Raw genomic sequence first — 57,135 nt, 5'->3', positions numbered from 1 at the left:
GTACAGCGGAACCATCTTCCACCGCATTATCTCTGACTTCATGATTCAGGGTGGCGACCCACTGGGCCAGGGCTTCGGCGGTCCGGGCTACCAGTTCGATGATGAGATCCACCCAGAACTGAACTTCAACGAGCCTTACAAGCTGGCCATGGCCAACGCGGGCATCCGCATGGGCCGCGGAACCAACGGTTCGCAGTTCTTCATCACCACCGTTCCAACCACCTGGCTGCAGGGCAAGCACACCATCTTCGGTGAAGTTGTCGATGCAGACTCCCGCAAGGTAGTTGACGCACTGAACGCTGTAGCAACCGATGGCCGTGACAAGCCACTGGAAGACGTCGTCATCAACTCGGTCGATATCGAGACTCTGTAATTCACCGACGCAATACCGCGAGGCCCCGACGATCCACCCAGTGGTGTTGTCGGGGCCTTGAGCTTTAAGCACGATCCCACTACACAAGGCAGGTAATGATGTCCTACGGGCAGGTTAATCCCCAGGGCCAAGCAACTCCGACGTGTTATCGACACCCCCACACGGTGTCCTATGTGTCTTGCAACCGATGCGAGCGTCCAATCTGTCCTGAATGCCAGGTTTCCGCTCCAGTGGGAGTGCAGTGCGTTGAATGCGTTGCCCAAGCCAATAGGAGCCTCCCCCAGCAGCAAACCGAATTTGGCGGCAGGCTTCGCGCGGGTGCCCCGGTCATAACCTACGCGGTGATTGGGCTGAACGTCTTCGTCTATATTCTGCAGTGGGTTATTCCGGGATTCACCAATTCATTGGTCCTGGCACCAGCCATAGCTGCCTATGAGCCGTGGAGATTGATCACGAGCGCCTTCGCGCACTCCATGGGATCATTCCTGCATCTGGGCATGAACATGTATGGCATCTATATCTTCGGCACCTTGCTCGAGCCCAAGCTTGGCAGGCTGCGTTTTACATGGCTGTACTTGATTAGTGCTTTCGGCGGATCTCTTGGCATCTTGGTGCTCAGCGCACCGCTGAGTGCCACCTTGGGTGCCTCTGGGGCTTTGGCCGGATTGTTCCTCGCTACCTTTGTCGTCTACCGCTCAAATAAGCAGGCGCTGCGGCAAATGGGCATCATTCTGGTACTGAACATTGTCCTGGGCTTTGTTGTTTCCGGAATCTCCTGGCAGGGCCACTTGGGCGGAGCGATCACGGGTATTCTTGCCGCGTGCTGCATCGTTTTGATACCGAGAAGTAATCCACAACGAGCCAGAACACAGCTGCTGCTTCTGTCCGGTCTTTCAATGCTGCTTTTAGGCGCCGTGTATTTCGCAGCACAGGCAGTAAAGTTCACAGGTTAATCGTTCGAAAACGGCTCTTGTCGTTATCCACACAGATTATCCACACTGTTAATAACTTACATCTGTGTAACTTGCTGGCCCATGGAGTTATTAACAGGCCTGACAGCCCGGGAATTCAAGGGTATTCCAGCAATGTTGCCCAATACTCACAACCTTGTCCCCAGTTGTGGATAACTTTTAAGCAACCCCTGTAGATAGCGCATATACGAATCGGTAGCTTGTTAATAACTACGGATTCGAAAGTTTAACCGATAGCAACGGGCGTGTTGGCAGCAGGCGGTTAATGACCCTTATCCACAGCTGGAATCCACAATGTTAATAACTTACACGCTTGTCATTTGATGGCCCCAAGCAACATCTGACCTGATGTTTCAAATAAATATTCTCAATTCGCACATTGATATCCCCACCTGTGGATAAGTTTGTGAACAACTGTTGGTGGAACTTGTGCACAACCCGTGTGGATAACATCCTGTGCTTGTGGATTACGTGGTGAAAACTGGCCAAATCAACAGGGCCGCGAAGACCAGCATGAAGATGCCGATGATGAAATCAAGAAACTGCCATGCTCTGGGCCTGGCGAAAACCGGGGCGAGGAACCGAGTCGCGTAGGCCAGCGCAAAAAACCAGAGGAAGCTTGCGGTGATAGCTCCAAAAGCAAACCAGCCAGAGCCGGCGCCTTGTGCAACGGCAACGGAACCCAGCAGCAGGACCGTGTCGATATACACGTGTGGATTGAGCCAGGTGAGTGCCAGTGTGGTTCCGATGGCCGACAGCACAGTTGTTGCCTGTGCGCGGCCGGAGACCTTGAGAGAATCAGGCTTAATCGCTCTGCGGAAGGCGAATAGAGCGTAGCTCGCAAGAAATATGAAACCGCCAAATCTAGCGACGACCAGCAGCCAAGGAACGCGTTCAACCAGGACGCCCATGCCGTTAACCCCAGCGAATATCAGGGCCGCGTCCGACAAGGAGCAGATAAGGGCAGTGATGAAGACATGTTCTTTCCGGATGCCCTGGCGAAGCACGAAGGCATTTTGCGCACCGATCGCCACGATCAGCGATAAGCCGGTGGTGAGTCCGAAGAAAAAAGAAGTTGCGGTCATGGAGAAACCGTATGAGATTCAATCACCTTAGTCGAACTTAACTTTCTGAATCTAGATTAGAGTTCCTAATGTGAATATCGACGTTGAACATCTCGAGACCCTTCTGGCCATCGTTGATGCTGGAAGCTTTGACGACGCATCCATAGATTTGGGGATTACTCCTTCTGCTGTCAGTCAGAGGATCAAGGCCCTTGAAAATCGACTTGGCGCAATTCTTGTCGTCAGGAGTCGCCCAGTCGTTCCGACCGAACAGGGATATAAGGTGCTGCGCTATGCGCGGCAAATGTCGCTGCTCAGCACAGAATTTGCCCGGGAACTCTCAGGAGGCAAACCTCTGTCCATAGCCCTCGGGGTTAACTCCGACTCGCTTTCCACCTGGTTTAATCCGATCTTCGAAGAGCTGGCCGAAATTGACGATCTATCGATAGAGATTCTTCGCGCCGATGAAAACAGGGGACTGGAACTTCTGCGCACCGGTCGAGTCAGCGCAGTAGTCACGGCAACGGCCGACGCCCTGCAAGGATGTGTCAGCAAAAAACTCGGAGCAATGCGCTATCGGGCGGCAGCTTCACCGCGCATCATCGACCGGTATCTGTCCCAAAGAGCCCCCGAGCAACTGGTGAAAACCCCGATGGTGGTTTTTGACCGCGAGGACCCGCTGCAGTATGACATGCTCGAGCGGGCTGCTGGTTCCGGAAGCCGTCCAACGGCCGCAGTGCACCATATTCCGGATTCTCTAAAATATGTCAACGCCATCGAAGCGGGCATGGGATGGGGGATGATTCCGGAATTGCAATTGGCGCAGGCTGCCGGGGTCCAGGTGCTACACGAGCAATGGTTCGCGGATGTTCCCCTGTATTTACAGCGTTGGGCCGTTGACTCCGACTTGCTCAACACGATCGATGGCATCCTGGTCACGGCGGCCCGTCACGGCGGCCTGCATTTGATAGCCTGAGCTTGTTGCAGGCCATGAATGCCTGAACCCGGACGAGGGAGCCGTACCCGGAGCGCGACAAGACGGCCAGAAGGGAAATCTGGCATGTACTGGGCCGTACTTATAATTTCTGGCGTTTTCGAGGCCGTATGGGCTGTCGCTTTGGGGATGAGCGAGGGTCTCTCAAAGGTCGTTCCCACTATCATCTTCATTGCTGGGCTGATCGTATCCATGGCCGGTCTGGCCTACGCGATGAAGGAAATTCCGGTGGGTACAGCCTACGCGATTTGGGTGGGAATCGGAGCCTCGCTCGCAGTAATCTACTCCATGGTCACGGGCCAAGAAGCTTTCTCGCTTCTGAAGGTGGTCTTCATCCTGGGGCTTGTTGGCTGCGTTATTGGCCTCAAGGCCGTTAGCCACTAGGGAAAAATCCCTTAAACAAAATTCGCCGGTCCCTTCGGGGACCGGCGAAAGTGCTATTTCCAGCCTGTTGTCATGAAGAATCCGACCATCGCGATGCCGAATCCGATCACGATGTTCCAGCCACCAATATTGGGGATTGGAAATAGGGTCTGGGAAATGTAGTAGACGATGATCCAGAGCAGGCCTATGAGCATGAGGCCAAACATGACCGGCTTGTACCAGCCCGGCATTGGCTTATCGATAGCGTGGGCGCTTTGGCGCTCGGCTCGGGCCTGCGTTGTGTTCTTGCGTCGTGGTTTTGACTCCGGCACTCGAATGCTCCCTCGGCTTCATCTGCTTAATGTAGTAAATGTGGGAGACATTAACGTCTTCCCGGTAGGCTTGGGTACAAGAATGCTGAGAACTGCTTGCTGCATTCCTACGTAGCTTCCATACTAGCCGCAACCCGTGGGATCTCCGGGGTTTTGGCCCGCATCAGCACGCGTGCATTGACAGATCGTTATATACGAATGCCCTAAGGAGCTTGAGAGCTGTGAACAGATCCGCCACAGTGCAAGGTCGACGCATGGAACGCCGGCCTCGGTCTGCGGGAAACGTTGTCGTTGGATTCCTTGGCGAGCTGTTCATTACCTTGGGCATCGTCTTGATGCTCTATGTAGCGTGGGAGCTGTGGTGGACCAATATCGACTCGGCCCAAGCCCAGCAGCAGGCGACCCAGGGACTTGTGCAGGAACTCGGCGATGTCGTAATTCCTGATTCTGAAGAGCCGGCGGAAGAAGAAAAAGACTACGGTCCAGCACCTGTGACAAAAATTGCGCCAGGGGAGACTTTCGGGATCATGTACTTCCCGCGTTTTGGCAGCCATGGATCGCATCACCCCGTGACCAGTGGTGTTGAGGATCGGGTGATCGACAATCTGGGTATCGGGCATTACCCGTCAACCCAGCAACCGGGAGAGCTGGGCAACTTTGCGGTTGCCGCCCACCGCCAAACCCATGGACAAGTGTTCTGGGACATCGACAAGCTTCAAAAGGGTGACAAGATTTATCTGCAAACGGCCGAGGGGTATTACACCTACACCTGGTATGCCACAGAAATCGTCGCTCCTTCCAACGGTGATGTCCTCTTGCCGACCCCGCATCAATGGGGAGTAGAGCCAACAAAATCGATCCTGACCATGACCACCTGCCACCCGAAGTACACAACTCAGCAGCGGATGATCGCATACTCCGAGCTGACGGATTGGCGGCCCTTGGATGCCGGCCCGCCCAAGGAAATCCGCGACATGGTTATCGACGCAACGAGCTAGGAGGAATATATGTACGCCTGGATTTTCAGAAACCTTCCCGGCCCCCTGTGGCTTCGCATTTTTGAAGCATTGATTCTCATTGCCGCCATCGTGCTATTACTGATGGTGTATGTTTTCCCGTGGCTGAACCAGTACATCAGCCCCTTTACCGATTCAACGATTGGCCAGAGTACCTCGTGAGCAGCACCAAGATTTTAGTGATCGACAATTACGACAGCTTTGTCTATACCCTCGTGGGCTATCTCCAGGAATTGGGTGCCGAGACCACTGTTCATCGCAACGATGACTTGACCGTCCAGGAAGCCATCGAGCTAGCTGCTGAATACGACGGTGTATTGATTTCACCGGGCCCCGGAGACCCCGCCGGCGCCGGTGTCAGCATTGATCTGATCAAGTGGTGCGGACAGCAGAGCAAGCCGATGCTGGGCGTCTGCCTTGGGCATCAGGCGTTGGCCGAGGCCTATGGCGGAACGGTGACCCATGCTGAAGAACTGATGCATGGCAAGACCTCGCTGGTTAATCACGAGAACCATCCGGTGTTTAACAACGTTGCCAATCCGTTCACCGCGACCCGGTACCATTCCTTGGCTGCAGTGCGCGAGAGCATCCCGGAAGAGTTGGAAATCATCGCCCAGACGGCTGGGGGAGTCATCATGGCCCTGGCACACCGGGAAGCCCCGCTGTGGGGATTGCAGTACCACCCGGAGTCGGTCTTGACCGAGCAGGGGTATCAGATGCTGGGCAACTGGTTGGAATTCCTGGGCTTGCAGGGGGCCGCCGCGAAGGCAGCCACCCTGAGCCCGCTTTTTAGCGGCGAATAATCGACCGCTGACTAATTGCCCTCACCGGGTTTGGCCGGTGGGGGCAATTTTCCTCGCTGCGTCTCGCTCGGCGATGGCGAAGCAGTTCCGCTCGGTGATTCGCTATCTGAATCATCCGAATTTTCACTCTCGGACGGGCTGGGAGTCGGGGTCTCAGACGGAGTTGGCTCCGGTACGGGAACGGCCACTGAGATCTTTACCAGGTCCCCTGGAGCAGCTTCCTCGGAAGCTTCCGGCGACTGCGTGAACAGCGTTCCCTCTTCATAGTCATCGGTTTCGACCTCGACGAACTGGGCCTTGAGTCCAACATCTTCTGCTTCAAGCGCCTTCTGGGCCTCGTCCCGGCTCATTCCAGAGACATCGGGAACTTGCACCTTTCCGGTCGAGAGGATCAGGTCAACCTCGGAACCTGCTTTGACCTTGGCGCCAAGCTCCGGGCTGGTGCCAATGACCCAGTCCGTCGGAATGGTTGCCGAATTTTCGCGGGTGACTTCACCGACTTCGAGTCCTGCTTGGCGCAAGGCATCTCGAGCGGCCGTCTCGGACTGATTGGCGAGGTCTTTGGGAATAGTCCGCTGTTCCGATCCTTCCGAGATATACAAAGTCACCGTGGATTCCTTGGCCACTTGCGTACCAGAGGAAGGATCGGTGCGCGTGGCCTTGTCCTCATCCACGTCTTCATTGAACTCGCGCTCAACGCGCACGTTGAAGGTCGCATCGCGCAGCAGGCTGCTGGCGTCGTCCTCGGACAGGTTCTTGACATCGGGAATGGCTACCGGCGCACGCTTTTCGGCATCGGCCTGGATTGAACGAATCACCAGGAAGCTGGCAATCGCCACAGCAAGCAGGGCGACCAGCGACAACAGGACAATCAGGCCGCGGTTGGTCCGATGGCGTGTGGTTTCCACCGGTTCATCGTGGGTCGTGAAGACCGGATGCTCCGTGGTCATGGGTGCCGCCTGGGCAGCAAAACCAGATTCGGTGGAGTGGTGATTGCCATAAATTGGCAAGGTGTAGGTTGCCGGCGTGGACTGGTCCTCATGGAATTCGATCCCGTTCAGGGCGTTCTCCAAGGCCGTTGCGAAGGCTCCAGCGGACTGGAAACGGTCATCGCGTTCCTTGGAGAGCACCTTGGCCACTATCGGGTCGAAGATCGGATCCACGTCCTGCGCGACCTCGCTCGGGGCCGGTGGGATCTCGCCGACGTGCTGGTAGGCCACGGAGACCGGAGAATCCCCGGTGAACGGTGGCCTGCCGGTCATCAGCTCGTAAAACAGGCATCCGGCCGAGTAGATATCGGAACGGAAATCCACTTGCTCGCCACGGGCTTGCTCGGGGGAGAAGTACTGCGCGGTGCCCACCACGGCGGCGGTCTGCGTCATCGTGGCGGAGTTGTCCAGCGCCCTGGCGATGCCGAAGTCCATCAGCTTCACATGCCCGGCGTCGGTGACCATGACATTCGCAGGCTTTACATCGCGGTGCACCACATTATTCGCGTGCGAATGATCCAGTGCCTCGCACACGCCGCGGGTGACTTTTACGGCAAATTCGGCGTCAATGGCGTCCTGGGAAATGACCTGCTTGAGGGTTTTCCCGGTGACATACTCCATGACCATGAAGGGCAGGCGCTCGTGCTGCTGTTCGGAGGTTGGAAGCTCACCGGTGTCGTACACGGCAACGATATTCGGATGGCTTAGCGCCGCGACTGCCTTCGCTTCGCGCCGGAAGCGGTTGACCACCATGGGATTGCTGGCCGTGTCCGGGCGCAGCACCTTGACTGCGACCTTGCGCGAAAGCACATGGTCCAGTGCCAGGTAGACATCCGCCATGCCACCGCGGCCGATGAGCGATTCAATCTCATATCGGTCGCTGATCATCCGCGGCAAGCCAGGCGGCAATTCTTCAACTTCGCTCATGGTGCTGTGCTCTGGTCCGATTCCGTGGCGGTCGGCGATGCGGTAGGTGTTGCCGTTGGGGTTGAAGACTCTTCAGGCTCCTCTTCGGGGCCGGTGGAGAGGTCCAGGGTGACGGTGGTGCCAGGCTCAACTTCGCTGCCTGCCGATACGTCCTGGGACAGGACGGTGCCGGCAACCGAGGAGTCGCTGCGTTCATCGCCCTTCGCCGCTGCCAGGCCGGCATCCTGAATCCGCTTCTGGGCAGCTTCGAAGCTCATGCCGGTGACCTTGGGAACCTCGAGGGTTTCCGGTGCCATGGCGTAGGTGACGGTGACGGTTTCGCCAACTTCGACGTTGCCCGTCGGGTTCAGCGAGATCACTTCGCGCGGATCGGCCTGATCGGTTTCCTGCGGCACCGCATCAACCTTCAGGCCCTGGCTTTCAAGCTGCTGGGTGACCGTGTCGATATCCTGGCCGATCAGCGAGGAGGACACCTGGACATACTCAGGGCTCTCGCTTGGGCTTTCCGAGGGGGACTGCGAAGTTTCGGACGCCGCGGTGGTCTCCTCGGAGGGCTCGGTCGTCTCCTCGGTCGGTTCGGTGGACTCGGCAGATTCGGTGCTGCTTTCGGTCAACGTCGCGGTTGGGCGATCGTCGTTGTTGCTGCTCATGGCAGGAATCAACCAGGCCAGCAGCGCAATGACTACAGCCAAGGCGATAATCACGATCAATGGGATCAGCCAGGGGCTCCGCTTGGATTCCTGCGGTGCAGGATCCTGGGCGTCGGCATCCTCATCGTCAAAGCCGGTGGCGCCCTGATTGCTAGCCGCGGAGAAACCGCTGGCCGCAGCCGCAGGTTCCACAACGGTCGGCATGGCATTGGTCATCGTCGGGGCAGAATCCTGGCGGGTCATGGCGCGGGTGGCGTCATCATCCAGGTTCAGCGCCTGCGTCGCGTCCTCGGAAATACCGGTGGCGAGCATGCCCGGGACCGCCATGGTGGCGGTGTTGGTATCTCCGGCGCGCAGGGCGTCGGCGGCCTTGGCCAGTGCGGTGGCGTCCTTTGGGCGATCCGCAGGGTTCTTGGCCAGCATCGACATGATCAGCTGGCGCACCGGTGCCGGAATGGTGTCCGGCAAGGCGGGGGGAGCATCGTTGACCTGTGCCAGGGCGATGGCGATCTGCGATTCACCGGTGAACGGACGTCGCCCGGCCAGGCATTCGTAGCCGATGACGCCCAGGGCGTAGATATCGGAGCTGCCGGTCGCGTTCTGCCCGGTCGCCTGCTCAGGAGCCAGATATTGGGCGGTGCCCATCACCTGGCCGGTGGCGGTCAAAGGCACCTGGTCGGCCAGGCGGGCGATGCCGAAGTCGGTAATCTTCACAACACCCGATGGCATGACCAGGATATTGCCCGGCTTCACATCGCGGTGCACCAGGCCGTGCTCGTGGGCTGCAGCCAGCGCTCGAGCGGTCTGCGCGATCAGCGAGAGGGTGCGGTCGACTTCGAGCTTGCGTTCACGCTCGATGATGGTTGACAGCGGCGGGCCGGGAACTAGTTCCATGACCAGGTAGGCAGAGCCTTGCTCTTCGCCGTAGTCGAAGACGCCAGCGATGCCCGGGTGGTTGAGCAGGGCGGTGTGGCGGGCCTCAACGCGGAAGCGCGTCAAGAAGCTCTCGTTGTCGGTGTATTCCTCCTTGAGGATCTTGATCGCCACGAGGCGCCCAAGGACCTGGTCGCGAGCTTTCCAAACTTCGCCCATGCCACCGATCGCAATGCGGTCGGTCAGCTTGTAACGACCGCCCAAGGTGGTGCCGGTTACTGGCCTCACTTGTTGAACACCGCCTTTAACATCGTCTTCATCAGTGCACCGGTCGTGTTGTGACCAGTGTTGTAATCTACGTCTTGCAAGGTGACCGTAATGGCCACCTGAGGGTCATCTGCCGGGGCGAAGCCGGTCATCCAGGAGTTCACCCTCCGGACTTCGTCATCAGTAGCAGGCAGCTGCGCCGTACCGGTCTTGGCGCGGAAGTCCACACCCGGAACCGCGGCATTCATGGCCGTGCCGTTCTTCACCGGACCTTCCATCAGGCCGGCGAGCTGCTCGGCGATCTCCGGGCTGGTGGCCGTGGAGAATTTCTCTGGCTTCGGCTCTTCGATCACCCGAAGATCCGGGGCGATGACCTTGTCGATCATGTTCGGCTTCATGATCACGCCCTTATTGGCGATGGCCATGGCAGCCATATTCATTTGCAGCGGGGTGACCTGGTTATCGCCCTGGCCAATAGCCATGCGGGCCAATTCAGCGGCATCGGCTTTGGCTGTCGGGAACTTGCTTGGCACCACGTTCTGCGGAATGTTCAGTTGCTGGCCATAGCCGAAGCGCTCGGCCACGTCGGCGAACTCTTCCTTGCCCACAGTCTGGCTGATTTCCATAAATGGAGTGTTGCAGCTCTGGGCGAAGATGAAGGCCAAGCGGGCGCGCGGTTCACGGGCGCAGATGCCTTCGCCAAAGTTATTCATCGGCGTGCTGGAATTCGGGTAGTTCACCGATACCGGATTGTTGATCACGGTATCCAGGTCGTACTTGCCGGATTCCAGGGCGGCGACCGTGCTGAGGATCTTGAACGAAGAACCAGGGAAGCTCAGGTTGTTGATGGCCGGGTTCCGATACGGGCTCAGGCCGTCAATATCGCTGACCTCCTTGAGGTTCTGAGCAGCCTTGGATGTCGAATGGACCGCCAAGTCGTTGGTGTCGTAGCTCGGTTTGGAAGCCATTGCCAGGATGTCGCCGGTCTTTGGATCGGTGACAATAATGGTTGCCTTCACGCCATCGGGGATGGCGTTGAAGGCGGTCTTCTGCAGCGCGCCATCGATGGTCAGCTCTACCGAGGCGCCTTCGGACTTCTTGCCGGTGAACATCGCCAGCATGCGGTCATAGAGCAGGTCCGAGCTGGTTCCGGTCAGCCAATCGTTGAGCGAGGACTCCAGCTGGGTGGTGCCGCTGGCCAGCGAGTAGTATCCGGTCAGGTGCGCATAGGTTTCCGGATCGGTGTACTTGCGCTGGTATTCGAATTGTCCATCGTCGGTAGGCACCGACTCGGCGATCGGCTTGCCGTCAACCAATATGGCGCCGCGGGGCAAATCGAATTCGCGGTACAGCTGGCGCTTGTTCAGCGCGTTGTCCGTGAGCTGGTCGGCGTCGAAGAACTGGATGTAGCTCAAACCGCCAAGGCAGATGACAAAGAGCAGGGTCAGTGCAACCCAAACTCGCTTAATGGCCTGATTCACTTGCTCTTCACCACCTTGGTGCTGGTCGTTGGGGCTTTGCTGGGTGTTGCAATTTCATCGGTAGGTCCTGAGACGCCGGACTTCGGCCGGCGTGAATTGTGCGATATCAAGAGCAGGAGGGCGATGATGATCCAGTTGGCCAGCAGTGAAGACCCGCCAGCCGCCATGAATGGCGTCGCCAGCCCGGTCAGTGGAATCAGGCGGGTGACGCCACCGATGATGACTACACACTGCAGTCCCAGAGTGAAAGACAGGCCGGCGGCCAGCAGCTTGCCAAAGGTGTCACGGGAACCGAGGGCTGCACGCAGGCCGCGGGAAACCAGCAACATGTACAGCAGGACAATTGCGGTTACGCCGATCAGGCCGATTTCTTCGCCGAAGGAGGCGATGATCATGTCCGAATTGGCCAGCGGCACCCGGTAGGGGGAGCCAGCGCCCAGGCCGGTGCCGAATAGTCCGCCATCGGCCATGCCGAACAGGCCTTCGACGATCTGCATGCTTCCGCCGGTGGCCTGGTAGATGGTCGGGTCGAAGGCGTTGAGCCATACATCAAGGCGCCGGGTCACGTGGCTCATGGTCAAGCCAGCGACAATGCCACCGGCGACAACCATGAGCATGCCGATCAATACCCAGGAGATACGGGCTGTAGCCACGTACACCATCACGATGAACAGGCCGAAGAACAGGATCGCTGATCCCAAGTCGCGCTGAACCACCAGAACACCGATGGACAGCAGCCAAGCGATGACCATAGGCGCCATATCCCGCAGGCGAGGCAGCTGCAGCGGTCCGAATTTACGCCCGGCCAGCAGGATCAAGTCGCGGTTCGAGGAGAGGTATCCGGCGAAGAAGACCGACAGCGAGATCTTTGCGAGCTCGCCAGGCTGCAGCGAGAACATGCCCATGCGGATCCAAATACGGGCACCGTTGATGGTGACGCCCAAGCCTGGAATCAGCGGCAGCAAGAGCAGCACGATGGATAGCAGGAGAGCTATATAAGTGAATCGGCGCAGGATCCTGTGGTCTTTGATGACCCAGAGGACTGCCGCGGCGATGACGATGGCGATAGCCGTCCAGAGTAGTTGCCGGGCCGACTGGGATGTGCCCTTTGCCAAGTCAATACGGTGAATCATGGCCAGTCCGAGGCAGTTCAAGGCCACCGTGATCGGAAGTATTACCGGATCGGCATATTTAGCGAAGATGCGCAGCAGCACGTGAACAGACAAGGCGAGCACCGCCATGATGCTCATCTGGATATAGAAGTCGGTATTGTCGACATCCTCGGTGGTGCTACCCACCAGGAAGAACGCCGCACTGCCGACGCAGAGGGCCAGGACAAGCAGCAGCAGCTCGAGATTGCGCCGTGGTACCGGAGCGGTTTGCACTTCGGTCATTGCATGATCTCCTGACAGTAGGCTGGCAGCTGGGTTTGGTTGCTACTTGGTGAATCTTTTGATCCGGGAACTGTTACCGGACAATTTTGCTTCGCGGTGACCAGCAGTTCCTGGATGATCATTTGGGCATGCTCGCGGTTATCCGCCGAAATGGTTGCTTCCACTCGCTGGCGCGAGTAATCCGGCAGCGATTCCAGCGGAACCTTGCTCACGGTATCGACCTCGGAAAGCGAAATCGGTCCAAGTTCCTGCGGAACACCCTTGTAGATGGCGACCTTGTTATCCACGGTGCCAACAAAGTATTGGGTTTGCGTCCACATGTAGCCCCAGACGGCCAGGGCCACCACGAGGAAGGCTGCCAGGGTGAGCAGGATCGGCATCATCCAGCGGCGGTGAGCGGTGGGGCTCTCCAATGGATCAAGTATCTGGCCAGCAGCCGGTGAACGGTGGGTGAGCAGGGCAGCCGCGCGGCGTTCGCCGGTGTGCTGGGTGACAACCGGAATCTGGCCGGTCTGCGTGGCGAGTTGCGCGGCTCCGACCAGCAGGTGTGGACGCTGTGAAATCTCGTGGCGAAGCAGCGAGGCGCTGGCTTCGACATCGCCCTCAGCGGCAATGGCCAGCTGGGCGGTGTCCGGGGCAGGTTCCTGCACGGAAGGCTCGCTGAATTCATCAGCGGTATCCTCGACGACTTCGAACATCACGACCGTGACATTATCCGGTGCACCGTTTTTCAAGGTGATGGCTACCAGGTCATTAACGGCTTCATCCATGTCCGCGGTATTCCGGATGATCTGCTCGATGATGGGCAGCGGAACAGCGTCGGTGAGGCCATCGGAACACAGCATCCAGCGTTCGCCGGGCTCGGCGTCAATTTGCTGGACATCGAGTTCGGGCGAGGCATCCGAGTCACCGAGCACGCGCAGGAGCACGTTTTTATGCGGATGGACTTCGGCTTCTGCCGGCTTGATTCGTCCTTCGTCAACCAGGCGCTGCACGAACGTGTGGTCGCGGCTGATTTGCTCAAAGTCGCCGTGCTTAAGCCGGTAGGCCCGCGAGTCACCGATGTGGGCCATGTGCAAGGTACTGCCGGAAAGCAGCAGGGATGTCACGGTGGTGCCCATGCCCGAAAGTTTCGGGTTGGCACCCACGAGTTCGTTCAAAACCAGATTTGCGGCCTGGATTTCATCGGGCAGGGCGTTTTGCGGATCGGCAATGTCTGCATGATCCAGATGCACCAGATCCAAGACGGTGGACGCGGAAGCAACGTCGCCACCCACGTGGCCACCCATGCCATCTGCGAGCACGGCCAGGTATTCACCGGCGTAGGCGGAATCGTCGTTTTTCTTGCGAATCCGTCCGACGTCAGACTTCGCGGCAAATTTGAGTTTGAGGGCCATAGGCTAGGACTTCAATTCCAGGACTGTCTTCCCGATGCGGATCCGCTGGCCTGGCTCAACTGGTTGCGCGCGAGTGAGCTGGCTGTCTCCGACAAAGGTTCCGTTGGTGGAGCCCAAATCTTCGATGAACCAGCGTGATCCCTGTGGGAAGAGCCGAGCGTGGCGTCCCGAGGCGTAGTCGTCATCCAGCACCACGGTGGCGTCCTGCGCGCGGCCGAACATGATCGGCTGACCGCTCAGCGGGATGCTGTTGCCGGCCAAGGGGCCTTCGACAATAGCCAGAGAAGTTGCGGCTTTGCGCGCCGGAGCTTCTGGTTCCGCCAGCTCTGGGTTCTTTTTCAGTTCTCGTGCGCTGGGCTTGCCCGTGCGGGCTCGTGATCCGACAGCCAAATCACGGCGCATCGATCCGACAACGCTCAAGACGAGCAGCCAGATGAGTACCAGGAAGCCCAGTCGAAACAGGCTTAGAACCAAGTCGTTCATACGCGGCCTCCGTTGGTCGAGGTGATAAGCCGAAAGACTATTTTTGTCTGTCCGATGGTGATGACCGATCCGTCAAAAATAGGGGTTTCGGCAGAAATCTTCTTGCCGTCTACGTAGGTTCCGTTGGTTGAACCCAAATCGGAGACCACAAAGTTCGTCTTGCCGCGCGTCTCAACGCGGATGTGCTGTCGTGAAACGCCTGAGTCATCTACCGGGATATCGGTGCTCGCCGAACGGCCCAAAACAACCGAGTGGTGATTCAGCGCGAAACGCTGTCCCGCGACCTCGAGGATGGCCTGCTTCTGGGTTGGCGCCTTGGGAATCTCGTTGATTGGCCGGACATTGGGGCGTGGCTGCGCGACGGTGCGCGGTGACGCCTGCTCAACGGGCTTAGCCATGGGCGTCTTCACCGGTGCCGAAGCAACAACGTGGGAACTGGTCTCCTTGACGGAGCCGTTGATTTCCATTTCTCCAGGCTTAAAGTCTTGCTTGGAGACAAAATGGATCATGACATCGCCCTGAACCGAATAGTCCTGGCTGGTGGCGTGTTCCGCGGTGACCTTGGCCATTTCATTGACGACAGCTCGTCCCCAGCTTTTAGCGGTTTCGAAGTCTTTGGTGCTCAACGAGACGACAAAGTCGTTTGGAGCCAGGCTGCGCCCTTCGCTGATCGGCAGAATCCCGCGGTCCATTTCATTGCGCAGAGCGGTAGTCAGTTCAACTGGCTTGAGGTCTGCGGTGCTGGTTCCACGAAAGAAGCTTGTGACGACCTTCTCTAAGCCGCGTTCGACATTGTCGAGAAAGCCCATTATTCGTGCTCCTTCCTTAAGGGTCCATCATTTGTCTTAGTGTCTCGCATTCATGCTGAAAAGCAGTGAACACAGAACTTCATATTCGATCTTACTGTTTTCAGCTGTGGAAATGCCGAAAAATCCTTGGGTGGTCCACGCTGAGAGGTCTCAACGATACAGAGGTCAGGTGGTAAAGCCTGTGTCTCTGGCCACATAAGCGGGTATCGATTAGGTGAACTGAAAATGTGTGTGTAAGCTATTTCTTGTTGCAAAAGCACGAAGCAATAAAAACTAGATATGCGCGAGTGGCGGAATTGGTAGACGCGCTGGCTTCAGGTGCCAGTGATCGCAAGGTCGTGGGGGTTCAAGTCCCCCCTCGCGCACAAAATGAAAATAACCTCTGAAATGAACGAAAGTTCAGATCAGGGGTTATTTTTCATTACCCTAAGCCGTTTGGCATCGTTCTGATAACAATTTCCGACGGCGAGCCGGAAACTTCGTCACGGTCGCCTTCCATCAGGGTTCCACCCAGTAATCCATCGTGAATCGCCCCGCGCTCGAACGCGGCGCTGGGATCTCGAAAAATTGCCTGGGTGATTCCGGTCTCGGCCAAGGGAACAGCAACCTTTTGAGCTCTTGCAGCCAAGGCTTCGATGGCATTTACAAGGCTAGGAGATCGATTGCGGCTTTGCCTGTGCAGCCACCGGGTGCCGGCAAGGCTAGCATCGGAACCTCGCCTATGCCCTGCGTCCTGGTCCCGTGCCGGAATTCGGCGACTGGACTAGACTTCCAATGACGAATTGAAAGGTAGTGCATCGTGGCAGCGTCCAAAGAACCATTCGACATTCGCGGAACTCTTGATCTGGTCAACGGGCATCGGATCCTTCGCCTTGAACAAGAATCCAGTGACCTGCTCTCGAGCAGGGGCCAAGTGGCTGTCGATCTTCTCGGGGACTTTGCCGGTGGCACCGTAGTGATTGATCCCGATGGGCGTCGCGGACACTGGCTGGATCTCGAAGCGGATCAAGCGCCAGTACTCGAGGGCGAACCGGGGCAGCAGTTCCAGCTACTAGTTCGGCCAAGTTCCAGCTGGCCCGAAACCACGGTGCCCGGCGACCTCGCCGAAGCCTTGGAGGAGGCCAGCGACCTGGATGCGACCTGGGTTGGATTGACCCCGATGGCTCGGTGGGAATGGGTTCGCTGGGTAGGTTCCACCAAGAATCCCGATACTCGCCAGCGTCGCGTTGAAGTCAGCATCTCCAAGCTGCGCGATGGCAAGCGCCGTCCTTGCTGTTTTGACCTGTCCTCGTGCACCAACCCGGAGCTGGCCAAGAGCGGGAAGCTCGTCGAGTAATTCGGCCCAGCGGTGACCGGGGGCTAGCGATCCCCATCGATTACAGTGGAACCGCGTACAACCAGGGAACTGGGCAGCATGCTCTGCAGCGGCTCCGGGCTCTTGCCCTCGAGCAGGGAGCGCAGCTTCAGGGCCGCCAAACGCCCGCCTTCCTGGGCGTTGAGCTGCACCGAGGTAATGGCGGGGTTGGACGTGGCCGAGTAGGGCAGGTCGTCAAAGCCTGCCACGGCCAGCTGCTGCGGGATGCGAATCTGAAGAGTGCGGGCAGCGTGGAGCACGCCGAAGGCGTGGTTGTCGGTGGCGCAACCCAGCGCGGTGACCCCAGCCTCTTTCCATGATGGCCAGTGCTCGCTGAAAGCGGCGGATGCGGCGGTGACATCGATCATGGAGCTGGCGACCGAGCTGGGCAGGACCTCGATGCCGAAGTCGCCAGCTGCCTGGAGGAAAGCTTCCCGGCGCACCGCGAGCGTCTCCGTTCCGGTGATTGCATCCAAGTACGCGGCCCGGGTATGCCCCTGCGCGGCAAAATGCGCCACCACATCGCGGGCTCCTTGGGCCACATCCATATTGACGGCCGGGAATTTCGCGCTAATGCCAGGGGCATCAAGGACGACCATGGGCAGGTTGCCGCCAATCTCCTCAAGGAATTCCTGGCTCGGCGCGTGCACCAGCAAACCGGCCGGACGCAGGCCCAGTATCTTGCGAGTTTCGCTGGCGCTGGGGGAGACGCCGGCATCGGTGACCGAGAGCATCAGCTGGTAGTCGCTGGCCAGCACGGAGCGGACGCCGGCGATGACCTTGGCAAAGAACGGGTTGGAAATATCCGGGGCCACCAGGACAACCAGGGAGCTGACGCCCTTGGCCAGTGAACTGCCGATGCTGTCGACAATGTAGCCGAGTTCGCGGATGGCCTCGCGCACGCGCTGCTCATTCTTGGCGGAGACTCGTCCGGAGGATTTTCCGTTGGCGACCAGGGAGACCGTTGCCGTGGACACGCCAGCATGCGCTGCCACCATGGCTGCGGTGACCCGGCGTGGTTCGCGGTGATTTCCGGTCTTCTCAGCAATCGTCATGGCTCCATCGTAGTCGCACATCCGTCGGGTCAACTCACAAGTTAAGCGCTTGACGCAACTCGGAGAACAGGAAAGAATTGCCTAGGATGAAGTACTTCGCATCGTGATCAATGACCGGCCGCCCGCCGGCGGAAAATAAGGAGGGCACCATGGCCCAGGACAGCGCAACGCCCCGCAAGATCATTCTGGATTGCGACCCAGGGCATGATGATGCGGTTGCCATGATCCTGGCCCACGGAAGCCCTGCCATCGATTTGCTGGCCGTCACCACCGTCGCAGGAAACCAAACCCTGGAGAAGGTCACCGCCAACGCGCTCGCCGTGGGAACCATCGCCGGCATTAGCGGAATCCCTTTTGCCGCCGGCTGTGCCCGGCCGCTGGTGCGCGAGGTGGAAACCGCCGCCGCGGTCCATGGCGACTCGGGCATGGACGGACCGGAACAACCGGAATCCACCATTGAACTGGACCCCCGCCACGCGGTGGACGTCATCATCGATCTGGTCATGAGCCACGAACCAGGGGCGGTCACCCTGGTTCCCACCGGGGCGCTGACCAACATTGCGCTCGCCGTGCGCAAGGAACCGCGGATCGTCTCCCGCGTGCGCGAAGTGGTGCTGATGGGCGGCGGCTACCATACCGGCAATTGGAGCGCCGTGGCCGAATTCAACATCAAGGTGGACCCGGAAGCCGCGCACATCGTCTTCAACGAAGACTGGCCGGTGGTCATGGTTGGACTGGATCTGACCCATCAGGCGCTGGCCACCGCCGAGGTCGTCCAGAGCATCGAGAAGATCGGTACCGGCCCGGCAAAATTCGTGCGCGAACTGATGGACTTCTTCGCCCGCGCCTACCGCGACCACCAGGGCTTCGATGCGCCACCAGTCCACGATCCCTGCGCGGTGGCCTACGTGATCGACCCACAGATCGTGCGCACCGTGAAGGCGCCGGTCAACGTGGAACTTCGCGGGGATCTGACCCTGGGCATGACGGTCACCGACTTCCGTGCTCCAGCCGGTGAACAGTGCAACACCTCGGTGGCCGTGGATCTGGACCACGACGGATTCTGGGGTCTTGTGACCGATGCGCTGCAGCGGATCGGCGAAGTCACACCCGGGAAGTAAAACAACTTCTGGCTAATGTGGGGCACATCAATGCCAATTAGGCTCAGACCTGCATAAACTGGGATCACACGAAGATCAGGAGGCGTAATGGCAGGAAAAACCCCGCACCAGAACGTGACGTTCCCATCCTCGGGAGCGCAAGCACACGGCTATCTGGCGGTGCCTGACTCCGGAAAGGGCCCCGGGGTTATCGTGATCCAGGAATGGTGGGGCCTGACCGACCATATCCGGGATATAGCGGACCGCCTCGCGGCCCTCGGCTTTGTAGCCCTCGCGCCGGATCTTTACGGCGGATCCATCACCCACGACGGTGAAGAAGCAGGGCAGATGATGGCCGAGCTTCCCGAAGCGAAGGGTGCCCAGCTTCTTGCTGGAGCCGTGGATTACCTGCTTGCCAACGAGCATGTCACCAGCGATAAGCTCGGCGTGATCGGATTCTGCATGGGTGGCGGATTCGTCTTGCAGCTCGCCGCGCAGCAGGGCGAAAAAATCGCGGCGGCCGTTCCGTTCTACGGTGTCGGCCAGGGTGTGCCCAATGATTTCTCCGGAATCCGTGCCGATATCCAAGGCCACTACGCCAACTTTGATGAAATGTATCCACCTGAGCAGGCCCGCGCCCAGGAGGAGCAAATCCGCAAGCAATCCGGCGCTAACGTGAAGTACTACTTCTACGACGCCAAGCATGCCTTCCACAATGACGAAAATACCGCCGGAAATTACGACCCTGAGCAGGCAGCTATCGCTTGGGAACGCGCCGTCGGCTTTTTACAGGATAAAGTGGCCTCAAGGCCATAAAGTGTTATACATCACTTAATAGCATCACTTACTAAATAAGGAGAGCAATATGTCAGAAACCATCATCGTAGGTGTCGACGGTTCGGAAACCGCACAGCGCGCAGCTCGCCGTGCCGCGGAACTGGCACTGAAGCTCGACGCTGAATTGGTGGTCGTCACCGCTCACGCCTCGGACAACACAGAAGTCGTTTCCATCGGTTCCGACACCTGGATCCTGGACGACGCAGAGCAGGCTCGCAAGCTGGCCCAGCGTGTTGCCAACGACGTGAAGAACAGCGTCCCAGGCGTGAAGATCACCGCCGCAGCAGGCCACGGAAAGCCAGGCGACGTGCTGATCTCCGACGCTGAGGACCGTAAGGCCTCGATGATTGTCGTGGGTAACGTTGGCATGAAGGGCCTGGGCCGCGTGCTCGGTTCCGTAGCTTCCTCGGTAGCCCACTCGGCACCATGCGACGTACTGGTTGTGAAGACCGACAAGTAAGCCAAAGCGCTTGCGCTGACAAGGCGGGTACCGTTCATCGGTACCCGCCTGCAGCATTTAACCCCGCACAGCGTAGGCTTAACCCGTGCAAACTCTTCGAATCGCCTACGCCACCGGCGTCACCCCCGGCAAATGGATGGATCGCTTCAAGGAGCGCCATCCGAAGGTTGAGCTCCAAGCTTGGCGCCAGGATGACGGCGAGATTCTTGATCTGCTGGCCGAGGATCGGGCCGACGCGGTGTTCGTGCGCTACCGCGGGGAGTCACCCAAGGACCAAACCCGCCACGTGATCCCGCTCTATGAGGAACTCGAGGTGGTCTGCGCGGCCAAGGACCACGAGGCCGAATACTACGACGAATCCATCCCCGCCGAGGTGGTCGCGGGCTTCCCGCAACTGGATCTCGCCGATTACCCCGAAGTGGTGGGCGGCATCGGCGTTGCCATGGAAGTGGTGGCCTCCGGCGCCCAGGTCCTGCGCGTGCCACAGAGCATCGCTCGCCTTTTTGCCCGCAAGGATGTCATTTCACGCTTTGTAGAAGGCGGCACGCCAACGCAGGTGGGCATCGCGTGGCCTGCGGCCATGGAAGATACCACCCTGCTCGAGGAATTCATCGGGATTGTGCGCGGCCGCAGCGCAACTTCCTCCCGCCAGGCTTCGGTGCGCAACCACGAGCAGAAGGCCAAGCGCGTCAACGACAAGGCGAAGTTCGAAGCCAAGCTCAAATCCCAGACCGCTGCCAAGCGCCAAAAGGAGCTGGCCAAGAAGCAGGCGCGCAGCAATGGCGGCAAACCAGGCAAGCCCGGCGGATCCAAGGGGCGAAAGAAACGCTAGAACCGTCCCGCTGGCATGGGTAGAGTGAAGCCATGAAGCAATTCGATACGCTCGCGCTGTCCTCGCGTGGCCCAGCCTTGATCCTGACCATCAACCAGCCGAAGTCGCTCAATGCCTTGGCCCAGGAGGTCGTCAACGACCTGGAAGCCTTTGTCGACTGGTTCGAAACCACCGGATTCGAGTACCGCGGCGTGATCATCACCGGCGCCGGGGAGAAGTCCTTTGTGGCCGGAGCGAATATCGTGCAGATGAACGCCATGGACCCACAACAGGCCCTGGCCTACGGGCGCCAGATGCATGCGGTGACCGAGCGCCTGGAATCCCTGCAGGTTCCGGTGATCGCCGCGGTCAACGGCTTTGCCCTCGGCGGCGGCTGCGAAATCGCTCTGGCTTGCGACTTCATCTACGCGTCGGAGAACGCCAGCTTTGGCCAGCCAGAAGTCAACCTGGGCTTGGTGCCGGGCTTTGGCGGATCCGTGCGTCTTCCTCGCCGGGTCGGCAGTGCCATGGCCCGTGAACTGATCTTCACCGGGCGCCGGATCAAATCCGCCGAGGCATTGCGCATCGGCCTGGCCAACCGGGTAGTGCCTGCCGGGGAACTGATCGACCAGGCCGTGGCCGCCATTGAAGAGATCGCCGCTGTTTCGCCCACCGCGGTGGCCAACGCCAAAACCGCGCTGGTGACGATGGACGCACTGAACACCCACGATGCCCTGCTGGTTGAAGCGGACTCCTTCCAGCGCGCCTTCACCACCAATGATTCGATGGAGGGCCGGGCCGCCTTCGTGGAAAAACGCTCGCCGAACTTTCCCGGCAACTAGTGATGCACTACGGGGCGCACCCTGACCAGCACCTGCAGTACTTCGGCCCCGAGCAGAGCACGGCTGCCGGTGCGGTGATGATCATCCATGGCGGGTACTGGCGCGAGAAGTACACAGCGCAACTGGGTGTTCCGCTGGCCCAGGATCTGGCCGCCCGGGGGATACCGGCCTACAACCTGGAATACCGGCGTGGGCCCGGCAGTGCGGCGGCGATGCTCGCCGACGCCCGCCTGGCCTTGGGGCTGATCAAGGAGGAAGGGCCGATTACGCTGATCGGCCACTCGGCCGGGGCCCAGCTGGCCTGCGTGCTGGCTGCCAATGATTCGCGCGTCACCCAGGTCATCAGCCAGGCCGGGTTGCTGGATCTGGAGTATGCCCGCAAGTTGGCGCTCAGCGACTCGGCGGTGGACCTGCTGCTGGATGGCGCACCGCTGGCCATCTACAACCCGGTGGAATTATGGCCGATGCCCGCCCGTGTCGTAATCTTTCATGGTCGGGACGATGCCGACGTTCCTTCAAGAATTGCCCGGCGCGCAGTCCAGAAGGCGGCGGCACTCGGACAGGACTACCGCTTCGCGATGTTCCAGGGCGATCATTACACTTGGATTGACCCGCGCAGCAGCCAATGGGCCGCCTGCGTGCGCGCCCTGTCACCCCTGCACTATTAATAAGGAGCAGCATGAACCCGACCGTGATCGGTGAAGCCCTCGTTGACGTCCTGGCCTCGGGCATCGCCCCAGCCCAGGAATTTGTTGGTGGCAGCCCGCTGAACGTCGCGGTATCACTGGCCCGCCTGGGTTACCCCGGAACCTTGATCTCGCGGTGGGGCGCCGATGACAAGGGCCGGAAGATCGAGGAATACCTCAGGAGCAACAACGTCAAATACCTCGGCGGCGCCGACGAAGAAGCGACGGTCATCGCCCACGGCATCCTTGACCCCGCCGGCGGCGCGGCCTTCGCCTTCAATGCCTACTGGCAGATGCCGACCATCGGACCGGAACTGCCGCAGGATGTCGAGCTGGTGCATACCGGCTCTATCGCCACCTTGTTCAGTCCCGAGGAGTTGCTGCCGCTGCTGTCTGCAGCCCGCACCCACGCAACCATCAGCTATGACCCGAACCTGCGCCCGTCCCTGGTTACCAATCACGCCCAGACGGTGGCCGAGGTGGAACGCTTCGTCGGCCAGGCCGATGTCGTTCGGGTTTCGGGTATCGACCTGAAGTGGATGTACCCGATGCGTTCGGTCCAGGAGTCGGCCCGTGCCTGGCTGGATATGGGGCCGGCCATTGTCGTCTCCACCGCCGGATCGCGTGGTTCCTGGGGCGTGGTGCGCGCCGGGGACGCCGAGTTCATTGCGCCCTCCGTAGAAGTCACCGACACGGTGGGCGCCGGCGACACCTTTACCGCGGCCCTGCTGTGCTGGCTTGCCGAGCACGGCATGATTGGTGCTGCCCACCGAAAAAAGCTTGGCCAGCTGCAGATCAGCGAACTTTCCCAAGCCCTTGAATTTGCGGCCAAAGCGGCTGCCGTGACCGTTCAGCGGGCCGGCGCCAACCCGCCGCGGCGCGAGGAGCTCTAGGTGATCAAGCTGATCGCCTCAGACCTGGACGGGACCATCGTCGCCCCCGATGGCAAGATTTCTCCACGCACCCGGCAGGCCTTCTTGGACGCCCGGAAGGCCGGGATCCAGATCGTTTTCGTGACCGGCAGGCCCTTTCGCTGGCTTACCCCGATCATCGAAGCATTCGGCGGCCTGGGGACCGTGATCTGTTCCAACGGAGCGGTGCTCTACGATCTGGAACACGACGAGGTGATCTGGTCCCGGACGCTGAGCGCAGCCAAGGCCCGGGAAGCGGCCGCGATTATTTCGCAGATCGAACCCGAGGCGACCTTTGCCGCTGAAACCACCAAAGGCCTGCATCTTGGTGAGGGCTTTGCAGATCGCCATCATAATTTTGGTGTGCAGGACGTGCTGGATCTGTCTTCGGGTGCCATTGATCAAGAAGGCATCGTCAAATTCCTTGCCCGCTCCCAGCACCTGGCCATTGACGACTTCTATGCCGCAGTGAGGCCCCAGCTCAGCCATCTGGTTTCCATCACCCACTCCGCCTTTGACGTGTCCCTGTTGGAGATGGCTCACGTGGACATCCACAAGGCCAGGACCCTGAATGAATACTGCCAGCGCCTGGACATCGACCCGTCTGAAGTCATGGCTTTCGGGGATATGCCCAACGACATCCAGATGCTCGAATTTGCCGGCCACGGCTACGCCATGGCCTCGGGGCACCCTGCGACGCTGGCAACCGCCCGCTACTGCGCACCGCCACTGGCTGAGGACGGCGTCGCCCAAGTCATCGAGGGCCTATTGAAATGACGTACGCATTCACGCACCGTGGGGTGCGCCAGTCTGATGAAGAAAATACGCTCCTTGCCTTCCAGCGCGCAGTGGAATTGGGAGTAACCCATTTGGAATCCGATGTGCATGCCTCGGCCGATGGCACTGTCTACCTATTCCACGATGAGACGCTGGATCGGATTACCGATGCCACGGGAAAATTTGGCGAGCGCACCGATGAAGAGCTCGCGCAGATCACCGCCGGGGGACAACCGCTGTGCACGCTGGATGAACTGCTGGATGCTGTTCCGCAAGCCCGGATCGTGAACCTCGATGTCAAAGACGAGCAAGTCATTGGCCCGCTGGCCGAGTTGATCGAACGGCGTGGAGCCCATCACCAAATCGCTTTGGCTTCATTCTCCAGCGCGCGCAGCCACGCGGTGAGCCACCTGCTCTCGTCACCTATCAGGCGCTCGCCGGGGCAGCGTGGAATCATCCTGATTTGGCTCTGCGCCCACCTTCTCGGTTGGGTTCCCAAGAGGCTGATTAAAGACTTTTGGGCGGTGCAGGTGCCCTTCAAGCAGGCTTGGCTGCCCGTGGCTACGCGTCGTTTCACCAAGGCCGTTCAGCGCGCTGGCGCGCAGGTGCACGTTTGGGTGATCAACGATGAGTTGACCATGAAGCTGCTCATTGACCGGAATGTCGACGCTATTATGAGCGATGACGCGGAGCTGTTGATGAAGGTGCTTGGATCCTGACGCAGCGGATGAAAACGATTTCATGCACTTCACGAAATCTTGCCCAGCTAGTTCTGTTCGAGGGCCTATTCGGCCGTTCCGAGGGAGCAGTACTTGATCGTATGCTGGCTCATTATTACGGTATCTGGCTCGAAGCCGATTCCTGGAGCCGTTGGCAAGGGCAAGGTGCCGTCGTCGTTAAGAAGACCCTGATGCGGTGCATGCCAAGGATGCAGTTGCATTTCCCAGTTCAAGAAGGGGACTTCCAGCTCTGGACGGGCTTGGCCGTCCTGCAGGCGCACCGAAGGATCCAGGGCAATGATTTGGGCACTGGCCAAGAGCGCTGGACCGTAATAGAAACAATGGGGAATGACGTGGGCGTTAAGTCTCTTGCCGGCCTCTCGCACTTGCAGCATTGCGCTGACGCCACCGATTTTGCCAATGCTCGGTTGTGCAAACTCGATTGCTCCGCGTTCCATGTCATTGATCAGACCGTGGACTCCCGAGTGGTTCTCGCCGCCTGAAACATTGCTGAATTCGGAATTCAGCTCTTGCAGGGACTGCGAATCATCTGGAGGAAATACCGGCTCTTCGATCCATAGAAGATTCATTTCAGAAAGCTGTTCAAAAGCCGTACGGGCTTCCGGCAATTGCCATTTGCAGTTCACGTCGACCATCAACGGGTATTCCCCGACGGTTTGCCGCGCTGCCTGAATGGCTGGTTTCAACGATTCGTGCAACTTGAACGCCTTGAACCCCCGGGACATGGCGCGTGTGAGATGGAAGGAAACTTCTGTCGGGTCCTCCGCATAATGAACCAGCGATGCGTAGGCGTTGATCTCATGGCGGGCATCGGGATCAATGAATTCGCGGAGGGACTTGCCGGCTTGCTTCGACGCAATATCCCATAGGGCGATATCGATTGCGGACAGTGCGTAGTGGATTGGCCCGGTGCGTCCGAATGCATGAAAGGCGTATTCCGCAGCGGGCAGGCATTGGTCCAACTCGGTGGTTCGGCCCAAGAAGAAAGACGCGACGATATGCTCAAGCGCCGCCCACGTGGCTGGATTGGCCTTGTGCCCGAACCCTTCCCCCCAGCCAACAAGTCCCTGGGTCGAGGTTACTTTTACGATCAGGGATTCCATCTGGGTGAAAGTTCTTGATGATGCATTGAAAGCATCGATTGATTCCGCATTGGAATCTTCGGTTTCGCGACGCGCCGCGTCAAATGGCAGTGAAACTAGATACAGTTCTATGGACTCAATGGCGTCTTTAAAACCATCTCTGACTTGTGGCAATTTATGAATCCTTCTATGAACTTCGGATGCACTCCAAGAGTGCATATTGGGTTTGCGGGCTGGCATCAAGGATGCCAACGAGCCTTCGGCTAGTCATCTTGGGAATGTGGTTGACCTCACGTTGGTCTTTAGTTTAGCGTTGTGGAATAGAGATTGGAAAGCGCATTCCGAAGCATTTTGGCGAAGCATTTTTCGAAGCAAGGAGTCAGTCATGTCGGTCCCGATTCGCAAGGGGCACCTTAGCGTTCTGTTGAAAGGAGGTGATGGCCAGTGAGTGCCATTGCCGAGTTGCAAAGCCTAAATAAGACCAAGGGTCGGAAGGTTTCTGCAAAAGACAACAAGGCAGCTCATATCTTCCTCATCCCGTGGACGATAGGGCTCTTCCTGGTCACCCTGGGGCCGATGGCGATGTCGCTGTACCTCGCCTTTACGGATTACAACCTGTTGCAATCACCGGAGTTTACCGGTTTTGACAACATCCAGCGGATGCTTGATGACCAGCGACTTCACAACTCACTACGAGTGACCTTCACTTACGTCTTGATTGGCGTACCGCTGCAGCTGGCAGTAGCACTCGGCGTCGCCATCCTGCTCGACAGGGGAATGCGCGGACTCTCGTTCTACCGATCCGTTTTCTACTTGCCTTCAATGCTCGGTTCGTCCGTAGCTATCGCAGTGCTATGGAAGCAGATCTTCGGAACCACCGGTCTGGTCAACCAGATGCTGGACCTTGTAGGAATTCAAGGTATTGGCTGGATTTCCGATCCCAATACTTCTCTTGGAAGCCTGATCCTGCTCAATGTCTGGACTTTCGGTTCACCGATGGTGATCTTCTTGGCAGGCCTGCGCCAGGTACCCGCGATGTACTACGAAGCCGCGTCAATTGACGGGGCCACCAAATGGCGACAGTTCCGCAGCATTACACTTCCAATGATTAGCCCGATCATCTTCTTCAACCTCGTGTTGCAGATCATCGGTGCATTCCAGAACTTCACCCAAGCCTTCATCGTTTCCAATGGTTCGGGTGGACCGGCTGACTCCACGATGTTCTTCACTCTGTATCTGTATCAGCAAGGCTTCAAGCAATTCGACATGGGATATGCCTCGGCAATGGCCTGGCTTCTGGTCCTCATAGTCGGAGCTTTCACTGCCGTGAACTTCTTCGTTTCAAAGTATTGGGTGTTCTACGATGACTAATCAAACTTCGGTGCCGAGGTCTGGAGATCTTGACCAGGCAAAGCAAGGCCATATTCTCGACGAGGAGAAGATGCTAGGCCAGAAACCACCAGCCGGTGGAACCGACGCCAAGGGACGCAGGGTCAAGGGGCACAAACCCAAGATGCGTACACCATGGCGTTCAGTGCTGAAGCACGCCTTATTGATTCTGGCGGCGGGTGTGATGATCTACCCGCTGCTGTGGATGGTAGCAAGTTCCTTCCGGCCCAATGATTTGATTTTCCGTGAAGCAGGCCTTGTCATTTCGCAGGTGGACTGGAACAACTACCCCAACGGGTGGGATGCCTTGTCCGAACCGTTCAGCAAGTACCTGCTGAACTCGGCCGTCCTGGTCCTTGGCTGCATTATCGGAAACTTGGTCTCATGTTCCATGGCGGCATACGCGTTTGCCCGGCTTGAATTCAAGTTCAAGAAAATCATGTTCGTGCTCATGCTCATGACGATCATGCTTCCGATCCACGTGATCATCGTGCCCCAGTACGTGATGTTCTCGCAGATCGGGTGGGTCAACACCTTCTGGCCGATTATTGTCCCGAAGCTGTTGGCAACCGACGGGTTCTTCATTTTCCTCATGATCCAGTTCATTCGCGGTATTCCCAAGGATATGGACGAAGCTGCCCGTATCGATGGCGCGGGGCATCCCCGGATCTTCCTGCAGGTGATCTTGCCGCTCATGGTTCCAGCATTGGCCACGACAGCGATCTTCACCTTCATCTGGACCTGGAGCGACTTCTTCACCTCTCTGATCTACCTGACGAACCCGAGCAATTACACCGTGCAGGTGGCATTGAACGCGTTCATCGACTCCACAGGTGAATCCAACTGGGGTGCACTTTTCGCCATGTCGATCATTACCCTCATCCCGGTCTTCCTGGCCTTCCTTTTCGGCCAGAAGTATCTGGTCAAGGGCATCGCCACGACCGGCATCAAATAAACAGATGCCAATGGCCCGGAGCTTCAGAGCCCGGGCCATTGGCATGTTTGATACCTACGCAATCACTGCGGTTCATAGCTAAGGAGTAAACACATGGAAACAACCAAGCGCACGCGCTACGTATTGATCGGCGCCGGAAACAGATGCGAAATGTACATCACTTCCATGCTCGGAGATCACAACGGCGTCGCTGAATTGGTCGCCTTGGCGGATACGAACCCGGGGCGCATCGAGTACTACCAAGATGTTGTCGAGCAGACCTTTGGAGAACGCCTAGGCTCCTTCGACCCCGAAGACCTGGAGCCCTTCATCCAGGAAAACTCCATCGACCGGGTTATCATCACGACACCGGACTATACCCATGCTTCACTGATTTGCACCTCCATGTATGCCGGAGCCGACGTCATCGTGGAAAAGCCGTTGACCATCGATGCTGAGAGCACCGCCCGCATCGCACAGGCCGTGGCCGATACTGGACGCGAAGTGATTGTGGCCTTTAACTATCGCTACTCTCCGAGAAACACGGCCTTGAAAAAAGCCATTGACGAGGGACTAATTGGTCGGGTCACATCCATCGACTTCAGTTGGATGCTCGATACTGTTCACGGCGCTGACTACTTCCGCCGCTGGCACCGACTCAAAGAGAATTCCGGCGGGCTGCTGATCCATAAATCAAGTCATCACTTTGACCTCGTTAACTGGTGGCTCGAGGACTCGCCGCACAGCGTCTTCGCCGCTGGCGGACTGAAATTCTACGGGCCAAATAATGCTGCGGCCAGGGGCTTTGAAACGCACGAACGAGGTACTCATGATCTCAGTGACCAAGAACCTTTTGACCTTGATCTGCGCAGCGATGAACGGTTGGAAAAACTGTATTTGGCCAATGAGCATTTTGATGGCTACCGGAGAGATCAAGGCGTTTTTAATGGGCAAATTTCCATTGAGGATAATCTGAGCCTGACCGTTCAGTACGAGAAGGGGCCAATTCTCTCCTATTCGCTTAATGCGCACAGCCCTTGGGAAGGATATCGAGTGGCTATTAACGGAACCGAAGGCCGGCTTGAACTGGACGTTGTCGAACGGGCAGCAGTCCTGCCGGCTTCGGGTGGGCGTCCCGTCGATCCGTCCTACAGCGACGATGGCCAGAGCAGCAAAGTGCGCTCCAAAGGTGAGCGACTTGTAGTGCAGCGACATTGGCAGGAAGCGCAAGAAATTCCGATCATCAATTCGGAAGGATCGCATGGTGGAGGTGACAAGCTGCTGCTTCAAGAACTCTTTGAAGGCCGCCAAGTTGATGCCTACTCGCGACAGGCCGGATTCTTGGACGGAGTGCGTGCTATCGCCGTGGGAATCTGCGGGAACAAATCTTTGGAAACCGGCGAGTCAATGGATGTAGCACACGCCGGACTTGGTGTTAATTTGTCGTCAGCTGAACAGGTTCAGGTGTAATTGAATTCATGAGTGAGAAAGTTATTATTACCGGAGGTTCTGGCCGGTTGGGACGGGCGGTTGTCGAAGGTTTCGCGGCTGCAGGACACGATGTCGTTTCACTGGACCGAGGGCTACCCGAAGAACCAGTGGCCGGCGTTGCCTATCGCAGCATCGACCTGATGAATGCCGAAGCCACGCACACAGCATTCAAAGAAATTTCTCCTCAGGCCGTCGTCTCGCTAGCTGCCATGGCCGTACCATTTATGGCTCCGGAAGAAGTTCTGCTTCGGACCAATGCGACTATCGCGCACAACGTCACCTCGGCCGCTGTGGAGTCTGGCGCGACGCGTGTGGTCCTGGCCTCCAGCCCATCGATCATGGGCTACGGATCACCCGGTGGCTGGGTTCCGGAAAAGCTCCCGCTGGACGAAAACGAAACACCGCGGCCGTGGCATGCCTACGGATTGTCCAAGTATGTCGCTGAACAGATCGCGGCCATGTTCGCCGCCAAGATGGGGCCGGAGAGCCCGGTCAAATTTGCTTCGTTCCGTCCCTGCTTTGTGATTGCGGAAGAAGAATGGGACGGAGCACCGACCCAGCAGGGTCACACGGTAGCTGAGCGTTTGCGGGATCCGAAGCTATCAGCACCGGCGTTATTCAATTATGTAGATGCCCGCGACGTTGCAGACTTTCTGCTGCTGCTGCTCGAGCGATTTGACCGCGTGGACAATGGTGCGGTGTTCTTCGTGGGAGCCAAGGACGCCATGGCTACTCGACCACTCTCGGAGATCATTCCAGAGATCTACCCGGAGCTCGCGTCGCTGGCTACAGGCCTGACCGGAGATAGCCCCGCCTTCAGCATTGATAAAGCACGCAAAGTGATCGGTTGGGAACCGAAGAGAAGCTGGAGATCCGAGCTCAAAGCCAAGGTCTAGGGCCTTCGCACAGAGAAAACTGGTGGGTGAGGGGAATCGATTTCCCCTCACCCACGAATTTTTCCAGGCTCTTTTATCGTTGTAGTACCTGGGGCCGGGGCAATCCGTTGACCACAGTCGTTGGCCAATGAGGGTCCACGCTAAGAACTTCGATGGCACCGGATTCAGTCAACAGCATGGTGTCCTCGACTTTAAAAGTCTGCCCATTGCGTTGTGCGCTCGGGTTGAACGCGAAGACCTGGTTTGCCTGGAATCGGTCTGTTGCTCCGGGAGCCAGACGTGGATCCCGGCCGTTGAACCCGGCAATTCCGCCCTGATGGTGTCGCGTCCACTCCAGCTCGTCAAAACCGTGATCTGGATAGGCTTGCTGGATGATGGGCAGCAGTTCACCGAGGGCCCTGTCTTCCACGATGCCGGAAATAATGTCTGCCTCGACGCCAAGAATGTCATTTTCCCCGGCGATTTCTTGCTCTGTGGGCGGCTCGAAACGAACCCAGCGCGTGAGATTGGCAATCAGTCCGTTCCGCCTTACGCATAGCACCGCCATGGCCTTGCGGCCCAGCGGTGCCTTTGTCGGTAGTGGATGCCGGTATTCGGCGCGGGTGGAACCGCTCACCAGAGCCACCAGCACTTCTCCCCCCAGCGTCATGGCACCGGCAGCAAGCTTGGCCGCGACCTCAAATTCGGTGTCATCGCTGGAAGCGGCGGACAAAACCTCGGTCATCACTGAGGCAGTGTCCTGGCACAGCTGGCGGTAGCGGTCCACTTCTGTTGCAGTTAAGGCCGTGCGCATGGCACGGAGCTCCGGGCCGAGCTCGGACTCTGCGAGAATCTTCCATTCTGCGGCTTCGGGGAACCAGGCACTGATCTCGTCCAGCGGCTCGTACCAATTGGTGACGTGCAGATTCACCGGATTCTGATCATTGAGTTCTTCGTCCTGCAGCCGTTGCGCTTCGCTGATTGAAGTAGCAAGCTCGCAGCCTTCAGCGTGAACCAAAACCCGGGCGACGGGAGGCGCTGCAAGTGAAACATGCGTGCGCGCGCCATCGAGGAGCCACGCTAGCGAGGCGGGCGTGGAGAGCAACACCGCTTGCGCACCCCGCGCCCGGACGATTTCCATGAGCTGAGTATGCTTTTTCGTGTACTCGCTTGTTACGGCTGTGGGCATGTTCCATCTTCCTGATGATCTGAACTGAATTCCCGGGCAATCGCCGAGGCTGCTGGCCCGCTCCAGCGGCCATCAGCCACCAGAACGCGGACGTGGCGAGTCAGCGAGGCTCCGGGCTCCAATATGCATGGAGCATCCCATGCCAAAGAGCTTCCCACACCTGGATAACCAGAGCTGCGGACAAACCACGGGTCGCCATCGTCGCTGCAGAAGATGAGCGTAGCCTCGCCATGTCCTGTATCTCGTTGAGCCAAGCTGACCGCATCAGACGAAAATGAAGCGGCGAACGCTAGCCAAGGACTGCGCGTGCCGTGGACCTGTTCTTCGCCTGCCGCCGTCTCGGTAAAGATGTCCGCGTTATTCGCCTTGGGCAGTCTCCAGAAAAAACCGCCATATCCGCCATTGAGCCGGCCATTAGATCCTGGCGAGCCGATGGAAACTGATTCGTCGCGTGCTGAAAGGCTGAAGGTGAAATCCATGATCCAACCCTTGGCACCAGTGGATTGGTGGGTGAAAGCATGGAAGTCTACTGTGCGTTGTTCGTCCAGCAAGACGTGCTGCTGATGGCTTACCCACTCCAGATGGGAGCTGAGAGAACCTCCGCTGGGGGCAAACGAATTCGTGACAGTCCGGATGTGCCCATGGTCTTGGCGCCACACGTAGCGCGAGTCGGCACGCGTATAGGTTCGTCCGCCCCAGAAGTTATTTCCATTGACGTCTTGCAGTGCCACTCCCACCCCCAGATGCCAGGTGTGGTCCAGCGGCTGCTGATCGCTGATGTGCACTCCACCCATTGTCTTGACCTCATCAAGGAATGGCCGCGGCGAGTTGGTGACGGAAATATCCTGGCCGGTGCGCAGCCTCGCAACGGTTAGTTTCTGCCCGGTGGATGGATTCTCCAGTGTGAATTTTCCACTGGACTCCGGTTTGGCCGCCCACGGAGCGCCGAGTGAGGAGAAGTCAGACTGCGCGGCCACGGAACGATCGATGAAATGCTCGATATTCGGGATGACAGGGTGAAATTCCTCGCCTTCACCGGCCGGGATCACTTGTTCTTCATGGATGCCAGCTGGTTCGGAACTGGTGCGAATTTCCTCGAGAACCCGCATGAAGGCTCCGGCAGATTCCAGCGAGCTGAGCAGTTGGGGCGCGGTTCCACTACGGACATCCACAAGATTTTCCAGCAGGTTCACGCGGTTGAAAGTCTGGGATGTCTCAGGGCCGCCAAATTCAGGATTGGGGCGAATGACCAGCTCATCGCGGGTGTAGTACAGGATGGCTGAACCTTCGGTCCCATAGATGGTGATCCAGGGATCCTGATGCCCCTTCGCGCAGACAGTCAAAGCGGCAGTGAGCGGAATGCCGGTGTTCGTTTGCACCTTCACCACTGACGTGTCGTCCGCTTCGATTTGGTGGGCATGATACAAATCCGTGGTTACTGAGACCACGTCGCCAGAGCGCTCTGCCCCGGCAATCCGGAGTGCGCTGGCTACGGCATGGGCCAGCGGGTTCGTAACCACACCGTCTGCGATTTCAACTCCGTTGAGTTGCCGGTGCCCAGCCCAGGGCGAACGATTGTAGTAGCCCGTGGTGCGCAGCCAATTTCCGCTGGCTCCCACCGCACGCAGGGCGCCAATGGGAGAATTTTCTGCCTCAGCCTCGAAGAGCTCCTCCACCGCCTTGAGCGCCAGGGAACCCAAAGCTTGGAACCCTACCTGGACATTGACTCCAGCCGCTTGCGCGGCGCTGAGCAGCGTTTCGTACTGCTCCAAGGTGGCCGTCGGAGGCTTTTCCAGATACAGGTCGGCTCCGGTTGCCAAGGCCTTCATGGCCAAATCTGCATGGGTGCTTATTGGAGTCGAAATAATGATGATGTTTGGCTTCAGCCTCGACTCAAGAAACTCTTCGAAGGTGTTGAAGATTTGCGTGTTTTCCCCGCGAATCTGGCTGCCCGGATCCTTGGGGTCGATCCCGGCGAGGAAACTGATCTTGTTCTCGTCGACTAGTCGTTGGATGTTCGTCAGATGCTGCCGCCCGAAACCATTGAGGCCAACCAGCACCACCGCTGGCGCTGTTGACGGCGAAGCAGAACGGTCGTCGTGGGCAGCCGTTGCGGTGGTTTGCTGGTTCATGGTGTCCTTCTTGGAATCGTCGAGGTCAGATCAGTTTATGGCGCTGGCCTGCTGGATGCCTGCAGCTACTTCAAGATGCGGCAAGACTAGCGACTTGTAGCGTTCAGACATGGTGCCAAGGGTCAGATCCGCGGCCTGTCCGTTGATCTCATCGTTAAAAATTTCAACTTCAACCGGACCGCGATACCCGGCTTTGGCGACCCACCTGGATATGGCCGCGAAATCAATGTGTCCGTCACCCATCATTCCGCGCGATTGCAAGGCATTGCTGGCTATGGGCAGGTTGAAGTCGCAGATTTGATAACTGACCAAGCGGCGTTCGTGGCCGGCACGCTGGATCTGCTGCTGCAATTGTGGATCCCAGAAAACGTGGAACGTGTCAACGACAACACCTACTGCTTCGGAGGGATGCGCGGTGGCCAAGTCCAATGCCTGGCCCAGAGTCGATAACACGGCCCGGTCAACGGCATACATCGGGTGCAGTGCTTCAAGAACCAGGCATACTCCGTAGTCCATTGCGAGTGGAACCAGCTGATCTAGCGCGCGGGCGACTCGGTCGCGCGCCCCGACGATATCCTTATCGCTTGGATCCCCGGTGCCTCCGAGAATGTGGGCTGCCGAAGGCAAGCCACCAACGACCATGATCAGGTTTGGTGCATCTATCGTGGCTGCTTCTTCGATGGCTTTCCGGTTGGATTCGAAGGCTTCCTTCTGTGCTTGTTTTGATGTTGCCGTGAGGAACCCGCCACGGCAGAGGGTGCTGGCTTTGAGCCCGCCTTCCTTGATAATGGCTGCGGCGCGTTGTGCCCCACCAGCTTGTTCAATCAGGTGGCGCCAGGGACCGATATGGGTTAACCCGGCCTGTGCGGCAGCTTCGACAGCTTGCTGCAGGTTGAGGTTGGGGGTGGTGCCGGTGTTCAGCGACAGTTCGAAGCTCATGACACTCCTGTCAATGTTTGGGTAGACGCCTGGACGCCGCAAACAGCGAGGAGCTGTTCCATGCGTTCGGCAGCTAGCTCTGGGTTCAGCAGCAGGCCGGCGGAGTCGGCTAATACGAAGGTGCGGATCAGGTGAGGTATCGAGCGACCGGCTTGCAAGCCGCCAACCATCTGGAAGCCGCTCTGATGACCGTTGAGCCAGGAGAGGAAGGCGATTCCAGTCTTGTAGTAGAAGGTTGGGGCGCTGAAGATATGCAGTCCCAGCTCTCGGGTGGAGTCCAAGATGGTGCGTCCCCGTGTGGAATCTGCGGCATCGAATGCTTGCAGTGCTGTCGATGCTGCAGGGTAAATAGCCGCAAATATTCCCAACAAGGCATCCGAATGAAGCTCGCCATCACCATCAATGAGTTCTGGATAGTTGAAGTCATCTCCGGTATAAAGCCTGACCCCGGAAGGGAGAGCCGCACGAAGTTGCTTCTCGTGTTCCGCATTGAGCAGGGAAACCTTGACACCATCAATCTTTTCCGAGTATTTCTCCAAGATGGACTGAAATACCGAGGTTGCTTCGGCAATGTCGCTGGTTCCCCAGTAGCCGGCCAGCTGGGGATCAAACATCTCGCCTAGCCAATGGAGGATGACCGGTTCTTTCGCTGCTTCCAACAAGGTGCCATAAACCTGAACGTAATCTTCGGGAGTGCGCGCGGCCTTGGCCAAGGCACGCGAGCACATCAAGATGGATTTAGCTCCAGAGTCTTCTACCAGGTGCAGCATTTCGAGGTAGGCGTCAATGACCAGCTGCAACTGGCCGGATTCAACTGCCGATGCAGTCAGTTGATCGGTTCCCACGCCGCAGGCGACTATGTCGCGAACCGTCAGTCCAGTGAGGGCAGGGTACCGGTTCTCCGAGATGACCGTCGCTGCCTCTTGTGCCGACCGATTAATTAGTTCGCAAGTGGCGGCATAGTCCAATCCCATGCCGCGCTGTGCGGTATCCATTGCATCGGCAACACCCAGCCCATAGGACCAGAGCTCGTGACGATAGGCCAAGGTAGCGTCCCAGTCGACTACCGCTAATGAACCCGGTGTATTGTCTGCTCCCATGTGCGGAATCACGTGGGCTGCAGCATAGACCTTGCGTGAGGATATCGGGGCGTTCGGACGACGGAAGTCTCCGGGGCCCTGCATCTTGTAGGTGAAAGACTGCCCGTGCTCATCGATCAGGCTGAGTTCTGGGAAGCTGTTCCCGCTCATAGCGTGATCTCCGGAATATCCAGGGTCCGGCGCTCGGCAGCGGACTGCAGACCCAGAGTTGCCAGCTGTACTCCGCGGGCCGCCGAAAGCAGGCCGTACTTGTGTTCCCTTCCGGCAGCGACGTCTGCGAGGAAGTCTTCCCACTGCAGTTTGAAGCCATTGTCCAGATCCGCGTTGGCCGGGACTTCCAGCCACTGATCACGGAAGGACTCGGTAACTGGCAGATCGGGGTTCCATACTGGTTTAGGGGTGTGTGCGCGTTGCTGCGCCACGCACTTGTTCAGCCCAGCCACAGCCGATCCGTGGGTTCCATCAATCTGGAATTCAACCAGCTCATCACGGTATACACGTACCGCCCAGGAGGAGTTGATCTGCGCAATGACGGGATCACCCTGCGGTGTTTCGAGTTCAAAAATGCCATAGGCAGCGTCGTCTGCGGTGGCGGCATACGGTTCACCCTGCTCGTCCCAGCGGGTTGGAATGTGGGTGGCGGTTGTTGATGTCACGGTCTTGACTTGGCCGATGATTCCTTCCAGCACATAGTTCCAGTGGCAGTACATGTCGGTGGTCATGGATCCACCGTCCGCGAGGCGGTAGTTCCATGAAGGGCGCTGGGCTTCCTGGATTTCGCCTTCAAAAACCCAGTAGCCGAACTCTCCGCGAAGGGAGAGGATTCTTCCGAAGAATCCTTCATCGACCAGACGTCGTAGCTTGACCAGTCCGGGGAGGTAGAGCTTGTCGTGGACTACGCCGGCGGTAATTCCCCTGGCTTTGGCCTGCCGGGCCAGGTCGATGGCGTCGCTAAGTGTTTCTGCGGTGGGTTTTTCAGTGAAGATGTGCTTGCCTGCAGCGATGGCCTTGGACAGGGTGTTGTACCTGAGCGAAGTCATCGAGGCATCAAAGATGATATCGATGTTTGGATCGTCGATCAGCGAGTCCAGATCCGTGGTGTAGTGCTCTACTTGGTGTTTCTGCGCGAGCTCGCGCAGCTTGTCTTCATTGCGGCCAACGAGGATCGGCTCGACGGTGAGCTTGGAACCATCGGCAAGCGTGATGCCGCCTTGATCGCGAATGGGCAAAATCGAACGCAGCAGGTGCTGCCGGTAGCCCATGCGGCCGGTAATGCCGTTCATGGCAATTCGGAGAACTTTGGTATCTGTCACGAGATGCTCCTCGGCTGAAGTAAAAGGAAAAAATCTTGGGAATGCGCTTTCCACGATAGTGATGCAGAATTGAGGTGTCAACCATCACGGTATTTGAAAGATAAGCTTGTCCCAGCTTGTAGTGGACGAAAAGGATTTCAGATGGCTATTCGACTTACTGACGTCGCTAATGAGGCCGGAGTTTCATTGGCAACCGCTTCGCGCGTGCTCAACGGTTCCGCTCGTAAACCCGCTGCCGAAATTTCCGACAAGGTCCGCGCCGCGGCGGAAAAACTCGGCTACTTCCCCAACGCCCAAGCGCAAGCGCTTGCCCGCGCAACAACGAAGCTCGTTGGTTTGGTGGTCCGTGATATCGCGGACCCGTATTTCTCAACAATTGCTCGTGGTGTCCAGCGCGGACTGGGGGATAGCGGCACCCAGCTGCTCTTGGCCAGTACCGATTCCGAACCCGAGCGGGAAATTGAGGCCGTGAGGGCGTTCATGTCGCAAAGGACGGACGCAATTATTCTTTCCGGATCCCGCGGCCATTCCGAAGACGAGGGCCTGCTTCGGCTCATTGGGAACTACCAGGAGAACGGTGGCCAGGTTGTTGTCATTGGCCAGCCCCTGGCGAGCACCGGCGGTATCCAGGTGGACAATCAGTCCACCGCTGAAAATCTCGCAGGGGAGCTGATCAGAGCAGGTCACCGCAGGTTTGTTGTTCTTGCTGGCGATGAGAACCTGTTGACCTCCCGCCATCGCGCCCAAGGGTTCCTTGGGAAGCTCAAGCGAACTGGATTGGCGGCCATGGAGGTTGTCCATGGGGCGTTTTCCCGTGAGGGCGCCTATATGGCCATGAGCGACTACCTCAGAGAGCGCACGCCCGAGGAATCGGGCCAGCAAGTGTGCGTTTTTTGTGTTTCTGACGTCATGGCCCTGGGCGCAATTCGCGCGATCCGGGAGAGTGGGCTCCGCGTGCCCGAAGATATTGCCGTGGTGGGCTTTGACGATATCCCGACCCTTGAGGACGTCACTCCCACAATTAGCACTGCCCGCCTGCCGCTGGAGGAAATCGGCCGATGGGCTGGTGAGATGGTGCTAAGCCATGGGGACGCGCGCAAAACGGTGGTCACGGGAACTCCTGTATTGCGCGAATCCTCGGAGTTGCGCACGGAGAATCGGTGATACCGAACGTGCATCATGACATGTTCAAAAGTAATTGATGGATTTGCCTTCCCCTCTTGACTCGTGACTGGGGTCACACATAGATTGTTTGGGAAGCGCTTTCCAAAAGGCTAAAAATTGCGGTCAATTGTTGAAACCTCGCACTTACCGGCCCACTCAAGGAGGAGACCCCATGGACCAGAAGGCCAACTCAAGAAAAAGTCGACAGAAATTCGGTGCACGTCTGAGCAAGTCCGTAGCTGTTGCCGCGGTTGCTGCTCTGGCATTGACCGGGTGTGGTGGCAACGGAGGTGCCGAAAGCGCAGATGGCAAGACAGTACTTCGATTTTCCTGGTGGGGTTCCGATTCGCGGGCCCAAGCAACTAACAAGATCATCGAAGCTTTCGAGGCCGAGAATCCGGATATCGATGTCCAGGGAGAATACTCCGATTGGAGCGGCTACTGGGACAAACTGGCTACCCAAGTTGCCTCCAATGATGCCCCCGATATCATCCAGATGGACGACAAGTATCTTCGTGAATACGCGGACCGCGGTGCATTGCTCGACCTGACCGGCGTGGACGTCTCCAAGTTCGAAGAGGTGTCCATCCAGAACGGGACCACGGACGATGGCCTTGTCGGAATTACTACGGGTATCAATTCATTCACCCTGACCGCCAACCCCAAAGTCCTCGAAGAGGCCGGACTCGAAGTTCCAGATGACAAGACCTGGACTTGGGACGACTACCGGAAGATCACGGAAACCGTCAGCGAAAAACTCGATGGAAAATACGGTGCCGAAGCTCCCAACGAGCCTGCAGGATTGCAGACTTGGTTGCGACAGGATGGAAAGCATCTGACCGGCAACGACGGAGCACTGGGGTTCACTGCAGAAGATCTCACCGGATACTTCCAGCACCACAGAGACCTCCTGAGCGGTGGATCCTACCCTGAGGCTTCGGTGCTGGCGGAAAACCAGAACGCCGGGCCTGACCGTTCCATGACTGGCACTGGAACTGCAGCCTTTGGCATGTGGTGGAGCAACCAGCTAGGCGGATTGTCAGCAGCAGTTGGATCTGATCTGGTCCCATTGCGCTTGCCTAGCAGCACCGGCAAGGCTGAAGACAACGGTCTGTGGTACAAGTCTTCAATGATGATGTCCGGCTACGGTGGCAGCAAGCACCCGGATGAGGTCAAGAAATTCATCGACTTCATGGTGAATTCGCAGGAAGCTGGTGCGCTGAACCAGATGGACCGAGGCTTGCCAGCGAATCTTGATGTCCGCGAGAAGGTCGTTGCCGATCTGGATTCAATCGAAACTGCTTCAGCTGAGTTCGTGACCAGTCTGGAACCGGAGCTGCAAGGAACCGAAGCAATTCCTCCGATGGGATTCAGCGCTGTTCAAGACATCCTTTATCGCTACGAAATGGAAGTCTTCTTTGACCGCCAGAGCGTTCAAGACGCCGCGCAAAACGCTTTCAAGGAAATCGAAACCGCAGTATCCCCTTAGCAAAAGAACGCACGGGCCCCTTCTGGGGCCCATGCGTCGTTAATGCTACTGAAGATCCAATGTGCTCAAAACGTTCGGCGCATTCTCGCGCAAATGCTCGTCATCGGCATCCAGAAGCAAGCGCAACCATGTTTCATGCTGGGAGAGCGGAGCTACCAGACAGGCTGGATTGATCAGGTCATAGAGTTCATCAGGTGAACCGTAGGCAACAAACTGATCCAGATAAGCGAAAAGCACCTGCATGACCCGCTCATCGCTGGTCTCGCAGTTCCAAGCTTCGGTCATGGCTGCCAAGGCAGTATTCAGCGATGAGAAGGGGTGTGCCCAGTGAGCTGAGGAAAGATTCAAAATTCGCCCGTGGATGCCAGCTTCTGCCGGTACAACAACCTGGGAAAGATCAAAGTTTCCGTGCTCCAAACTCAGCGGAACCGTGCCCTGATGCAGGGCCGCGCTGGCCTTGGTCAGCGCGTCGATATGCGCGGCCAGATGATCTGCCTGCGCTCCGTCGATGTGCAACGGGTGTCCTGCTGGCAGGGAAACGTGCATCATCAGCGCCTGCTCGAACTGTTCTGGCAGGAACTGGGGGTCAACGACGGTGACGCCGGCATCAAAGAACTGGTCTTCACTACCCATCAGTGCCACTTGCAAGGACCCGAGTGAGGCCAGCGCCAGCTCCCAGTTTTCCACGGAATCCCCGAGATCCGCCATGGTGTGCCCGAAGTCCGGGCTCAGCATGTAGCCAGCGCTGCGATCCACCGCCAGCGGCATCACCACGCGATCAGGCAAAAGCTGTCCGGCCACCACGGTGGTGGCAGCTTCAGCAGCCAGCCCTGGGGCGTTGGCGCTGAAGATCAGGTCCGCTGCGTCGGTTTGCACCGATGCCTGGATCTGATGCAATTGGGCAGGCCAGAAGTCGGGACCTGAGGTGCGCTGGATGCCGTAGGCCTCGCAGGCCGCGTCGATCCATTCGGCGGTCGACTCACGCCAGTTATCGCTGTTGAACAAATCTATCCACTGTGCCACGTTCTTATCGTAGTATGTCGATGCAAACGCGTTCAGTTGCTACCGTATGGACTACGGCTAGTAATTTGCTCCCCTTTCGAAGGATTTCGATCGTGAACGCTTATCGACCTGAGTACCGACACCGTGATTACAAAGCCGTCCTCTTTGATCTGGATGGTGTGATTACACCAACGGCGCTGCTGCATCGCAGAGCCTGGCAAGAACTTTTCACTTCCTATTTTGAGCAACTCCCGGGCGTGGCCAGTTATACCGAGCAGGACTATTTCAACCTGCTCGACGGGCGCCCGCGCTATGACGCGGTGCAAGCCATGCTTGCCTCGCGGGGTCTCGAATTGCCGCGGGGAAACGTCCAGGATCCCGCAGGCCAGGACACCATCTGCGCACTGGGCAATATGAAAAACGACAAATTCACCGAAGTGTTGCTGCGTGATGGGATTGAGCCCTACGCGGGTTCTCTCGCCTACCTGCGCCAGGTTCTTGATGCCGGTCTCGACGTGGCAGTGGTGTCCTCTTCGCGCAACGCGCGCATGGTGCTTTCGGCCGCAGGCCTGGAAGAGCACTTCCCGCTGGTGATGGGCGGCCAGGAAGCAGCCGCCCGAAAACTGGCCGGCAAGCCTGCCCCGGATACCTTCTTGGCTGCCGCCGCCGATTTGGGCTGGCGTCCCGAAGAGTGCGTGGTTTTCGAAGATGCCACCAGCGGCGTGGCCGCCGCGCGGGCCGGGGGCTTTGGCGTGGTCGGTGTGGCACGGGAAGGGAATGCCGCCGAACTGCTGGAAGCCGGTGCGCATTTTGTCATCGAGGATCTTTCCGAACTGGTTTCCGATGAATCCGCGCAGAGCTGGGAGGACGATTCCTGGTCCCTGTTGCGTGATGAGCACCGGGACGCCGATGGTGCCCAGGATACCGTTTTCTCCCTGGGCAACGGCTTCCTTGGCGCCCGGGCGGCGCAGTTGGGCCTAGGCGATCAAAGCGGTGGAACGTTCATCAATGGCCTGCATGAGGCCTGGCAGATCCGGCATGCAGAAAGCGCCTTCGGCCTGGCCGAAACCGGTCAGACCATGATCAGCGCCCCGGATTTCAGGACGCTGCGCGTTTTCATCAACGATGAAGCCCTGGAAGTTGGCCGCACCGAGATGCTGCGCGATGAACTGCGGCTGGACTTCCGCGACGGGACCCTGTGCGCGCGAACCCTGTGGCGCACCGCCGAAGGACACCGCGTGGCCGTCATGGCCCGCACCATGATCTCCTTCACGGACCGCCACCTGGCCTTGCAGGATGTGCACGTGCGGCTGCTGGACGCTCCGGCCAGGGTGCTCGTGCAATCGTCGGTGGTGGGCTACCGCTCGCAGCGCACCGTGGCCTCGCCCGAGGAGACCGACGCCTCCGCTGCGGGAGTCGCGGATCCGCGCAAGAGCGAAGAAGCCAGCGAAAATCCCTTGCGCCCAGCCGGGCATACGGTGAACGGATCCCGCTTGGGCATCTCATATGAGGTCCCCGGGTCCGGCATGTCCGTGGCTGCGATGGTGGAGCACCAGGTGAGCACCACCGGCGGAGCCGACCAGCCGCTGCGCATTGACCGCAAGACCGCCGATGAGCGTGCCGACGAGGTCATCAGCACCCGGCTGGAAGCCGGGCAGGGCATCCGCGTGTCGAAGTACGCGGTCTACAACTGCTCGCGTCGCCACCCCGCCCAGGAAATGCTGCAGCGCTCGGATCGCGCACTGGATCACCTGGCAGAACAGGGCATGGACGGGCATTTCCGCGCCCAGCGGGACTTCATGGCCAACTTCTGGAAGCGCAGCGATGTCGTGGTGGATTGCGACGATGCCGGACTGCAGCGCAAGATCCGCTGGAACCTGTTCCAGCTGGCCCAGGCCGCGGGCCGGGCCGACGGTCTTGGCATCAGCGCCAAGGGCGTGAGCGGCAACGGCTATTCGGGACACTACTTCTGGGATACCGAAATCTACGTGATGCCGTTCTTGACCTATACCAACCAGCAATGGGCGCGCAATACGCTGCGCGCCAGGGTTGCGATGATCCCGGCGGCCACTCGACGGGCCAGCATCATGAATGAAGCCGGGCTGCTCTTCCCGTGGCGCACCATCAACGGCGAGGAAGCCAGTGCCTACTATCCCGCGGGCACCGCGCAGTATCACATTAACGCGGACGTCGTATATTCGCTCAACCGCTATCTGAGCGTTATGGAGGATGACGAATTCCTGCTCGCTGGTGGCGCCGAAATCCTGGCGGGAACCGCCCGCATGTGGGCTTCGCTGGGCTTCTGGCGCGGCCAAGAAGGCAATGAGCGCTTCCACATCCACGGGGTCACCGGCCCTGACGAGTACACCGCGGTGGTCAATGACAACTTGTACACCAATGTCATGGCCCGCTTCAATCTGCGCCGCAGCGCGCAGCTGCTGGTCGAACTCGCGCAGCAGCGGCCCGAGGACTACGCCAAGCTGGCCAGCAAGCTGGATTTGAGCGACGGGGAAATCGCCCTGTGGCTCAAGGCCGCTGACTGCATGCATATTCCTTATTCGGAATCTGTGGGAATCCACCCGCAGGATGAGCACTTCCTGAACCGCGAGGTGTGGGACCTGGCCAATACCAGCCCGGACAAACGCCCCTTGCTGCTGCATTACCACCCGCTGGTGATCTACCGCTTTCAGGTCATCAAGCAGGCCGATGCAGTGCTCGCCCTGTGGCTGCGCTCCAGCGATTTCAGCGCCGAGCAGAAGCTTGCCGATTTCAACTACTATGATCCGCTAACCACCGGCGACTCCACGCTGTCGGCTACCGTGCAATCCATTTTGGCTGCCGAGGTCGGGTACCGCGAGCTGTCCTGGGAGTATTTCGAGCACGCGCTGAATGTGGATTTGGAGAACCTGCATGGCAATACCGGGGACGGCGTGCATGTGGCTTCCACCGGCGGCGTCTGGTCCGGGCTGATCTATGGCTTTGCGGGCTTGCGTGATGACGATGACCGGCTCTGTTTTGATCCGCGCCTGCCCGAAGCATGGCGCTCGATCAGTTTCAGCTTGGCCTGGCATGGCATGCGCATTGCGGTGCGCCTGGAACGAACCAGCATCGCCTTCACACTTGAGGGCGCGCACTCGCGTCCGATTTGGGTGCGCGGGGAGCAGGTGGACCTGGTCCCGGGTGGCCGGGTCGTGGTTGAGTTGGCCGGCCAGGGGCCGGTGCGCGAAGGCCGTCCGAGCCTGGACAAGGTCCTTGAGCTGCAGAGCGAGGCCGGAGTCGACGTGCCCCGCAAAGCCTGGTAGGCCCGCGCGGCGTTAAATGACGAGGCGGTGCGGAACCTGATGGTTCCGCACCGCCTTGCCGCAGTCCAGTTGCGAGCGTTTGTGCTTTACAGCTTCATGTCTTCCAGGGTGCGTCCCTTGGTTTCCTTGACCATGAAGATCACGAAGAGCAAGGAGAGCAGTGCGAAGACCGCGTAGATGCCGTAGGCCAAGGCCAAACCTGCATCGGCCAGCGCCGGGAAGGTGGTGGAGACGATGAAGTTTGCGATCCACTGCGCGGCGGCAGCCACACCGAGGGCCATCGCGCGGATGGAGTTCGGGAAGATCTCGCCGAGCAGAACCCATACGGCCGGACCCCAGGTCGCGCCGAATCCGACCACGAACAGGTTGGCCGACACCAGGGCGATGATGCCCCAGCTGCCTGGCAGCGAGACCGCGCCATCGATGGTCACCGACTGGGCGAAGGCCACTGCCATCATCCCCAGGGACAGGGTCATGATGGCCGAACCGATGGTCAGCAGCAGCTTGCGTCCCAGAACGTCGATCAGCAGGACTGCCACGATGGTGGCCACCACGTTGGTCACCGAGGTGATCAGCGAAATGGTGAAGGAGTCCGATTCGGCGAAGCCCACCGACTTCCACAGGGTGGTGGAGTAGTAGAAGATCACATTGATGCCGACGAACTGCTGGAAGACCGAGAGCAGGATGCCAACCCATACCAGCGGGTGGAAGCCGAAGCGGCCCAGCAGGTCGCTGAACTTCTGGCGGCGTTCCACGTGCACGGTGGCGCGGATTTCTTCGATCTTCTTCTCGGTTTCCGCGCCAGCGTTCATGCCCATGTCACGGGTCAGCACGGCGGCGGCTTCCACGTAGCGGCCGCGCTCAACGAGGTAGCGGGGGGATTCCGGCAGGCGCAACGAGAGCACGCCGTACAGCACTGCTGGAACCAGCAACGAGAGGTACATCCAGCGCCATGCCGCCAGGCCGAACCAGCCGGTGGCGTCGGCTGAACCCATGACGAAGACCAGCAGCGCACTGACCAGGAAGGCCACGAAGATGCCCAGCACGATGGCCATCTGCTGCATGGTGCCCAGGCGTCCACGATGGGCTGCCGGGGAGACCTCGGCGATGTAGGCGGGAGCGATCACCGAAGCGAAGCCGACGCCGATGCCGCCAACGATGCGCCATACGATGAGGTCGGCGGCGCTGAAGCACAGGCCGCAGCCGATGGCAGAGATGGCCAGGAGAATGGAGGCGAAGAGCATGGTGCGCACGCGTCCCACGCGTTCGGAGACCACACCTGCTACCCATGCGCCAAGAGCTGCGCCCAGCAAGGCGCAGGAAACAGTGAAACCGATAGTTACCGCGTTGAGCCCGAATTCGTGCTCGACAGCGTCTACGGTGCCGTTAACGATTGATGAGTCATATCCAAAAACGAACCCACCCAGTGCCGCCCCAAGGGCGATGAAGATGAGTCGCGCGGAGAGTTTTCCGTCTGATGTTGTCGCAGTCACAATCAGCCATGCTATCCGATTTGGCAGGGGCGGAAATCGGTAATTTTCAGTTTTTGGTGGGATAACAATCACATTTTGGAAGGAGTCCTTACAAGATTTACCCAGAATGCCTTTCGGGCCACCATGCCTCTTGCCTAACCAGCGGGGGATTGCGCAAAAAAGGCCGGCCGGTGCCACGAGCAAAGTCGCAGCACCGGCCTGCCGAAAAAAATTTCTTAAAACTCTCAGGATTCGCTCGGGTTCTCGGCAAGATCATTGCCGCGCAGCTTGGCTACTGCGCGCATCGAGTGGAACACCACCAAGGTGGCGATCGAGCCCAGCGCGATGCCGCCGAGCTGGAACTGGCCGAAGGAGATATCGCTGGTCACGGCAATCGCGATAATCAACCCGGTGCCTGCGGTCATCAAATTGATCGGATTGCCAAAGTCGACTTTCGCCTCGATCCACAAGCGTGCGCCAACAATGCCGATCATGCCGTACAGGACAATGCCCAGGCCGCCGATGACACCCACCGGAATTGTGCCAACCAAAGCGCCGAACTTCGGCAAGAAGGCCAATGCCATCGCCACGATGGCCGCCACCCAGTAGGCGGCGGTGGAGTACACGCGGGACGCGGCCATCACGCCAATGTTCTCGGCGTAGGTGGTGGTGGCCGAACCGCCACCGAGCCCGGCAACGACGCTGGCAGCGCCATCGGCCATCAACGCGCGGCCATTGAACTTCGAGAGGTCCCGCCCGGTCATCACGCCAACGGTGCGCACGTGCCCGATATTCTCGGCAATCAGGACGAACACCGCTGGCAGGAACATCAGCGCGGTATCAAAGTGGAAGGTTGGAGTGGTGAATTGAGGCAGGCCGACCCAGCCGGCAGCCTGGACAGCGCTGAAATCGACTTGGCCCTGGACCAAAGCCAACAGGTAGCCAAGGACCAGGCCCACCAGGATTGACAGGCGACCCAGCAGGCCCTTGAAGGCCACCGTGGCCAGCACCGTGAAGATCACCGTCAAAAAGGTGGTCAGTGGGAAATCGGTCATGGGCGCCAGGGTTGCACTGGCCAGGTTCAGGCCGATCAACGCAACGATCGTGCCCATGACCACCGGAGGCATCAAGGAGTGGATCCATCCGGTGCCGGTCACCTGGACAATCAGCCCCACCGCAAAAAGCAGCGCACCGGTCATCACGATGCCGCCCAGCGCGCCAGCCATGCTGTGCGATTGGGTGGTGGAGATGACCGGAGCGATCATCGCAAAGGACGAGCCGAGGTAGCTGGGAACCTTGTTCTTGGTCATCAGCAAGAAGATGATGGTGGCCAGGCCGGTGAACAGCAAGGTGGTGGTTACCGGGAAACCGGTCAGGGTCGGGACCAGAATGCTGGAGCCGAACATCGCCAAAATGTGCTGGGCGCCAATGGAAATGGTTTGCGGCCAGTGCAGCCGTTCTTCCGGGGCAACAACTTCGCCCGGGGTGATGGTCTTTCCGTTGCCGTGAATGCTCCAGCTCATGCAATCCTCCAGATCGTGGCCCGCGCGTTTCAGGCCGTAGAGAATTCTACTCGGTTCCGCCGTGCCTGATCGAAGAAGGCCACCTCATGTTCGGAGGATCGCACGAAGGCCAGCCGCATCCGCTCGCGCAGATTGCCGTCGGCCCGCTTCCACGCGACGCGCACCATGTCGATGGCGCGCTCGGTGGCCAGATCGAATTCCTCCGATGCATAGGTCACCAGCCACTGCTTGTACGGGTGTTCTGGATGGTTGGCCGAGGCCAGGCGCTTGCCGATGTCCTGGTAGAGCCAATAGCACGGCAGGATTGCAGCGATCAGTTCCGCGTAGCTGCGCTTGGATGCGGCCAGATGGTTCACGTAGTTCAACGTGATGGCGCTGGGATTCGCGGCCCCTTCGGCCAGGTAGCTGCGATGCAACTGCAGTTCGCCTTCCAGGATTTCCCTGGCGGAGCCGGCCCAGAAGCGTTGCGCGTCAAGATCCGGGGCTAATGCGCTGGCTTCGGCCAGCACCTGGGCGTAGCGCTGCAGGTACAGCGCGTCTTGCGCCAAATAGTATTCAAAGTCCGCTGGGTCCAGCGTGCCTTCTGCCAGCTGGGCAATGAACTCCAGGTTGTCGATGGAGCCGCGCAGCTCATGGATCTGCTGCCACCACTGGTCCATTGGATCAGCTTCGCTGAAGAAGTCCGCAAAGTGGTTCACCGGGCCATGCCCGAGGCCGACGTTGAGTTCATCGGCAGCGCCGATGGCGCGGAACAGATAGGCCTTGGCCTGTTCCAGGGCGCTGGCCCAGTCGCCGCCCGATGCGTAGACCGTCGCCAAGGCGCTGGACAGGGTGCATCCGGTGCCGTGGGTGTTCTTGGTGTTGTGGCGCTGGTTGCTGAACTCGGCCAATACTCCCTGGTAGGAGACCAGCGCATCTGGACAGAGGTCCTCGGCCAGATGCCCGCCCTTGGCCAGAACCAGTGCATCATGCTTGGCAGCCAGCCGCTGGGCCTGTTCCAGGACCTGCGGCCAGTCGGCCGCTGCCGGCTCACGCAGCAAGCTTGCCAACTCCAGCAGATTGGGCGTGATCACCGAAGCGCGGTCCAGCAAGGAATCGAGCACCGCCTCATCTTCCAAGAGCCGGTCCCCGCTGGTGGCTACCATGACCGGATCCAGTACCACCGGGGCATCCACGGTATCCAGCCATCCGTTGACGGCGCGGATGATCTCCTCGTTGGCCAGCATGCCAATTTTGATGGCATCGATCTGGACGTCGGCGCTGATCGCATTGAGCTGAGCGAGCACGAACTGGCCATCAATGGCCCGTACCGCGCTGACACCTAGCGTGTTCTGCGCTGTCAGCGCCGTGATCACGCACATGCCGTAGCCGCCGTTGGCGGCAATGGCCTTCAGGTCAGCTTGGATTCCTGCGCCACCGGAGGGGTCGGAGCCGGCGATGGAGAGAATGTTTTTCACTGCGCTGCCGCCCACGCTGCCACAAGCTGGCCGCTGGCAGCTTGCGGGTCGTCGGCATTGCAGATAGCACGGACCACGGCCAAACCGGCTCCGCCGCCAGCGCGGATGGCGCTGGCATCCTGCGCGGTGATCGCCCCGATGGCTACGCAGGGCAGGGAGGTCAGCGAGGCGGCGCGGGCAAAACCGTCCAGCCCAATCGGGGTTGGATGATCCTTTTTGGTTGGAGTGGCACGCACTGCGCCGACACCCAAGTAGTCGATCGCCTCAGCATCGAGGTTGGCCTGCGCCAGCTGGTCATCGGTGGAAGCGCTCAAGCCGATGATGCCTTCGCCCATGATCTGGCGTGCCAGGCTCACCGGGATGTCCTTCTGGCCGATATGGATTCCACTGACCGCTGCCCCGGCCGCACGGGCCGCCAAGAACACGTCGATCCGGTCATTGATCAGCAGTTTCGCCTTGCCGTCGGTCAGGCGGGCCGCGGCGCAGGCCAGTTCGAAGAATTCGCGCGCGGTCTCATCTTTGGCCCGCAGCTGGATCCACTCGATGCCGCCGGCCACCGCCCCTTCAATGACTTCCAGGGTGGTGCGTGGCGTGCAGCTGGCGGTGTTGGCTACTAGGTATGCGCCGATATTATCCATGGTTCAATTCCTCGTACTTCAAATTCTGTAGTTCTTCAGGTTCCGTGGCGGCCAGGGCATCAAGGAAGGCCACGGAAAAACTCCCCGGACCGTTGCTTGCCGCCAGCGCCTTTTCTGCGGCGAGGCCATAGAATCCGTGGGCAGCGATGGCCGCGTCAAAGGGGTCCTCGTGCACCGCGAGCATGCCCGCGTTGAAGGCGCCCAGCGCGCATCCTCCACCAGTGATTCTGGTCAACCCGATCCCGTTGGTATGCACCAGCACGGTGCGCTTCGCGTCGATGATCGCGTCCGCTTCACCGGAGATGGCAACAACGCACCCGTGTTCCTTGGCCAATTCGCGTCCGGCATCCAGGGCTGCCTGCACGGTATCTGCTGCATCAACACCTCGGCCGCTGGAATCCTTGCCCGCCAAGGCCAGGATTTCCGAGGCATTGCCGCGGATCAGGGCCGGACGCTGATGCACAATGCGTCGTGCGAAGTCGGTGCGCACCGAAAGAGCGCCCACGGCCACTGGATCCAATACCCAGGGGGTGCCAGCCGCGCTCGCCGAGAGGACCGCTTCCTCCATGGCAACCATTTGCTCGGTGCTTGGAGTGCCCAGATTCACCAGTACCGCGGAAGCCAAGGCGGCAAACCCTCCGGCCTCGCCGGGCAGGTTGGTCATCGCCGGCGAGGCGCCGGAGGCAAGAAGGACATTGGCGGTGAAGTTGGTGACGACAGTATTCGTCAGGCAAAAAACCAAGGGGGAGCGTTGCCGGTATTTTTGGGCAACGGTAGGCAGAGTCATGCGACATCCCTCCGCTAGCGTGAACTAGATCAGGTTCGACGGGTTTCATCTCAGTCGGCGTCTCCGACACCCCGTGTCACTGATTTAGAGAGTACGCAGAAGGGATGCACAGAACAAATCCTCAAGGTTTGCGTCGTGCCACCAACGCCTTGAGGGTTGCGGCGTCAACATGCTGCGCCGCCGCCAGTTTCCACAGCTGGTCCACCGCGGCCACCAGATCTCCGTGGGTATCAACAGATCCGGGACGTTCGCTCACTACGGTGCCGGCGCGGCGCCTCGAAGAAATCAGCCCTTCGGCTTCCAGCTCCTTATAGGCGCGAGCCACCGTTCCGGCTGCAACCCCCAAGTCCGTGGCCAGTGCGCGAACAGTCGGTAGTCTGGTGCCCGGCGACAACTCGCCAAGGTTGACGAGTGCGGCAATCTGCGAGCGGATCTGCTCATAGGGTGCGGTGGCTGCCTCAAGGTCCACACTGATCTGTGTGCTCATGCGGACGTACTTGTGGAAATGCGAGCTTCCGGACGCTTGACCACTAATAAGGATGGAATGCAGAAGAGCCCGACGCCTATGGCAATCACCGCTGGCTCATCGGATGACGCGAGACCGGGCAAGAGGAGAAATGCACTGCAGAGCACTCGCAGTGCGCGGAACTCCAGGATTTGCCGGTACCAGATCTCCTGGGCGGCTGTGAGATCCCACGGTACCGAGCAGTGGCGGATCCACCAGCGGTATCCGGCTGCAAAAACTAGCAGCCCAGCGATTATTCCTGTGGTGATCCATGGGGGAACTATCAATTCCGTCCCTGGGGACAATGTCTGCGGGGCGTAAAGCATGACGCTGCCACTGATGATGAACAGCGCTGCTGCGGTGTACACCCAAACTGGGAGGTTTCGGGTTTTGGGCTCACGCGATGACCCCAGCTTGGCTCGCTGGTGCGCGTAGAGCGCGAAGCCCGCTGAGATGGCCAGGTAGAGGACGACTGCTGCCGCACCCCAAAGGAGCATGAACTCGTAGCTTTCGGACTTGGCCCTTGCGGCGCCACGTGCTAGTGATGCCTGGTCGAAAAGGTAGCCGCCAGCAATCCCGATAATGTAGGCGGCGGCGATCACCACTGTGTTGGCGATAAAGGACACCGCCAGGGTGTGATCGCGCATCCGGGTAAAAGCGGTGGTATTGCTATTCCTTCCCGCCATTGGTGCCGCAAACTTCGGGGCCCAGATGAATAATATGAAGCCAAGCGCCACGAAGGCAAAAGTGGGAACCGTATTCCACCCGTCGCCCAGGACTGGCTTCGCGTAGGTGATTGCTGCACCGATAATGCCTAAAAGTGAGAAGCCGCAATTTCGCAGCAACCTATTGAGCCACACCGAGCGTAATTCCTGGTTGTGGGTTGCGGAAATCCCGGCCAGGGGCTTGCGCTTGAGAATGATGAGAGTGATTGCCGCCGTTGCGAGCAGTACTGCGAGGATGCAAATCGCAAACATCGGTGCAACTTCAGTGCCTGAACGCCACCTGGAAAGGCCATCCCAATCGGCACCAGGGATGTCTGCATAATCCCCTGTGTCCGAACCTTCACTGTCACCTTTTGAAACAGTGGCTGCGACCTGGGACATCGGCCACAGCATGCAGAAGGCGAAGATCGCCAGCGCGCCAACAAAAGCCCCTAATTTACGCGGAAAAGGCGTGGCCAGGCTGCGCGGTTCCAATGATGCAACGCGAACCGCCTGCAGTTCTTTCGGCCAGGTAAACAGGCCGATGATGTAAACCAAAGCCAGCCAGCCAGCACCACTGAGCACGATGAGCACCCGGACGAGCATCGGCTGCGATTCTCCGGGAGCGGACCAGACTTGGGAGAGGTCCGAAGAGGTCGAGGTGAAGAATGCAATTAGCGCGCACCAGAACGAATGTGATTGCGCCCGCTGTATCGCAGCCGTGGCCCTGCGATGCGCCACGGAACGCAGCCAAAGATAGGTAGCAAAGGCAACCAAGGCTATTGTCAGGGCGCTCGCCGAAATTTGCTCCATGCAATTTAATGTATCAAACGGTTGATACATAATGAATCCTTCGGCGCATTAATCGAGGGAATTTCCGTTCGGTGACGTACGCTCAAATCATGGGTCTGTTTACTTCCACTCCGTTGCCCGAGCCGGTCGGCGATTCCGCTCCTCCGGTGGACGAGCATCCTTCACGAATTGCCACGGTTCTGAACCATTTGCGCCGTTCTGCTGACACCCGAATCACCCACCCGCGCCGCTTCCGGATCCAGCAATTGCGCGCGCTGGAGAAGATGCTCGACGAGCATCTTGACGACTTTGTGCAGGCACTGAATGACGACCTCGGAAAGAGCCCCACCGAAGCCAAATTTGCCGAGGTCGACGTGGTGCGCGCAGAAATCGATTTTGCGCTGAGGCATCTGGCCGAATGGATGGACAGCACCGGCGTTAAGGTGCCGCTGGCGCTCCAGCCGGCCATCGCGAAGATCGAGCCGCGACCCCTGGGCGTGGTCTTGATTATTGGCGCATGGAACTACCCGCTGCAGCTGGTGCTTGCGCCGCTGGTCGCCGCCATTGCCGCCGGCAACGCCGCGGTACTCAAGCCCTCGGAACTCGCCCCGGCCACCTCGGGGGCCCTGGCCAAGTTCCTCCCGCTGTATCTGGACGAGCGGGTCTTCGCGGTCATCGAAGGCGGTGCGGATACCGCCTCCGAATTGCTGGCAGCACGCTGGGACCACATCTTCTACACCGGCGGGGAACGGGTCGCGAAAATCGTCGCGATGGCGGCCGCCCAACACCTGACTCCCACCACTTTGGAACTCGGAGGCAAGTCCCCCGCTGTCGTTGACAACCACTCGCTGGCCACTGCCAAGCGCCTGGCCTACGCAAAGTTCATGAATGCGGGCCAGACCTGCGTCGCACCGGACTACATCCTGTGCATCGGCGATGCCACGCCATTGATTAGCCGGTTGGGGCAGGCCATCTCCGGTTTCTACGGCAAGGAGCCGATAACCCACCCGGACTTTGGCAGGATTGCCAGCCACCAGCATTTTGAGCGCTTGCTGGCCATGATGGAACAGGGCGAGGTGGTGTTCGGCGGTGAGTATGACGAAGCAACCCTGCGCATCGCCCCGACCCTCATGCGCAATGTGGACCTTGGAGGCACCTTGATGAATGAGGAGATCTTCGGTCCGATCCTTCCGGTAATCGAGGTCGAAACCTTCGAAGAAGCGCTGGAGTTCATTGCCCGACGCCCATCACCGCTGGCCGCGTACCTCATGAGTGAGAGCCCGCGGTTGCAGTCGATTTTCTCCGATCGGGTTCGCGCCGGGGCTATCGTGCACAACGCCCCGCTGGCCCAGATGGTCATTCCCACCCTGCCGTTTGGCGGGGTGGGGGCCAGTGGAATGGGCTCGTATCACGGCAAGCATGGCTTTGACCGGCTTTCGCAGATGCGTTCAGAACTCAACAAAACCACGGTGGTGGATACCCTGAGCGCAATTTATCCTCCATATTCGTGGGCCAAGCGAAAGATTATTGATCGCTTACTGTAGCGCGGTTCATAGCTATGAGACTGCTCAGGGTGCTTGGATTGAAAGGTTGGAAATTTCTAGGCATCAGGAGATGTAACGCATGACTGAGCCCGCACCGTCGCAGGACGGCCTGAAGCGTGGCCTCAAAGCTCGCCATATGCAGATGATTGCCATTGGCGGCTCAATTGGTACCGGACTATTCGTCGCGTCCGGCGGCACGATCTCTGAAGCTGGCCCCGGTGGCGCGCTGGTAGCCTATGCCCTGATTGGCATGATGGTGCTGCTGCTGATGCAGTCGCTGGGCGAGATGAGTGCGCGGCTTCCGGTGGCAGGTTCATTCCAGACCTATGCCACCGTTTTCGTTAACCGGCACTTCGGCTTCGCGATTGGCTGGAACTACTGGTTCAACTGGGCAATTACCGTTGCCGCCGAGCTGGTAGCGGCAGGCATCGTGATGTCCTACTGGCTTCCGGATGTTCCCGGCTGGATCTGGGCGGCGATCTTCTTGGTGCTGTTGACCGGACTCAACGCCTTGTCAGCCAAGGCGTTTGGCGAGGGCGAGTACTGGCTGGCGGCAATCAAGGTCATCACTGTCATCGTGTTCCTGATCTGCGGTTTCGCGATGATCTTCGGCATAATCGGCGGCACCTCGCCTGGCTTCAGCAACTGGACCGATGGCGAAGCGCCATTCGTTGGCGGTTGGCTGTCCATCGTCTCGGTCTTCATGATCGCTGGATTCTCTTTCCAGGGCACCGAGCTGGTTGGTGTAGCTGCTGGTGAAGCAGAAAACCCCCAGCGCGATGTTCCGAAAGCCATCAAGACGATCTTCTGGCGCATCATGCTCTTCTACATCGGCGCCATCTTTGTGATTGGCATGTTGATCCCGTATCTGGATCCATCGCTGCTTTCATCCGAGGCATCGGACATTGCTACCTCGCCATTCACCCTGGTCTTCGAGCGTGCGGGCATCGCTTTCGCTGCGGCGTTGATGAACGCAGTGATCCTCTCGGCCATTCTTTCGGCAGGCAACTCGGGCCTGTATGCCTCTGCGCGCATGCTTTACTCCATGGCCAAGGATGGGAAGGCGCCGAAGATTTTTGGACGCCTCAACAAGCGTGGTGTTCCCGTGCCAGCCATGCTCTTGACTGCCTCAGTAGGACTTTTCGGATTCCTGACGGCAATTATCGGTCAGGGCGAGGCGTACACCTGGCTGCTGAACGTGTCGGGCCTTTCCGGGTTCATCGCCTGGGTGGGCATTGCGGTGAGCCATTATCAATTCCGCAAGGCGTACGTGGCCAGCGGCCAGGATCTTGCCGACCTTCCGTACAAGGCGCCGTTGTTCCCGCTGGGCCCAATTCTCGCCTTCGTGATCTTGCTGGTTGTTATCGCCGGCCAGAATTACCAGGCGGTGCTGGACGGCAACCTGCTGCAGATGGCATCAAGCTACGTCGGCCTTCCGATCTTCCTCTTGCTGTGGCTGGGCCACTGGCTGGCTACCCGCAAGCAGCCAGCCGAGGCCATCGACCCATGGACCGCGAAGCTGAACTAGCCAGCTAGGGCAGCATCAACAATCACCCGAGCTTCTGCGAGCACCTGCTGCAGATGCTCGGGTGATTTTGTTGACTCTGCATAAATTTTGTAGATGTCCTCGGTGCCCGAAGGGCGTGCCGCGAACCATGCGTGCTCGCTGGAGACCTTCAGGCCGCCAATGGCGAAACCGGCTGCTTCGGTCACCTTTGCGGTGATCGCATCCCCAGCCAATTCGGTGGCGGAGACCATCGAGGGATCCAACTTGGAGAGCACAGCTTTCTGCTCGCGGTTTGCCGGGGCATCAAAGCGGTCATAGAAACTCGAACCGTGGCGCTCCACCAGCTGCGCGTGCAACTGGCTGGGGCTCTTGCCGGTGACCGCACGCATCTCGCTGGCCAGCAGGGCGAGCATCAGCCCGTCCTTGTCGGTGCTAAATGCCTTGCCGGACAAGTCCAGGAAGCTTGCTCCTGCGGACTCCTCGCCGCAGAAGGCCACCTTACCCGAGGCCAGTGGTTCAACGAAGTACTTGAAGCCCACCGGCACCTCGCGCAGGGTCCGGCCATGGGAGGCCACCACCTTGTCGATGAGCACCGAGGAGACCAGGGTCTTGCCGATCTCGGCATCCGCCGGCCAGTTCCCGCGATGGGTCAGCAGGTAATCGATGGCCACAGCCAGGAAGTGGTTCGGGTTCATCAACCCGGCATCCGGGGTGACAATGCCGTGGCGATCCGCATCCGCGTCGTTGCCGGTGGCGATGTCGTACTTTTCGCGGTTGGCCACCAAGGATGCCATGGCGTGTGCCGAGGAGCAGTCCATGCGGATCTTGCCGTCTTTATCCAGGGTCATGAACCCGAAGCGCGGGTCGACGCTCTCGTTGACGACTTTTAAGTTCAGGCCGTAGCGGCGTCCGATTTCACCCCAGTAGTGCACCGAAGCCCCGCCCAGCGGGTCGGCGCCGATGGATATGCCGGACTCGGCGATGACCTTGAAGTCGATGACCTCAGCCAGGTCGGTAATGTACAGCTCGCGGAAGTCGAAAGGCTTGGCCGCGGCTTCTCCCCGCTTGATCTGCCCGCTGGCCAACAGCTCATTGGCGCGTGCGGCGATCGGACCGGTGATTTCGGATTCTGCCGGGCCGCCGTGGGGCGGATTGTACTTGATGCCGCCGTCGGTTGGCGGGTTGTGCGATGGGGTGATGATCAGTCCGTCCGCCTGATCGCCGCCCTTGGCGTTGTGCACCAGGATTGCGTGGCTAACCGCCGGGGTAGGGGTCAGGCCGTCGTCGGCGAGAACCTCGATGCTGTTACCCGCCAGGACCTCGAGGGCGGTCTGGTAGGCAGGGTCCGAGAGCGCGTGGCTGTCCTTGCCCACATACATTGGGCCGGTGATCCCCGCTGCAACACGGTAGTCCACCACGGCCTGGGTGATGGCGGCGATATGCGCCTCGTTGAAGGTCCCGCTCAGCGAGGTGCCGCGGTGCCCCGAGGTGCCAAAGATGACTGCCTGGTCGGGGCTGTCGCTGGAAGGAATGATGCTGCTGTAGGCATCGAGCACCTCCTGAAGATTGATCAGGTCGGATTCGTTGGCTGGTTGTCCAGCTCGAAGGTGTGCCACAGATTGCCTCTCAGGTTGATGCGCTTTATGCGAATTCATAGAAGAATAGTAAGTGTGAGCTACTATCAGTATCCGCAAAATCCCTACCAGCCACCGAGAGAGCCCACAGGATTGTCCGTGGCTTCCCTCGTGCTGGGCATCTTGTCGATGTTGGGCTTTGCTGCCATTATCCTCGTTCCGCTGGCCGGAGTCATTACCGGGCACCTCGGTTTACGCCGCGAACCGCAATCCAGGGGTTTGGCCATAGCTGGCCTGATCACCTCGTGGATCGGATTGGCCCTAGCCATAGTCGCCTACGCGGTGATCATCTGGTTCATCTGGTTCATTGGTTCCGAATACGGGGATTATTCCTATTACGAGAATATGACCTACTCATAAGCCCAAAACTGCGCAGAATCTCCCCGCATACAACAATGGCTGGCCCCGAACG

The 57,135-nt window shown here is 59.0% G+C and carries 53 protein-coding genes, 1 tRNA gene and 2 riboswitches (1 of these 56 only partly in view); of the genes, 28 read left to right on the top strand and 26 right to left on the bottom strand.

The genetic code is table 11. The features are described from left to right. Together AC6CHO_RS06250 and AC6CHO_RS06245 are read left to right on the top strand one after the other, a co-directional pair. Positions 1 to 373, top strand: the 3' portion of a protein-coding gene (locus AC6CHO_RS06250) for a peptidylprolyl isomerase (protein WP_146277192.1). Its footprint begins 173 nt before the window's first position; only the last 373 of its 546 coding nucleotides appear in the window; its start codon lies off the left edge, out of view; the stop codon is at positions 371 to 373. A 230-nt stretch (positions 374 to 603) separates the two neighbouring features. Next, positions 604 to 1,326 carry a rhomboid family intramembrane serine protease gene (locus tag AC6CHO_RS06245; RefSeq protein WP_498214184.1) on the top strand — a complete coding sequence of 241 codons (723 nt, stop codon included), beginning with the start codon at positions 604 to 606 and terminating at the stop codon, positions 1,324 to 1,326. 485 nt (positions 1,327 to 1,811) lie between these two features. Here the strand turns inward: AC6CHO_RS06245 and AC6CHO_RS06240 are convergent, their stop codons facing one another. Next, the gene (locus AC6CHO_RS06240; RefSeq protein ID WP_498214182.1) at positions 1,812 to 2,429 is read right to left on the bottom strand and encodes a LysE/ArgO family amino acid transporter; all 618 of its coding nucleotides are present in this window, start codon (positions 2,427 to 2,429) and stop codon (positions 1,812 to 1,814) included. 70 nt (positions 2,430 to 2,499) lie between these two features. On the opposite strand from AC6CHO_RS06240, the gene AC6CHO_RS06235 reads away from it, so the two are divergent. After that, a complete protein-coding gene (locus AC6CHO_RS06235) occupies positions 2,500 to 3,384 on the top strand; it encodes an ArgP/LysG family DNA-binding transcriptional regulator (protein ID WP_498214181.1) in 885 nt (294 codons plus the stop codon). A gap of 4 nt (positions 3,385 to 3,388) precedes the next feature. Then, a riboswitch (guanidine-III (ykkC-III) riboswitch) is annotated at positions 3,389 to 3,455 on the top strand. A gap of 13 nt (positions 3,456 to 3,468) precedes the next feature. Beyond that, complete coding sequence (locus tag AC6CHO_RS06230; RefSeq protein WP_498214180.1) at positions 3,469 to 3,786, top strand: DMT family transporter; 318 nt, start codon at positions 3,469 to 3,471, stop codon at positions 3,784 to 3,786. A 53-nt stretch (positions 3,787 to 3,839) separates the two neighbouring features. Here AC6CHO_RS06230 and AC6CHO_RS06225 read toward each other — a convergent pair whose 3' ends face one another. Beyond that, positions 3,840 to 4,097, bottom strand: coding sequence for a cell division protein CrgA (locus AC6CHO_RS06225; RefSeq protein WP_060700149.1), 258 nt, complete (start codon positions 4,095 to 4,097; stop codon positions 3,840 to 3,842). A 221-nt stretch (positions 4,098 to 4,318) separates the two neighbouring features. On the opposite strand from AC6CHO_RS06225, the gene AC6CHO_RS06220 reads away from it, so the two are divergent. The 3 genes from AC6CHO_RS06220 to AC6CHO_RS06210 are packed head-to-tail and all read left to right on the top strand — an operon-like array spanning position 4,319 to position 5,916. After that, positions 4,319 to 5,095, top strand: coding sequence for a class E sortase (locus tag AC6CHO_RS06220; protein ID WP_498214179.1), 777 nt, complete (start codon positions 4,319 to 4,321; stop codon positions 5,093 to 5,095). A gap of 9 nt (positions 5,096 to 5,104) precedes the next feature. Next, positions 5,105 to 5,275: a hypothetical protein gene (locus AC6CHO_RS06215; protein WP_022874476.1), complete on the top strand. Its 171-nt coding sequence runs from the start codon at positions 5,105 to 5,107 to the stop codon at positions 5,273 to 5,275. After that, the gene (locus tag AC6CHO_RS06210) at positions 5,272 to 5,916 is read left to right on the top strand and encodes an anthranilate synthase component II (protein WP_444661232.1); all 645 of its coding nucleotides are present in this window, start codon (positions 5,272 to 5,274) and stop codon (positions 5,914 to 5,916) included. The genes AC6CHO_RS06215 and AC6CHO_RS06210 overlap by 4 nt, the downstream gene beginning before the upstream one ends. Before the next feature lie 11 nt (positions 5,917 to 5,927). Here the strand turns inward: AC6CHO_RS06210 and pknB are convergent, their stop codons facing one another. From pknB to AC6CHO_RS06175, 7 genes are read right to left on the bottom strand one after another with little or no spacing between them, the layout of a single operon-like run. After that, the gene (gene pknB / locus AC6CHO_RS06205; protein WP_498214178.1) at positions 5,928 to 7,832 is read right to left on the bottom strand and encodes a Stk1 family PASTA domain-containing Ser/Thr kinase; all 1,905 of its coding nucleotides are present in this window, start codon (positions 7,830 to 7,832) and stop codon (positions 5,928 to 5,930) included. Continuing rightward, positions 7,829 to 9,643, bottom strand: coding sequence for a protein kinase domain-containing protein (locus AC6CHO_RS06200; protein WP_498214176.1), 1,815 nt, complete (start codon positions 9,641 to 9,643; stop codon positions 7,829 to 7,831). Before AC6CHO_RS06200 ends, pknB begins: the two co-directional genes overlap by 4 nt. Beyond that, positions 9,640 to 11,103: a peptidoglycan D,D-transpeptidase FtsI family protein gene (locus tag AC6CHO_RS06195; RefSeq protein ID WP_498214175.1), complete on the bottom strand. Its 1,464-nt coding sequence runs from the start codon at positions 11,101 to 11,103 to the stop codon at positions 9,640 to 9,642. The genes AC6CHO_RS06200 and AC6CHO_RS06195 overlap by 4 nt, the downstream gene beginning before the upstream one ends. Then, positions 11,100 to 12,497: an FtsW/RodA/SpoVE family cell cycle protein gene (locus AC6CHO_RS06190; protein ID WP_498214174.1), complete on the bottom strand. Its 1,398-nt coding sequence runs from the start codon at positions 12,495 to 12,497 to the stop codon at positions 11,100 to 11,102. Before AC6CHO_RS06190 ends, AC6CHO_RS06195 begins: the two co-directional genes overlap by 4 nt. Further along, positions 12,494 to 13,894 carry a PP2C family protein-serine/threonine phosphatase gene (locus AC6CHO_RS06185; RefSeq protein WP_498214173.1) on the bottom strand — a complete coding sequence of 467 codons (1,401 nt, stop codon included), beginning with the start codon at positions 13,892 to 13,894 and terminating at the stop codon, positions 12,494 to 12,496. The genes AC6CHO_RS06190 and AC6CHO_RS06185 overlap by 4 nt, the downstream gene beginning before the upstream one ends. Before the next feature lie 3 nt (positions 13,895 to 13,897). Further along, positions 13,898 to 14,377: an FHA domain-containing protein FhaB/FipA gene (locus tag AC6CHO_RS06180; protein ID WP_444661226.1), complete on the bottom strand. Its 480-nt coding sequence runs from the start codon at positions 14,375 to 14,377 to the stop codon at positions 13,898 to 13,900. Beyond that, positions 14,374 to 15,186 carry an FHA domain-containing protein gene (locus AC6CHO_RS06175; protein WP_060700158.1) on the bottom strand — a complete coding sequence of 271 codons (813 nt, stop codon included), beginning with the start codon at positions 15,184 to 15,186 and terminating at the stop codon, positions 14,374 to 14,376. The genes AC6CHO_RS06180 and AC6CHO_RS06175 overlap by 4 nt, the downstream gene beginning before the upstream one ends. A gap of 281 nt (positions 15,187 to 15,467) precedes the next feature. Between AC6CHO_RS06175 and AC6CHO_RS06170 the strand changes: the two genes are divergently transcribed. Next, positions 15,468 to 15,551 (top strand) — tRNA-Leu (locus tag AC6CHO_RS06170). 56 nt (positions 15,552 to 15,607) lie between these two features. Here AC6CHO_RS06170 and AC6CHO_RS06165 read toward each other — a convergent pair. Next, the gene (locus AC6CHO_RS06165; RefSeq protein WP_498214172.1) at positions 15,608 to 15,781 is read right to left on the bottom strand and encodes a hypothetical protein; all 174 of its coding nucleotides are present in this window, start codon (positions 15,779 to 15,781) and stop codon (positions 15,608 to 15,610) included. A 204-nt stretch (positions 15,782 to 15,985) separates the two neighbouring features. Between AC6CHO_RS06165 and AC6CHO_RS06160 the strand changes: the two genes are divergently transcribed. After that, positions 15,986 to 16,522, top strand: coding sequence for a YdeI/OmpD-associated family protein (locus AC6CHO_RS06160; protein ID WP_498214171.1), 537 nt, complete (start codon positions 15,986 to 15,988; stop codon positions 16,520 to 16,522). Positions 16,523 to 16,545: 23 nt separating this feature from the next. Here the strand turns inward: AC6CHO_RS06160 and AC6CHO_RS06155 are convergent, their stop codons facing one another. Beyond that, the gene (locus AC6CHO_RS06155; RefSeq protein WP_498214170.1) at positions 16,546 to 17,595 is read right to left on the bottom strand and encodes a LacI family DNA-binding transcriptional regulator; all 1,050 of its coding nucleotides are present in this window, start codon (positions 17,593 to 17,595) and stop codon (positions 16,546 to 16,548) included. A 149-nt stretch (positions 17,596 to 17,744) separates the two neighbouring features. On the opposite strand from AC6CHO_RS06155, the gene uriH reads away from it, so the two are divergent. The 9 genes from uriH (at position 17,745) to AC6CHO_RS06110 (ending at position 24,738) form a co-directional block, all read left to right on the top strand. Next, a complete protein-coding gene (uriH, locus tag AC6CHO_RS06150) occupies positions 17,745 to 18,716 on the top strand; it encodes a uridine-preferring nucleoside hydrolase UriH (RefSeq protein WP_498214169.1) in 972 nt (323 codons plus the stop codon). 87 nt (positions 18,717 to 18,803) lie between these two features. Further along, positions 18,804 to 19,511 (top strand): dienelactone hydrolase family protein, encoded by a 708-nt coding sequence (locus AC6CHO_RS06145; protein ID WP_498214168.1) that lies wholly within the window; start codon positions 18,804 to 18,806, stop codon positions 19,509 to 19,511. A gap of 49 nt (positions 19,512 to 19,560) precedes the next feature. Next, a complete protein-coding gene (locus tag AC6CHO_RS06140; RefSeq protein ID WP_444661221.1) occupies positions 19,561 to 19,992 on the top strand; it encodes a universal stress protein in 432 nt (143 codons plus the stop codon). A gap of 85 nt (positions 19,993 to 20,077) precedes the next feature. After that, positions 20,078 to 20,824 (top strand): LysR family transcriptional regulator substrate-binding protein, encoded by a 747-nt coding sequence (locus tag AC6CHO_RS06135; RefSeq protein WP_498214167.1) that lies wholly within the window; start codon positions 20,078 to 20,080, stop codon positions 20,822 to 20,824. A gap of 32 nt (positions 20,825 to 20,856) precedes the next feature. Then, positions 20,857 to 21,645: an enoyl-CoA hydratase/isomerase family protein gene (locus AC6CHO_RS06130; RefSeq protein ID WP_498214166.1), complete on the top strand. Its 789-nt coding sequence runs from the start codon at positions 20,857 to 20,859 to the stop codon at positions 21,643 to 21,645. Between the two features lie 2 nt (positions 21,646 to 21,647). Beyond that, positions 21,648 to 22,313: an alpha/beta hydrolase gene (locus AC6CHO_RS06125; RefSeq protein ID WP_498214446.1), complete on the top strand. Its 666-nt coding sequence runs from the start codon at positions 21,648 to 21,650 to the stop codon at positions 22,311 to 22,313. 11 nt (positions 22,314 to 22,324) lie between these two features. Further along, complete coding sequence (locus AC6CHO_RS06120) at positions 22,325 to 23,224, top strand: PfkB family carbohydrate kinase (protein WP_498214165.1); 900 nt, start codon at positions 22,325 to 22,327, stop codon at positions 23,222 to 23,224. Beyond that, on the top strand, positions 23,225 to 24,019 hold the full coding sequence (locus AC6CHO_RS06115; RefSeq protein WP_498214164.1) for an HAD family hydrolase: 795 nt from the start codon (positions 23,225 to 23,227) through the stop codon (positions 24,017 to 24,019). After that, positions 24,016 to 24,738 (top strand): glycerophosphodiester phosphodiesterase family protein, encoded by a 723-nt coding sequence (locus tag AC6CHO_RS06110; protein WP_498214163.1) that lies wholly within the window; start codon positions 24,016 to 24,018, stop codon positions 24,736 to 24,738. Before AC6CHO_RS06115 ends, AC6CHO_RS06110 begins: the two co-directional genes overlap by 4 nt. Before the next feature lie 65 nt (positions 24,739 to 24,803). On the opposite strand, the gene AC6CHO_RS06105 is transcribed toward AC6CHO_RS06110, so the two are convergent. Continuing rightward, positions 24,804 to 26,015 (bottom strand): mandelate racemase/muconate lactonizing enzyme family protein, encoded by a 1,212-nt coding sequence (locus AC6CHO_RS06105; protein ID WP_498214162.1) that lies wholly within the window; start codon positions 26,013 to 26,015, stop codon positions 24,804 to 24,806. A gap of 270 nt (positions 26,016 to 26,285) precedes the next feature. Between AC6CHO_RS06105 and AC6CHO_RS06100 the strand changes: the two genes are divergently transcribed. The 4 genes from AC6CHO_RS06100 (at position 26,286) to AC6CHO_RS06085 (ending at position 30,551) form a co-directional block, all read left to right on the top strand. Further along, positions 26,286 to 27,212 (top strand): carbohydrate ABC transporter permease, encoded by a 927-nt coding sequence (locus tag AC6CHO_RS06100; protein WP_444661215.1) that lies wholly within the window; start codon positions 26,286 to 26,288, stop codon positions 27,210 to 27,212. Further along, complete coding sequence (locus AC6CHO_RS06095; protein ID WP_444661214.1) at positions 27,205 to 28,185, top strand: carbohydrate ABC transporter permease; 981 nt, start codon at positions 27,205 to 27,207, stop codon at positions 28,183 to 28,185. Before AC6CHO_RS06100 ends, AC6CHO_RS06095 begins: the two co-directional genes overlap by 8 nt. A 93-nt stretch (positions 28,186 to 28,278) precedes the next feature. Continuing rightward, the gene (locus AC6CHO_RS06090) at positions 28,279 to 29,634 is read left to right on the top strand and encodes a Gfo/Idh/MocA family protein (RefSeq protein WP_498214161.1); all 1,356 of its coding nucleotides are present in this window, start codon (positions 28,279 to 28,281) and stop codon (positions 29,632 to 29,634) included. Between the two features lie 8 nt (positions 29,635 to 29,642). After that, a complete protein-coding gene (locus AC6CHO_RS06085) occupies positions 29,643 to 30,551 on the top strand; it encodes an NAD-dependent epimerase/dehydratase family protein (RefSeq protein WP_498214160.1) in 909 nt (302 codons plus the stop codon). Positions 30,552 to 30,624: 73 nt separating this feature from the next. Here AC6CHO_RS06085 and AC6CHO_RS06080 read toward each other — a convergent pair whose 3' ends face one another. The 5 genes from AC6CHO_RS06080 to AC6CHO_RS06060 are packed head-to-tail and all read right to left on the bottom strand — an operon-like array spanning position 30,625 to position 37,173. After that, positions 30,625 to 31,719, bottom strand: coding sequence for a M24 family metallopeptidase (locus tag AC6CHO_RS06080; protein WP_498214159.1), 1,095 nt, complete (start codon positions 31,717 to 31,719; stop codon positions 30,625 to 30,627). Next, positions 31,704 to 33,851 carry a DUF6807 family protein gene (locus tag AC6CHO_RS06075; RefSeq protein ID WP_498214158.1) on the bottom strand — a complete coding sequence of 716 codons (2,148 nt, stop codon included), beginning with the start codon at positions 33,849 to 33,851 and terminating at the stop codon, positions 31,704 to 31,706. The genes AC6CHO_RS06080 and AC6CHO_RS06075 overlap by 16 nt, the downstream gene beginning before the upstream one ends. Before the next feature lie 30 nt (positions 33,852 to 33,881). After that, the gene (locus tag AC6CHO_RS06070) at positions 33,882 to 34,790 is read right to left on the bottom strand and encodes a sugar phosphate isomerase/epimerase family protein (protein WP_498214157.1); all 909 of its coding nucleotides are present in this window, start codon (positions 34,788 to 34,790) and stop codon (positions 33,882 to 33,884) included. Continuing rightward, positions 34,787 to 36,040 (bottom strand): dihydrodipicolinate synthase family protein, encoded by a 1,254-nt coding sequence (locus AC6CHO_RS06065; RefSeq protein ID WP_498214156.1) that lies wholly within the window; start codon positions 36,038 to 36,040, stop codon positions 34,787 to 34,789. Before AC6CHO_RS06065 ends, AC6CHO_RS06070 begins: the two co-directional genes overlap by 4 nt. Then, on the bottom strand, positions 36,037 to 37,173 hold the full coding sequence (locus AC6CHO_RS06060; RefSeq protein ID WP_498214445.1) for a Gfo/Idh/MocA family protein: 1,137 nt from the start codon (positions 37,171 to 37,173) through the stop codon (positions 36,037 to 36,039). The genes AC6CHO_RS06065 and AC6CHO_RS06060 overlap by 4 nt, the downstream gene beginning before the upstream one ends. 171 nt (positions 37,174 to 37,344) lie before the next feature. Here AC6CHO_RS06060 and AC6CHO_RS06055 point away from each other — a divergent pair, with 171 nt between their 5' ends. Together AC6CHO_RS06055 and AC6CHO_RS06050 are read left to right on the top strand one after the other, a co-directional pair. Continuing rightward, positions 37,345 to 38,367, top strand: a complete 1,023-nt coding sequence (locus tag AC6CHO_RS06055) for a LacI family DNA-binding transcriptional regulator (protein ID WP_498214155.1) — start codon at positions 37,345 to 37,347, stop codon at positions 38,365 to 38,367. 172 nt (positions 38,368 to 38,539) lie between these two features. Continuing rightward, positions 38,540 to 39,856: an ABC transporter substrate-binding protein gene (locus tag AC6CHO_RS06050; protein ID WP_498214154.1), complete on the top strand. Its 1,317-nt coding sequence runs from the start codon at positions 38,540 to 38,542 to the stop codon at positions 39,854 to 39,856. A gap of 45 nt (positions 39,857 to 39,901) precedes the next feature. On the opposite strand, the gene AC6CHO_RS06045 is transcribed toward AC6CHO_RS06050, so the two are convergent. Beyond that, entirely contained in the window at positions 39,902 to 40,879 is a 978-nt protein-coding gene (locus AC6CHO_RS06045; protein ID WP_498214153.1) for a hypothetical protein, read from the bottom strand. Between the two features lie 92 nt (positions 40,880 to 40,971). Between AC6CHO_RS06045 and AC6CHO_RS06040 the strand changes: the two genes are divergently transcribed. Next, complete coding sequence (locus tag AC6CHO_RS06040; protein ID WP_498214152.1) at positions 40,972 to 44,160, top strand: beta-phosphoglucomutase family hydrolase; 3,189 nt, start codon at positions 40,972 to 40,974, stop codon at positions 44,158 to 44,160. A gap of 86 nt (positions 44,161 to 44,246) precedes the next feature. Here AC6CHO_RS06040 and AC6CHO_RS06035 read toward each other — a convergent pair whose 3' ends face one another. The 7 genes from AC6CHO_RS06035 to AC6CHO_RS06005 form a co-directional block, all read right to left on the bottom strand. Next, a complete protein-coding gene (locus AC6CHO_RS06035; RefSeq protein ID WP_498214151.1) occupies positions 44,247 to 45,653 on the bottom strand; it encodes a sugar porter family MFS transporter in 1,407 nt (468 codons plus the stop codon). Positions 45,654 to 45,877: 224 nt separating this feature from the next. Then, entirely contained in the window at positions 45,878 to 47,155 is a 1,278-nt protein-coding gene (locus tag AC6CHO_RS06030) for a uracil-xanthine permease family protein (RefSeq protein ID WP_498214150.1), read from the bottom strand. A gap of 29 nt (positions 47,156 to 47,184) precedes the next feature. Then, positions 47,185 to 48,612 carry a bifunctional hydroxymethylpyrimidine kinase/phosphomethylpyrimidine kinase gene (gene thiD, locus AC6CHO_RS06025; RefSeq protein ID WP_498214149.1) on the bottom strand — a complete coding sequence of 476 codons (1,428 nt, stop codon included), beginning with the start codon at positions 48,610 to 48,612 and terminating at the stop codon, positions 47,185 to 47,187. Then, on the bottom strand, positions 48,609 to 49,250 hold the full coding sequence (thiE, locus tag AC6CHO_RS06020; protein ID WP_498214148.1) for a thiamine phosphate synthase: 642 nt from the start codon (positions 49,248 to 49,250) through the stop codon (positions 48,609 to 48,611). Before thiE ends, thiD begins: the two co-directional genes overlap by 4 nt. Next, positions 49,243 to 50,037 (bottom strand): hydroxyethylthiazole kinase, encoded by a 795-nt coding sequence (gene thiM / locus AC6CHO_RS06015; protein ID WP_498214146.1) that lies wholly within the window; start codon positions 50,035 to 50,037, stop codon positions 49,243 to 49,245. The genes thiE and thiM overlap by 8 nt, the downstream gene beginning before the upstream one ends. Beyond that, positions 50,027 to 50,121, bottom strand: a riboswitch (TPP riboswitch). It overlaps the preceding gene by 11 nt. A 37-nt stretch (positions 50,122 to 50,158) precedes the next feature. Next, a complete protein-coding gene (locus AC6CHO_RS06010) occupies positions 50,159 to 50,524 on the bottom strand; it encodes a GntR family transcriptional regulator (RefSeq protein ID WP_498214145.1) in 366 nt (121 codons plus the stop codon). Then, positions 50,521 to 52,059, bottom strand: coding sequence for a hypothetical protein (locus AC6CHO_RS06005; RefSeq protein ID WP_498214144.1), 1,539 nt, complete (start codon positions 52,057 to 52,059; stop codon positions 50,521 to 50,523). The genes AC6CHO_RS06010 and AC6CHO_RS06005 overlap by 4 nt, the downstream gene beginning before the upstream one ends. 89 nt (positions 52,060 to 52,148) lie before the next feature. Here AC6CHO_RS06005 and AC6CHO_RS06000 point away from each other — a divergent pair, with 89 nt between their 5' ends. Together AC6CHO_RS06000 and AC6CHO_RS05995 are read left to right on the top strand one after the other, a co-directional pair. Beyond that, on the top strand, positions 52,149 to 53,582 hold the full coding sequence (locus AC6CHO_RS06000; protein ID WP_498214143.1) for an aldehyde dehydrogenase family protein: 1,434 nt from the start codon (positions 52,149 to 52,151) through the stop codon (positions 53,580 to 53,582). Positions 53,583 to 53,661: 79 nt separating this feature from the next. Then, positions 53,662 to 55,110, top strand: a complete 1,449-nt coding sequence (locus tag AC6CHO_RS05995) for an amino acid permease (RefSeq protein WP_498214142.1) — start codon at positions 53,662 to 53,664, stop codon at positions 55,108 to 55,110. Here AC6CHO_RS05995 and pgm read toward each other — a convergent pair. Beyond that, positions 55,107 to 56,744, bottom strand: coding sequence for a phosphoglucomutase (alpha-D-glucose-1,6-bisphosphate-dependent) (gene pgm / locus AC6CHO_RS05990; protein WP_498214141.1), 1,638 nt, complete (start codon positions 56,742 to 56,744; stop codon positions 55,107 to 55,109). The genes AC6CHO_RS05995 and pgm overlap by 4 nt on opposite strands. 15 nt (positions 56,745 to 56,759) lie before the next feature. Between pgm and AC6CHO_RS05985 the strand changes: the two genes are divergently transcribed. Then, positions 56,760 to 57,083 (top strand): DUF4190 domain-containing protein, encoded by a 324-nt coding sequence (locus tag AC6CHO_RS05985; RefSeq protein WP_236995224.1) that lies wholly within the window; start codon positions 56,760 to 56,762, stop codon positions 57,081 to 57,083. The last annotated feature ends 52 nt before the right edge of the window (positions 57,084 to 57,135 follow it).

Source organism: Glutamicibacter sp. GQ173 (genome assembly GCF_059759215.1).
The sequence above is the reverse complement of the archived record's forward strand: the minus strand, read 5'-3'. Positions and strand labels throughout refer to the sequence as shown.

Bases quoted from the DNA above. Each gene is read 5' to 3' on its own strand.
- AC6CHO_RS06240 (WP_498214182.1), bottom strand. From the start codon at position 2,429: ATGACCGCAACTTCTTTTTTCTTCGGACTCACCACCGGCTTATCGCTG.
- AC6CHO_RS06230 (WP_498214180.1), top strand. From the start codon at position 3,469: ATGTACTGGGCCGTACTTATAATTTCTGGCGTTTTCGAGGCCGTATGG.
- AC6CHO_RS06215 (WP_022874476.1), top strand. From the start codon at position 5,105: ATGTACGCCTGGATTTTCAGAAACCTTCCCGGCCCCCTGTGGCTTCGC.
- pknB (WP_498214178.1), bottom strand. From the start codon at position 7,832: ATGAGCGAAGTTGAAGAATTGCCGCCTGGCTTGCCGCGGATGATCAGC.
- AC6CHO_RS06190 (WP_498214174.1), bottom strand. From the start codon at position 12,497: ATGACCGAAGTGCAAACCGCTCCGGTACCACGGCGCAATCTCGAGCTG.
- AC6CHO_RS06185 (WP_498214173.1), bottom strand. From the start codon at position 13,894: ATGGCCCTCAAACTCAAATTTGCCGCGAAGTCTGACGTCGGACGGATT.
- AC6CHO_RS06180 (WP_444661226.1), bottom strand. From the start codon at position 14,377: ATGAACGACTTGGTTCTAAGCCTGTTTCGACTGGGCTTCCTGGTACTC.
- AC6CHO_RS06175 (WP_060700158.1), bottom strand. From the start codon at position 15,186: ATGGGCTTTCTCGACAATGTCGAACGCGGCTTAGAGAAGGTCGTCACA.
- AC6CHO_RS06155 (WP_498214170.1), bottom strand. From the start codon at position 17,595: ATGACGATTGCTGAGAAGACCGGAAATCACCGCGAACCACGCCGGGTC.
- uriH (WP_498214169.1), top strand. From the start codon at position 17,745: ATGGCCCAGGACAGCGCAACGCCCCGCAAGATCATTCTGGATTGCGAC.
- AC6CHO_RS06145 (WP_498214168.1), top strand. From the start codon at position 18,804: ATGGCAGGAAAAACCCCGCACCAGAACGTGACGTTCCCATCCTCGGGA.
- AC6CHO_RS06140 (WP_444661221.1), top strand. From the start codon at position 19,561: ATGTCAGAAACCATCATCGTAGGTGTCGACGGTTCGGAAACCGCACAG.
- AC6CHO_RS06130 (WP_498214166.1), top strand. From the start codon at position 20,857: ATGAAGCAATTCGATACGCTCGCGCTGTCCTCGCGTGGCCCAGCCTTG.
- AC6CHO_RS06125 (WP_498214446.1), top strand. From the start codon at position 21,648: ATGCACTACGGGGCGCACCCTGACCAGCACCTGCAGTACTTCGGCCCC.
- AC6CHO_RS06120 (WP_498214165.1), top strand. From the start codon at position 22,325: ATGAACCCGACCGTGATCGGTGAAGCCCTCGTTGACGTCCTGGCCTCG.
- AC6CHO_RS06110 (WP_498214163.1), top strand. From the start codon at position 24,016: ATGACGTACGCATTCACGCACCGTGGGGTGCGCCAGTCTGATGAAGAA.
- AC6CHO_RS06095 (WP_444661214.1), top strand. From the start codon at position 27,205: ATGACTAATCAAACTTCGGTGCCGAGGTCTGGAGATCTTGACCAGGCA.
- AC6CHO_RS06090 (WP_498214161.1), top strand. From the start codon at position 28,279: ATGGAAACAACCAAGCGCACGCGCTACGTATTGATCGGCGCCGGAAAC.
- AC6CHO_RS06085 (WP_498214160.1), top strand. From the start codon at position 29,643: ATGAGTGAGAAAGTTATTATTACCGGAGGTTCTGGCCGGTTGGGACGG.
- AC6CHO_RS06080 (WP_498214159.1), bottom strand. From the start codon at position 31,719: ATGCCCACAGCCGTAACAAGCGAGTACACGAAAAAGCATACTCAGCTC.
- AC6CHO_RS06075 (WP_498214158.1), bottom strand. From the start codon at position 33,851: ATGAACCAGCAAACCACCGCAACGGCTGCCCACGACGACCGTTCTGCT.
- AC6CHO_RS06070 (WP_498214157.1), bottom strand. From the start codon at position 34,790: ATGAGCTTCGAACTGTCGCTGAACACCGGCACCACCCCCAACCTCAAC.
- AC6CHO_RS06065 (WP_498214156.1), bottom strand. From the start codon at position 36,040: ATGAGCGGGAACAGCTTCCCAGAACTCAGCCTGATCGATGAGCACGGG.
- AC6CHO_RS06060 (WP_498214445.1), bottom strand. From the start codon at position 37,173: ATGAACGGCATTACCGGCCGCATGGGCTACCGGCAGCACCTGCTGCGT.
- AC6CHO_RS06055 (WP_498214155.1), top strand. From the start codon at position 37,345: ATGGCTATTCGACTTACTGACGTCGCTAATGAGGCCGGAGTTTCATTG.
- AC6CHO_RS06050 (WP_498214154.1), top strand. From the start codon at position 38,540: ATGGACCAGAAGGCCAACTCAAGAAAAAGTCGACAGAAATTCGGTGCA.
- AC6CHO_RS06030 (WP_498214150.1), bottom strand. From the start codon at position 47,155: ATGAGCTGGAGCATTCACGGCAACGGAAAGACCATCACCCCGGGCGAA.
- thiE (WP_498214148.1), bottom strand. From the start codon at position 49,250: ATGGATAATATCGGCGCATACCTAGTAGCCAACACCGCCAGCTGCACG.
- thiM (WP_498214146.1), bottom strand. From the start codon at position 50,037: ATGACTCTGCCTACCGTTGCCCAAAAATACCGGCAACGCTCCCCCTTG.
- AC6CHO_RS06010 (WP_498214145.1), bottom strand. From the start codon at position 50,524: ATGAGCACACAGATCAGTGTGGACCTTGAGGCAGCCACCGCACCCTAT.
- AC6CHO_RS06005 (WP_498214144.1), bottom strand. From the start codon at position 52,059: ATGGAGCAAATTTCGGCGAGCGCCCTGACAATAGCCTTGGTTGCCTTT.
- AC6CHO_RS06000 (WP_498214143.1), top strand. From the start codon at position 52,149: ATGGGTCTGTTTACTTCCACTCCGTTGCCCGAGCCGGTCGGCGATTCC.
- AC6CHO_RS05995 (WP_498214142.1), top strand. From the start codon at position 53,662: ATGACTGAGCCCGCACCGTCGCAGGACGGCCTGAAGCGTGGCCTCAAA.
- pgm (WP_498214141.1), bottom strand. From the start codon at position 56,744: ATGAATTCGCATAAAGCGCATCAACCTGAGAGGCAATCTGTGGCACAC.